At 57.9% G+C, this 52,483-nt stretch carries 46 protein-coding genes (1 of these 46 cut by a window edge); 14 read left to right on the top strand and 32 right to left on the bottom strand.

Going from position 1 to position 52,483, the window contains the following annotated elements:
- The 23 genes from BJ885_RS13115 to BJ885_RS13000 form a co-directional block, all read right to left on the bottom strand.
- The coding region (locus tag BJ885_RS13115) for a contractile injection system protein, VgrG/Pvc8 family (RefSeq protein WP_220683625.1) at positions 1 to 274 on the bottom strand (274 nt) is incomplete at its 3' end.
- A 65-nt stretch (positions 275 to 339) separates the two neighbouring features.
- Complete coding sequence (locus BJ885_RS13110; RefSeq protein ID WP_121932099.1) at positions 340 to 1,758, bottom strand: serine/threonine-protein kinase; 1,419 nt, start codon at positions 1,756 to 1,758, stop codon at positions 340 to 342.
- 24 nt (positions 1,759 to 1,782) lie between these two features.
- Positions 1,783 to 4,398 (bottom strand): type VI secretion system ATPase TssH, encoded by a 2,616-nt coding sequence (tssH, locus tag BJ885_RS13105; RefSeq protein ID WP_121932098.1) that lies wholly within the window; start codon positions 4,396 to 4,398, stop codon positions 1,783 to 1,785.
- Between the two features lie 34 nt (positions 4,399 to 4,432).
- Positions 4,433 to 5,476: a type VI secretion system baseplate subunit TssG gene (tssG, locus tag BJ885_RS13100; protein ID WP_121932097.1), complete on the bottom strand. Its 1,044-nt coding sequence runs from the start codon at positions 5,474 to 5,476 to the stop codon at positions 4,433 to 4,435.
- On the bottom strand, positions 5,473 to 7,344 hold the full coding sequence (gene tssF, locus BJ885_RS13095) for a type VI secretion system baseplate subunit TssF (protein ID WP_047647490.1): 1,872 nt from the start codon (positions 7,342 to 7,344) through the stop codon (positions 5,473 to 5,475). Before tssF ends, tssG begins: the two co-directional genes overlap by 4 nt.
- Positions 7,345 to 7,346: 2 nt before the next feature.
- A complete protein-coding gene (gene tssE, locus BJ885_RS13090) occupies positions 7,347 to 7,910 on the bottom strand; it encodes a type VI secretion system baseplate subunit TssE (protein ID WP_023312148.1) in 564 nt (187 codons plus the stop codon).
- Positions 7,903 to 8,715 (bottom strand): type VI secretion system accessory protein TagJ, encoded by an 813-nt coding sequence (locus BJ885_RS13085; RefSeq protein ID WP_121932096.1) that lies wholly within the window; start codon positions 8,713 to 8,715, stop codon positions 7,903 to 7,905. Before BJ885_RS13085 ends, tssE begins: the two co-directional genes overlap by 8 nt.
- Before the next feature lie 9 nt (positions 8,716 to 8,724).
- Complete coding sequence (locus BJ885_RS13080) at positions 8,725 to 9,723, bottom strand: hypothetical protein (RefSeq protein ID WP_038417450.1); 999 nt, start codon at positions 9,721 to 9,723, stop codon at positions 8,725 to 8,727.
- A gap of 16 nt (positions 9,724 to 9,739) precedes the next feature.
- A complete protein-coding gene (locus BJ885_RS13075; protein ID WP_023336024.1) occupies positions 9,740 to 10,537 on the bottom strand; it encodes a PP2C family serine/threonine-protein phosphatase in 798 nt (265 codons plus the stop codon).
- Positions 10,534 to 12,297: a type VI secretion system-associated FHA domain protein TagH gene (tagH, locus tag BJ885_RS13070; protein WP_121932095.1), complete on the bottom strand. Its 1,764-nt coding sequence runs from the start codon at positions 12,295 to 12,297 to the stop codon at positions 10,534 to 10,536. Before tagH ends, BJ885_RS13075 begins: the two co-directional genes overlap by 4 nt.
- 82 nt (positions 12,298 to 12,379) lie before the next feature.
- Positions 12,380 to 12,787, bottom strand: a complete 408-nt coding sequence (locus BJ885_RS13065) for a putative T6SS immunity periplasmic lipoprotein (protein ID WP_029741688.1) — start codon at positions 12,785 to 12,787, stop codon at positions 12,380 to 12,382.
- Complete coding sequence (locus BJ885_RS13060) at positions 12,778 to 13,320, bottom strand: hypothetical protein (RefSeq protein WP_021240381.1); 543 nt, start codon at positions 13,318 to 13,320, stop codon at positions 12,778 to 12,780. The genes BJ885_RS13065 and BJ885_RS13060 overlap by 10 nt, the downstream gene beginning before the upstream one ends.
- 57 nt (positions 13,321 to 13,377) lie before the next feature.
- A complete protein-coding gene (locus BJ885_RS13055) occupies positions 13,378 to 13,860 on the bottom strand; it encodes a type VI secretion system tube protein Hcp (RefSeq protein ID WP_008502640.1) in 483 nt (160 codons plus the stop codon).
- Positions 13,861 to 14,039: 179 nt separating this feature from the next.
- Positions 14,040 to 14,429, bottom strand: a complete 390-nt coding sequence (locus BJ885_RS13050) for a T6SS amidase immunity protein Tai4 family protein (protein ID WP_121932105.1) — start codon at positions 14,427 to 14,429, stop codon at positions 14,040 to 14,042.
- A gap of 368 nt (positions 14,430 to 14,797) precedes the next feature.
- Complete coding sequence (tssC, locus tag BJ885_RS13040; RefSeq protein WP_014884232.1) at positions 14,798 to 16,297, bottom strand: type VI secretion system contractile sheath large subunit; 1,500 nt, start codon at positions 16,295 to 16,297, stop codon at positions 14,798 to 14,800.
- Between the two features lie 3 nt (positions 16,298 to 16,300).
- Positions 16,301 to 16,825, bottom strand: coding sequence for a type VI secretion system contractile sheath small subunit (tssB, locus tag BJ885_RS13035; RefSeq protein ID WP_008502644.1), 525 nt, complete (start codon positions 16,823 to 16,825; stop codon positions 16,301 to 16,303).
- 75 nt (positions 16,826 to 16,900) lie between these two features.
- Positions 16,901 to 17,917, bottom strand: coding sequence for a type VI secretion system protein TssA (gene tssA, locus BJ885_RS13030; RefSeq protein ID WP_121932094.1), 1,017 nt, complete (start codon positions 17,915 to 17,917; stop codon positions 16,901 to 16,903).
- Between the two features lie 11 nt (positions 17,918 to 17,928).
- Positions 17,929 to 18,645 carry a type VI secretion system-associated protein TagF gene (tagF, locus tag BJ885_RS13025; protein WP_029740102.1) on the bottom strand — a complete coding sequence of 239 codons (717 nt, stop codon included), beginning with the start codon at positions 18,643 to 18,645 and terminating at the stop codon, positions 17,929 to 17,931.
- 16 nt (positions 18,646 to 18,661) lie between these two features.
- Positions 18,662 to 22,282: a type VI secretion system membrane subunit TssM gene (gene tssM, locus BJ885_RS13020; RefSeq protein ID WP_121932093.1), complete on the bottom strand. Its 3,621-nt coding sequence runs from the start codon at positions 22,280 to 22,282 to the stop codon at positions 18,662 to 18,664.
- A 2-nt stretch (positions 22,283 to 22,284) separates the two neighbouring features.
- The gene (locus BJ885_RS13015) at positions 22,285 to 23,523 is read right to left on the bottom strand and encodes a DotU family type VI secretion system protein (RefSeq protein ID WP_029740100.1); all 1,239 of its coding nucleotides are present in this window, start codon (positions 23,521 to 23,523) and stop codon (positions 22,285 to 22,287) included.
- A 17-nt stretch (positions 23,524 to 23,540) separates the two neighbouring features.
- Positions 23,541 to 24,884, bottom strand: coding sequence for a type VI secretion system baseplate subunit TssK (gene tssK / locus BJ885_RS13010; RefSeq protein ID WP_029740099.1), 1,344 nt, complete (start codon positions 24,882 to 24,884; stop codon positions 23,541 to 23,543).
- 28 nt (positions 24,885 to 24,912) lie between these two features.
- Positions 24,913 to 25,416 (bottom strand): type VI secretion system lipoprotein TssJ, encoded by a 504-nt coding sequence (gene tssJ / locus BJ885_RS13005; protein ID WP_047647483.1) that lies wholly within the window; start codon positions 25,414 to 25,416, stop codon positions 24,913 to 24,915.
- A 23-nt stretch (positions 25,417 to 25,439) separates the two neighbouring features.
- Positions 25,440 to 25,934, bottom strand: coding sequence for a hypothetical protein (locus BJ885_RS13000; protein WP_032658425.1), 495 nt, complete (start codon positions 25,932 to 25,934; stop codon positions 25,440 to 25,442).
- A 1,000-nt stretch (positions 25,935 to 26,934) separates the two neighbouring features.
- On the opposite strand from BJ885_RS13000, the gene BJ885_RS12995 reads away from it, so the two are divergent.
- Both BJ885_RS12995 and BJ885_RS12990 read left to right on the top strand, forming a co-directional pair.
- The gene (locus BJ885_RS12995) at positions 26,935 to 29,223 is read left to right on the top strand and encodes an FdhF/YdeP family oxidoreductase (RefSeq protein WP_121932092.1); all 2,289 of its coding nucleotides are present in this window, start codon (positions 26,935 to 26,937) and stop codon (positions 29,221 to 29,223) included.
- A gap of 22 nt (positions 29,224 to 29,245) precedes the next feature.
- Positions 29,246 to 30,142, top strand: a complete 897-nt coding sequence (locus tag BJ885_RS12990) for a LysR family transcriptional regulator (protein ID WP_121932091.1) — start codon at positions 29,246 to 29,248, stop codon at positions 30,140 to 30,142.
- Here BJ885_RS12990 and BJ885_RS12985 read toward each other — a convergent pair.
- Positions 30,121 to 30,879: a phosphate/phosphite/phosphonate ABC transporter substrate-binding protein gene (locus BJ885_RS12985; protein ID WP_121932090.1), complete on the bottom strand. Its 759-nt coding sequence runs from the start codon at positions 30,877 to 30,879 to the stop codon at positions 30,121 to 30,123. The genes BJ885_RS12990 and BJ885_RS12985 overlap by 22 nt on opposite strands.
- A complete protein-coding gene (locus BJ885_RS12980) occupies positions 30,872 to 31,843 on the bottom strand; it encodes a fatty acid desaturase (RefSeq protein WP_121932104.1) in 972 nt (323 codons plus the stop codon). Before BJ885_RS12980 ends, BJ885_RS12985 begins: the two co-directional genes overlap by 8 nt.
- A gap of 149 nt (positions 31,844 to 31,992) precedes the next feature.
- On the opposite strand from BJ885_RS12980, the gene BJ885_RS12975 reads away from it, so the two are divergent.
- The 5 genes from BJ885_RS12975 to BJ885_RS12955 all read left to right on the top strand — a co-directional run bounded on the left by BJ885_RS12975 (position 31,993) and on the right by BJ885_RS12955 (position 35,749).
- Positions 31,993 to 32,973 carry a GlxA family transcriptional regulator gene (locus tag BJ885_RS12975; RefSeq protein ID WP_121932089.1) on the top strand — a complete coding sequence of 327 codons (981 nt, stop codon included), beginning with the start codon at positions 31,993 to 31,995 and terminating at the stop codon, positions 32,971 to 32,973.
- A 78-nt stretch (positions 32,974 to 33,051) separates the two neighbouring features.
- A complete protein-coding gene (gene gap / locus BJ885_RS12970; RefSeq protein ID WP_121932088.1) occupies positions 33,052 to 34,062 on the top strand; it encodes a type I glyceraldehyde-3-phosphate dehydrogenase in 1,011 nt (336 codons plus the stop codon).
- 281 nt (positions 34,063 to 34,343) lie between these two features.
- Entirely contained in the window at positions 34,344 to 35,048 is a 705-nt protein-coding gene (locus tag BJ885_RS12965) for a hypothetical protein (RefSeq protein WP_121932087.1), read from the top strand.
- Positions 35,048 to 35,269 carry a hypothetical protein gene (locus BJ885_RS12960; RefSeq protein WP_121932086.1) on the top strand — a complete coding sequence of 74 codons (222 nt, stop codon included), beginning with the start codon at positions 35,048 to 35,050 and terminating at the stop codon, positions 35,267 to 35,269. Before BJ885_RS12965 ends, BJ885_RS12960 begins: the two co-directional genes overlap by 1 nt.
- Complete coding sequence (locus BJ885_RS12955; protein ID WP_121932085.1) at positions 35,270 to 35,749, top strand: type VI secretion system tube protein Hcp; 480 nt, start codon at positions 35,270 to 35,272, stop codon at positions 35,747 to 35,749. It begins immediately after the preceding gene.
- 48 nt (positions 35,750 to 35,797) lie between these two features.
- On the opposite strand, the gene BJ885_RS12950 is transcribed toward BJ885_RS12955, so the two are convergent.
- Positions 35,798 to 36,985, bottom strand: coding sequence for an MFS transporter (locus BJ885_RS12950; RefSeq protein ID WP_047647475.1), 1,188 nt, complete (start codon positions 36,983 to 36,985; stop codon positions 35,798 to 35,800).
- A 115-nt stretch (positions 36,986 to 37,100) separates the two neighbouring features.
- Here BJ885_RS12950 and BJ885_RS12945 point away from each other — a divergent pair, with 115 nt between their 5' ends.
- Entirely contained in the window at positions 37,101 to 38,057 is a 957-nt protein-coding gene (locus BJ885_RS12945) for an AraC family transcriptional regulator (RefSeq protein WP_029740088.1), read from the top strand.
- A gap of 102 nt (positions 38,058 to 38,159) precedes the next feature.
- Positions 38,160 to 39,845, top strand: coding sequence for an alpha,alpha-trehalase (locus BJ885_RS12940; protein ID WP_029740087.1), 1,686 nt, complete (start codon positions 38,160 to 38,162; stop codon positions 39,843 to 39,845).
- A 62-nt stretch (positions 39,846 to 39,907) separates the two neighbouring features.
- On the opposite strand, the gene BJ885_RS12935 is transcribed toward BJ885_RS12940, so the two are convergent.
- Both BJ885_RS12935 and BJ885_RS12930 read right to left on the bottom strand, forming a co-directional pair.
- Complete coding sequence (locus BJ885_RS12935) at positions 39,908 to 42,010, bottom strand: TonB-dependent siderophore receptor (RefSeq protein ID WP_121932084.1); 2,103 nt, start codon at positions 42,008 to 42,010, stop codon at positions 39,908 to 39,910.
- A gap of 112 nt (positions 42,011 to 42,122) precedes the next feature.
- Positions 42,123 to 42,377 carry a GlsB/YeaQ/YmgE family stress response membrane protein gene (locus BJ885_RS12930; protein WP_008502662.1) on the bottom strand — a complete coding sequence of 85 codons (255 nt, stop codon included), beginning with the start codon at positions 42,375 to 42,377 and terminating at the stop codon, positions 42,123 to 42,125.
- Positions 42,378 to 42,585: 208 nt separating this feature from the next.
- Between BJ885_RS12930 and BJ885_RS12925 the strand changes: the two genes are divergently transcribed.
- The gene (locus tag BJ885_RS12925) at positions 42,586 to 43,317 is read left to right on the top strand and encodes a flagellar brake protein (RefSeq protein ID WP_023312174.1); all 732 of its coding nucleotides are present in this window, start codon (positions 42,586 to 42,588) and stop codon (positions 43,315 to 43,317) included.
- A 37-nt stretch (positions 43,318 to 43,354) separates the two neighbouring features.
- Here the strand turns inward: BJ885_RS12925 and emtA are convergent, their stop codons facing one another.
- Positions 43,355 to 43,966, bottom strand: a complete 612-nt coding sequence (gene emtA / locus BJ885_RS12920) for a membrane-bound lytic murein transglycosylase EmtA (protein ID WP_023312175.1) — start codon at positions 43,964 to 43,966, stop codon at positions 43,355 to 43,357.
- A gap of 107 nt (positions 43,967 to 44,073) precedes the next feature.
- Here emtA and ldcA point away from each other — a divergent pair, with 107 nt between their 5' ends.
- The gene (ldcA, locus tag BJ885_RS12915) at positions 44,074 to 44,988 is read left to right on the top strand and encodes a muramoyltetrapeptide carboxypeptidase (RefSeq protein WP_121932083.1); all 915 of its coding nucleotides are present in this window, start codon (positions 44,074 to 44,076) and stop codon (positions 44,986 to 44,988) included.
- 97 nt (positions 44,989 to 45,085) lie between these two features.
- Complete coding sequence (locus BJ885_RS12910; RefSeq protein WP_059346908.1) at positions 45,086 to 46,819, top strand: potassium/proton antiporter; 1,734 nt, start codon at positions 45,086 to 45,088, stop codon at positions 46,817 to 46,819.
- Between the two features lie 93 nt (positions 46,820 to 46,912).
- Here the strand turns inward: BJ885_RS12910 and dadX are convergent, their stop codons facing one another.
- Positions 46,913 to 47,983, bottom strand: a complete 1,071-nt coding sequence (gene dadX, locus BJ885_RS12905) for a catabolic alanine racemase DadX (protein ID WP_121932082.1) — start codon at positions 47,981 to 47,983, stop codon at positions 46,913 to 46,915.
- A 9-nt stretch (positions 47,984 to 47,992) separates the two neighbouring features.
- Positions 47,993 to 49,291, bottom strand: coding sequence for a D-amino acid dehydrogenase (locus BJ885_RS12900; RefSeq protein WP_059346909.1), 1,299 nt, complete (start codon positions 49,289 to 49,291; stop codon positions 47,993 to 47,995).
- A 321-nt stretch (positions 49,292 to 49,612) separates the two neighbouring features.
- Between BJ885_RS12900 and BJ885_RS12895 the strand changes: the two genes are divergently transcribed.
- Positions 49,613 to 51,145, top strand: coding sequence for a SpoVR family protein (locus BJ885_RS12895; RefSeq protein WP_023293929.1), 1,533 nt, complete (start codon positions 49,613 to 49,615; stop codon positions 51,143 to 51,145).
- Between the two features lie 70 nt (positions 51,146 to 51,215).
- Here the strand turns inward: BJ885_RS12895 and fadR are convergent, their stop codons facing one another.
- Positions 51,216 to 51,935, bottom strand: a complete 720-nt coding sequence (fadR, locus tag BJ885_RS12890; RefSeq protein ID WP_023312180.1) for a fatty acid metabolism transcriptional regulator FadR — start codon at positions 51,933 to 51,935, stop codon at positions 51,216 to 51,218.
- A 200-nt stretch (positions 51,936 to 52,135) separates the two neighbouring features.
- Here fadR and nhaB point away from each other — a divergent pair, with 200 nt between their 5' ends.
- Positions 52,136 to 52,483: the 5' end (the start) of a Na(+)/H(+) antiporter NhaB gene (nhaB, locus tag BJ885_RS12885; RefSeq protein ID WP_121932081.1), read on the top strand. The gene runs 1,191 nt beyond the window's last position; the window shows 348 of its 1,539 coding nt (coding positions 1–348); its start codon is at positions 52,136 to 52,138; its stop codon lies beyond the right edge, outside the window.

Genomic DNA, 52,483 nt, shown 5'->3' with positions numbered 1-52,483 from the left:
TCAGCTGGTACACCGCATAGCGGGTGCCCGTCAGCTCGACGGCGCTGACCGCCACGCGGGTAATCTTGCCGTTAACATAGCGGGACGTCAGCAGGTTCTGCGTCGGGATGGTCACCGTGACCGGCTGACCGAGCAATTTGCTGCGGTCAATGCGCGCGTCCGTGCCGAGCACGGTCAGCGTCAGCGCGAACGACTCGGACATCGCCTCGCGGCCCGTCAGTTTCCAGAACAGAAGCCCCTCCACCGGGAGCTGAACGGTAATTCGGTTGAGCATAATCTTTATTCCATCTAGCTTATGCGATTCAGAAAAGAGGTTCGCATCTGTGACTGAGCGTAATTCTAAGGGTTCACCAGCCAGGTACCCGGCTTAGTGATATCCAGCGTCTGGCCACGCGTTCTCCCGTTGCCCTGCAGTTCAATCTTCACCTCGCCGGCCGGCAGCTTGAGCGATGCATAGCCGTTGGTCGCCGGGCGCAGCGCTTTTGGCTCGCCGTTCACTTTCAGCGTTTCGCCGTCGAGGATGCGGATATAGACCAGCGCAACAGGGCTCTCGACAGGCGGTGGCGTCTGCTGGGCCGTCGCCTGCTCGTTAACCTTCGCCGTTTCTGGCTTCACGTCCGGCGTGTTAGCGGCGGTTTCAGTCGGACGCGTCTCTGCCGGTGGCTGTGCAGCCTGCTCGGGAGCATCATTACCGCTGCTGAACAGCATCGCCCCGGCGACAACGCCCACCAGCACGCCTGCGGCAACCAAGCCCGGGATCTTGTAGCGGCGCCAGTCGAGTAGCGAAGCCGGTTGTTCCTCCTCCACCGGTACCAGCATCGTGCCGGGCTTTTTCGCTGTCAGCACATCGTTGATACCGGCGACCGGCATCTCTATCAGCGCGGCGAACTCGTCGATTGACTGCGGACGATCCTCCATGTGCAGCGCCAGCGCGCGGTCGATGGCCTGCAGAAGCGGAATGGAATAGCCCTGCGGCATGATTTCCACCAGCGGTTTGCAGGTATCCTGAATTGAGCGCACCACGCTGACCGGCGGCGGAGAACCCACAATCAGGGTACGCAGCACCGCGCCGAGGGCGTAAATATCCGTCCACGGGCCCTGCTCGCTTTCGTTGTCGTCGGTATACTGCTCAATCGGCGCAAAGCCCGGGCGCAGCATGGTTTCCGTTTCGTCGGAGAGGTTACCGATGGTGCGGCGCGCGGAGCCGAAATCGAGCAGCACCGGCAGGCCGTTATCCTGGATCTGAATGTTATCCAGAGAGATGTCGCGGTGCAGATAGCCTTCGTCGTGAATGGTCTTGATCGCACCGAACAGCATCGGCAGCGTGCGGCGGATCCAGGCTTCGTTGATCAGCTCCGGCTTTTCTTCGCGCAGGCGCGAAAGCGTGGTCCCGCTGTAAAACAGCGTCCCCATGTAGGCCGTGTCGTTTTGCACCCAGAAGCGCAGGACGTGCAGCAGGTTCGGGTGGTTAAAGCGCGCCAGCAGACGGGCTTCCTGGATGAAGCTGTTCAGGCCTGCGGAAAACGCTTTGCCAAAGCGCTCGCTGCGCAGCACCAGGGTCATGTCGTCGCCGCGCACGGCGAGCGAGGAAGGCATAAATTCTTTGATAGCGATAGTGCGTTCGAGCTGGTGATCCCACGCGCGATAGACGATGCCAAAACCGCCGCCGCCGATCACCTCTTTAATTTCAAACTCGTTGAAGCGGTACCCGACCGGGAGCGCGTTTGGGACAGTCCGATTGTTATCATTATCCGTCATCTTTTACAGTTCTCTTGATGATTATTACGCGGCAAACTGACAGTGAAACTCGCCCTGCTCGCAGGTGACGTGCAGACGTCGGTACTGCTCGTCGCTGCGGCTGGCGGTAAGTAAGATCTGGCTCATCTGAGGCAGCAAGGTGTTGGTCAGAATAGCGTCCACCATGCGGCCCCCGGACTCCACCTCGGTACAGCGCTGAACAATCTGTTCCACCACGCTGTCGTCAAACTCAGAAATAATGCTGTGATTCTCTTCCAGACGACGCTGAATGCGCTTGAGCTGCAGGCGAACAATCTGCCCCAGCATCTCGTCGCTGAGCGGATAGTACGGCACCACCAGCAGGCGGCCCAGCAGCGCCGGTGGGAATACCTCCAGCAGCGGCTGGCGCAGGGCGCCGCTTAACGCATCAGGCTCCGGCATCAGCTCCGGATCGGCGCACATGGCGCTAATGAGGTCGGTGCCGACGTTGGAGGTCAGAATAATGATGGTGTTACGGAAATCAATGTGGCGCCCCTCGCCGTCTTCCATCCAGCCTTTATCAAAGACCTGGAAGAAGATCTCGTGAACGTCCGGGTGCGCTTTTTCAATTTCGTCCAGCAGCACCACGCTGTACGGGCGGCGGCGCACGGCCTCGGTTAACACGCCGCCTTCACCATACCCTACGTACCCCGGAGGCGCACCTTTTAAGGTGGAAACGGTGTGCGCTTCCTGGAACTCACTCATGTTGATGGTGATAACGTTCTGCTCGCCCCCGTAAAGGGATTCGGCGAGCGCCAGCGCGGTTTCGGTTTTACCGACCCCGGACGGGCCGCACAGCATAAAGACGCCCACCGGTTTGTTGGGATCGTCGAGCTTCGCCCGCGAGGTTTTCACGCGGCGGGCAATGAGATCCAGACCGTGACGCTGGCCGATAACGCGCTGGTTCAGCGTGTCGGCGAGGTTGAGCACCGCGTCGATCTCGTTTTTCACCATCCGGCCCAGCGGGATCCCGGTCCAGTCAGAGACCACCGCGGCAACCACGTTTTCATCCACCGCCGCAAACAGCAGCGGCTCATCGCCCTGCAGGGCGTTCAGCGCCTGCTGCTGTTCCGCCAGCTGGCCGCGCAGCTCGGCGCTATCGTCATCGCCCGCCGCGAACAGCGCCGCGCGCAGGCGAATAATCTCCTGCACCAGGCTGCGTTCTTCTTCCCAGCGCCGGGCCAGGGCTTCGCGTTTTGTTTCATACGCGTCGCGTTCGGCGAGTAAAGCGGTCACGCGATCGGCGTCACCGGCTCCCACGCGCGCTTCGCGTTCAGCAATCTCAATTTCCACGTCCAGCGCGGCAAGGTGGCGCAGGCAGTCTTCCAGCTGCGCAGGCGGCGCGCTCTGGCTGACCGCAACGCGGGCACAGGCGGTGTCGAGCAGCGCAACGGCTTTATCCGGCAGCTGACGCGCCGGGATGTAACGATGCGACAGCTTCACCGCCGCGCTGACCGCTTCGTCGAGCAGCAGGACCTGGTGATGCGTCTCCAGCGGCGACACGGTGCTGCGCAGCATCAGAATGGCTTTCGCTTCGTCCGGCTCGTGGACCTGCACCGTCTGGAAACGACGGGTCAGCGCCGGGTCTTTCTCGATGTACTTTTTGTATTCCGCCCAGGTGGTAGCGCCGATGGTGCGCAGCTGTCCGCGCGCCAGCGCGGGCTTCAGCAGGTTCGCCGCATCGCCGGTTCCCTGCTGGCCACCTGCGCCAATCAGGGTGTGGATCTCATCGATAAACAGAATGATTGGCGTGGCGCTGGACTGGACTTCATTAATGAGCGCCTGCAGCCGGGCCTCGAACTCGCCTTTCATGCCTGCCCCAGCCTGCAGCATGCCGATATCCAGCAGCCACAGCTGAATATTTTGCAGCGGCTCCGGAACGTCGCCGTCGGCGATACGCAGCGCCAGCCCTTCCACCACCGCCGTTTTCCCGACCCCGGCTTCTCCGGTCAGCAGCGGGTTGTTCTGGCGGCGACGCATCAGGATATCCACCATCTGGCGGATCTCCTCGTCGCGCCCGACAACCGGGTCAATCTTCCCGTCGCGGGCGCGGGCGGTCAGGTCCTGGCCGTACTGGGCCAGTGTCCCCTGCGCCGCCGGTACCGCACCCGCCGGTGCGTCTGCGGCGGCAGCGGCCTGCTGCGTCTCTTTGCTGTTGGCGCAGATGGCGTCGAACTGCTCAATCAGCACCTCGACGTTAAGGCGGGTGAACTGCGACGAAATGCTTTTCAGCACGTTGGCCAGGTTCCAGGTTTTAAGCATGCCGATCAGCAAATGGCCGCCGCGAATACGGCTGACGCCAAACTTCAGCGAGCCGAAGACCCAGGCGCGCTCCACGGCGCTGTCGATATGTTCAGAAAGATCGGAAACGGAACTCGCCCCGCGCGGAAGGACGTCCAGCGCGGCCACGATATCGCGGGTCAGCTGCTGTTCATCAAGGGCAAAATGGCGGATGACCTGCTGCAGATCGCCATCCTGCTGCTGCATCAGCTGATGCAGCCAGTGCACCAGCTCAACGTACGGATTGCCGCGCAGCTTGCAGAACGCAGTGGCGCTTTCCAGAGAGGTAAATAACAGCGTATCCAGTTTGCCGAAAAGCACGGCACGGCTAATTTCTGACATGTTCGGTTCCATTGATAACAATGCGTTAGAAAAATTATCGCTCTGCGCAATACACCAGATCGCCACGCGGGACAGGCTGCGGCTGAAGGCCCAGCCAGGTGTTATAGCCTAATCGCCCATTGCTGCCGAGCGTGGTACCCTGCACCGCGTCTTCACGCAGGATCACCCGCGTTTCCCATTCAAACTCCACCCCGGCGTACTGACGCACCCAGTCGCGCAGCTCGGTGACCCACGCTTCACCCGGCAGAAAACGGTTGTACTCCTCCGCGCTCAGCGGGCCAATTTCGATGCGAAACTTGTGCTGCACGTCGCGGACGGCGACGCCGAGAAAGGCGGATTCCCCCATGCGCGGCATGCGGCGTCCTGCGCCAAGCTGCGCCTGCTCGCGCGTGGAAAGCGGCATCCACTGCGGCACGTTGCTCACCAGTTTGACCGGGGCTTTAAAATAGTTGCGCAGGATCTTCTCCAGCCCCTCCGGATCCCGCCCGTGACGGGTCAGGTGTCCGGCGTGGGTAAAGCGAGCATGCGAGCTCAGGCTGCCTTTGTTCATCTGCCCCGGCTGGCCCATGCCAATCAGCGACGCCAGGTACCCCTCAAAGCGCCTGTTGTCGGCGCGGTCCAGAGAGACGGCCGGCTGCGCATCCGCCCAAGCGCGATAAAACAGCAGCGCAAGGCGGTGATGGAACAGGTCGGCAAACGCGCTGAGGCTGGTGTCCTGATGATGATAAATACGCTCGCGGGCGTATTCGGTCATGTGGACAGGCAGCGGGCCGTTCGGGCCAAACAGGCCGAAGCTGAGGATAGACACCTCGTGCAGTCCGCTTTCTTGCCGCTGGCGTACCTGAGCCAGCGTCGACGGTGCAAAACTCATCGACGGCTGCTGGCCGATGCGCAGCGGCTCAAATTTCGGCAGCGGCGCGCGTCCCAGCGGGTAGCGCTCGCCGCCCTGGGCATCGATGCGCCTTAGCAGCTGAAACAGATCGTAGCGCCAGGGCGTCTCGCGGACCCCGTGCCAGAACGCATCCGGCAGCCGGGTCAGGCGATGCACGCGCAGCGGTGCGGTGGCAGCGTCACTCATATCAGCGCCCTTTTACCCATGCGCGGCGCCCAGTAGCCAATCTCGCCGCGCTGCTGACTCTTCAGGGTGAACTCCGTAAAGCTGTTGATGGACACCAGACGGGCAAAGAGACGTTCCATCACGCTGCCAAAGAGCCACGGACTGGCGCCGGAAAAGGCTCGCTCATCGACAGTCAGGGTGATGCCGATCCCGCGGGCGAAAACGACCGGGCCGGGTTCAGGCACGCGGCGGTGAACCGGCTCCAGCACGCAGTGGCGTACCCCCTCCACCTGGCGCGCAACGGGCGTTTCTGCCAGGTTGGCGTACAGCCCTAACAGCTGGCGCAGCGCGGCCGCGCCGTCTTCGTTTTCGCTGTCCATCAGGCTGAGGTAGTTCATCTGCAGCTGGCTGATGAGCCGCCAGGTGCTGAACCCTTCCGCCAGCGCCGGGCGCGGCGGCGTCGGGCCTTTACGCAGGGTGAGGGATTTCACCGGCATGGAGTCGGCCATAATGAACTGCCCGAGCTCCTGCTGCAGCATCAGCGGCAGGTCGCGGCTGGTGCAGAGCACCTCGGCAGAGATATAGCGCAGGTTTTCCTGCCACGGGGCGTGCTGTTCATCCACCAGCGAAACAAACACCTCCGAGCCGATATAGCCGGTACGGGTGCCGTAGCGCAGGGCGTGCTCGGACAGCACGCGCTGTTCGCGGCGCAGGGAAAAATAGGCCCCGTAGTTGCCCGCATCACCGCTCCAGGTGCTCCAGAATGGACGAAACGTCTGGTCATCGCGCTGGCCGTCCGCGCTGCCATAGATTTTTTTGACCGCGTAAATTTCATAATCCAGCGGACGAATGTTATCGACCACCAGATGGTATTCATGCTGGCCTTCATTCAGCTTCTGACGCGCCGCGACCTTTGGGAAAAGGTTGATGACCGGCGTACAGTGCAGTGCCAGATGGCTGGCATCGACCACGCGCTCCAGCTGTTCATCCGACTTATCCAGCAGAATGAAGATATCGAAGGCTTTTTCGCCTTCACAGCGTTCGATAAGCGTGCTCAGGCCGCTCAGGCTGATGAAGCGGAAGCGGGCCGGAAACGCGAAATACTCCTGCAGCAGGCGATAGCCGTCAAAGTTGCGCAGATCGTCCGGAAGCAGGGCCTGGTCAGGCTCAAAGCCCTCCTGGCGCAGCGCGTCAGACGCCAGCAGCTGTCGCTGCGGCTGCGGGCTGACCGTCTGACAGACGATCCCGGCGTGGTGCTCCATCACCAGCTCCAGCAGCTTCAGCGCTTCAATGTCCGGACCACCGAGGAAAAATTCCAGACGGTCGAAATCCAGGTGCCCGAGGTTTTGCGGGCCGTCGCAGGCGATGCGGATCCGCAAGGCGCTGCCGATCCCCCGCTGGCTCAGCCCCAGCTGCGCCAGCGGCAGATCGGCGGGCACGCCGCCCAGCTCGACCTTGTCGATTTTCAGCGGCAGCAGGTTGACCTCGTGCGCCGTGGTATAGCTGCAGGTCACGCCGGTTTTTTTCAGCGCCAGGCTGTCCATCATGGTACCGCGCGGCACAATGAAGCCCTTGCTCAGGTCGCCCCGGCTGCTGTCCGGCTCAATCTCCGCGATCGCCATCGACGGCGTGGGCGCAAGATAGTTAGGCGCAATCATCTCCAGCAGACGCTGGGAGAAACGCGGAAACTCCGCGTCCATTTTCATCTGCACGCGGGAGGTCAGGAAGGCGAAGCCCTCCATCAGACGTTCGGTATACGGGTCCGCCACTTCGATGCCGCGCATGCCCAGCCGTCCGGCGACTTTTGGGTAGCGTTCGGCAAACTCGGCCCCCATTTCTCGCAGGTAGGCCAGCTCGCGGTTGTAATATTCGAGCAGTTTACTTTCCATGATTACCCCGCATCTTTCAGTTCAAAATGGCCGTTTTCCAGATCGACATCGGTACGAAACAGAAACTCCAGCGGGTACGGCACACACCACAAACGCCCTTTGATCTCGATGGAGAGCACGTTGTGCAGATCCAGCGAGGAGGTATCCGACACGCAGCGGACCTGCAGCCCCTGCGGCAAAATGCGCGGCTCAAAATTGATGATGGCCTCGGTGAGCTTGCGCTGAATGTCGTGCCATTCAATATCCGACATCCTTTTCCCGGCCAGCGGTGCGACGCCGAAGTTGACCACCGAGCGCTTCACGTGCGGCAAGGCGCTCAAATCGCCGGAGGCATCGTGGTTGATGGTGTTAAACAACCACTGCAGATCGCGCAGGACGTTGCGACGCAGGGCGGCGTGGGTGATCAGATTGCTGTTGGCCGACTCGCGTTTTTTTTCCGGGTCGTTATCGGTGAGGCGATCCAGCAGCGAGGGCTGCATTTTGTCGCGCGCCCCCACCTTCTCCTGCCTGCTGCGGGCTTGCCAGCCGCTGCGCAGCAGATCGCCTTCGCCAGCGGGATTACTCATCGGCTCCATCCGTCGCAAACGTCACGAGGCTTAAGGACAGCAGCGGGTATTCGCTTTGCTCGCTCAGCCAGGCCTTCTGGCCCCTGCCTTCGTAAAGGGTGCCGTCTTCGTCGAGCTGCAGCCAATCGGTGGTGCGGCCCAGCTTGACCGCATCAGTGGCATCGGCAGCAAACGGGTAACGCGCCGGGATCTGACACACCTGCTCCGTACCGTCGGTCAGGCGCACCAGCGCGTGACGCCAGACCAGATCGGTCACACTGGCGGGCGCTTGGAAACGGATCTCCGCAATGGCGCTGAACGGCAGCCAGAAATAACGGCCGTTCACGATGGTTTCGCAGACCGGGCCGAGACGGGCATCGCCGTCCATCAGCCACTCGAAAGCCTGCGTCTCCTCGTTTTCGAGGATAATCTGGCCGGCAGTGGCCTCAGCCCGATCGAGGGCGTCCAGACGCAGCGCCCGGGCGCGCTCGCCCTCCTCGCTTAGCGCCGAGGCCAGGGTCGTCAGCCACGGCCACTGGGTTTCAGGCATGGCCGGACGCGCCTCTCCCGCCATCACCTGCGCGCGCTGCAGCTCGCCCTGAATGGATTGCTCCAGCAGCGTGACGGTGGGCTTCGCCTGAGGCTTCAGCGCCAGCCAGCTTTTCAGCTGGGTCAGCGCACGCGTCCAGTTGCCGCTGAGGGTTAAAAACTGCACGAAAGCGGCGCGGAGGTCGGCATCCGCCGGACGGGCTTTGATTTCAGCTTCAAGGCGCGCCAGCGCATCGCTGAGCGGCTCGCCCGCCAGGTGTTGATAGAGCGTATTCATAGCCACTCCTTAATTCGCCGCGCGCCATGCGCCGACGGCCGGATCGCGCAGCTGAGGACGCAGGGTATCAATCAGCACGATATTCAGCGGCGTGCCGGGTGCGACCCAGGCGCTCCAGGTTTTTTTCACCGCCGCAATACGCGCCTGCAGTTTTGCATCATCGCTGGCGATTTCACGGGAGATCTCCACCGCTACGGTGCCGTTGCTTTTCCAGCTGTTCAGGGCGTTATCGTAAGGCAGGATCATCCAGCTCTGGTCGCTGTCTGGGGTGCTGAACACCATGCGCTCTTTGTTGACGGAGGTAATCAGCGCGTTTTCAGGATCGGCGCTTTGATTCAGACCCGTAACCGGGAAGCCATGGATGTACGTCACCGCCATCTCTTTCTGTCCGCCGTTGCGGGACTGCGAAACCACGGTGTGCCCGCTAAGCCAGCTGCCGTTACCGCAGCGGGTGGTGTCAGAATCCGGAATAAAGAGCGCCGGAGCGGAAGCGCCACCTTCCCAGAAGGTGCGCAGGTGGCAGCCATCCTGCAGGGTAAATTCCTGCCACGGCGTGCGGTCAGCGGCAACCGTGCGGGAAGCCACGTTCTGGTCCGGCGGCAACAACGCGCCGCTGGCTGGAGTTGCGGTGACGGTCGCAGCAGGCGCGGCCTGCTCCTGTTTCACCACCAGCGCCCAGTCCTGCGCTTTGCCTGCCGTACCCTGCGCCAGCGTGGTACCCGCCGGATCGTTGAGCGTCCAGCTAAGCTTATTCACTTTGCTGCACTGGTGTTCCAGCAGGGAGCCAAGACGCGGCACAAAGTTCTCCAGCACGGAGACGTCTTTCTTGCCGTTCGCCACAATGCGCAGCGCCACCTCAGGCTTACACCAGCTCTGCGGCGTGTTGTCTTTGATGTTGTCGATCCAGATATCCAGCTTCTGCGCAGGAGACTGCACGATGCGGAAATTCTCAGCCTGCGCGGTGGAGGTGACCGCCAGAAGTGCCAAACCCGATAGCCAAAGTTTCATATCGTTCCTTGTGTGTCTAATCAGTTCCGCAGGGAAGAAATTGTGCTGCGTCAGAGAGGGTGTGCAGCAAAGTGGTGTCCTGAGGGTTGCCCATCCATACCGCCAGGGCAGTATAGTTATCCTGAGCATTCCCCTCCTGTTCGCCATTCTTTTGAATGATTTGGTTCATTAAGGTCAGCCACTCCTGCGGCGTATTGACCATATGCAGCGACTGCTTCATTTGCTCTTCGCTAACGCCGTGCCAGAACCCGTCGGTGCAGAGTAAGAATGCATCGCCGTCTTCCACCTGCACCACGTCGCTGTAGCTCGCTTCCGGCCCGCCGTTTTCAATCCCCAGCGCGAGGTACAGCAGGTTGCTGTTGAGATCGTCGGTCTGATGCCCGGCGTCTTTCATCTGCTGCACCAGGCTGTGGTCGGTGGTCACGTGCCACAGCCATCCCCGGCGAAACAGGTACAGGCGGCTGTCCCCGGCGTGCGCCCAGTAGGCCAGCCCGTAATCGCGGTCAATGAACAGGCTGACCAGCGTCGTGCCCATCCGGCGATAGTCCTGCACGGCCTGCTGTTCGCTGAGGATAGTGCGGTTCGCCGTCTGCACGTAGTCGCGGATATGCTGCGCGTTAAGATGCTTGTCGCCATCGAAGCGGGAGATAATGCTGTTGCGGGCCAGCTCTGCAGCCACCTCACCGCCCGGCAGGCCCGCGATGCCGTCGCAGACGACAAAGCAGGCCGAACGTTCCCCTATGGTTTCTCCCGTCTGATCCTGGTTGCTGGCGCGCGTCCCCTGGCGGGAGAGAGAAGCCGTTGCGATATTCATTTGTCTTCCGATCCGCTCTGTGAGTCTTTGTACTGATTCACCTCCATGTCGTACGCATGAAGGAAGGCTTCGCCGAACAGGGTGTGGAAGTCATCCTCAATCTCGCCAGCCGTCTCGCCATAGCTGCGAACAAAATAGTCCCACAGGGCGGCTTTGCGGCTACCCGGCAGCGCCAGACGAGAGGTCATCCCGTTCTGCTTCGCCTGCTCTTCCAGCTGCTCAGGGTTAAAGGACTGCAGCATCGCGGCAATGATGGCGCGGATACCGGAGATCATGCCCAGCTGGTGCGCCTGCAGATCGATCAGCGCGTCGCGCACGGATTTGGTCGGCGGCATAAAGCCCGGCATTGGGGTGCCGAACATCTGGATCAGCACGGTTTTGCCGGTCGGCAACAGCTTGAACGGGTTGTTGGCATCGTCCAGCACCATGGTCATATCGGCCTTCACGCCACGCTTGAGGATGGAGCGCGAGGAGAGCAGCGCCACGGTTCCCTGAGAGAACATGCCGAGGATCTGCCCCAGCTGACGCATGTTTTCACGGTCAAACTGCGGGACGGGCTGCATTTCGCTCAGCCCCATGCCTTCCAGCAGCGCCTCCAGCAGCTCGCCCTGCAGCACTTCGCCCTTCTCACCGCTGTTCGCCGTGGCGGTTGGGGCGGAGGCGTTATTGACCGGGTCGATGCGCAGTCGGCCCTTCGGGGCCTGAGCGCTGCTGCGCGCAACGGCCTGTGGCGTAGGCATGGTGAAGCCTGCGTAATCCGGTCGCGCGGGCTCTTCTTCAGCACGCGGTTCTTCCTGCGGCTCAGGGGCGAACAGCGGAGAATCGGCCAGCACGTCCTCTTCCTGCTCGGGTTCCGGCACTGGCGCAGGCTTTTCGGCAAGAATGTCATCCGGATGGGTTAACGGTGCGCCGCCCATCAGCCCGAGCGGGTCGTCATTACGCGCGGCTGGCGCGCTGGCCTTACCGCCAAACAGGGCCAGCGGATCGAGTTCGTCCGTCGCCTCGTCTTCTGGCTTAGCGGGGGGCGTCTCGCCCGGCGGCACCAGCGTTGACGGGGTGACGTCGTCAAAAATACTCTCTTTTTTGAACAACGCTTCGTCGCTGAACAGCGTGTCCGGGTCGACATTCTTACGCTCAAGCTTTGGATCGCTGTCGTTGAACATCGCCAGTGGATCTTCAGCGTTACGCTCCGGAGCCGCAGGCTGGGAGAACGGATCGTGCGATGCAGCAGGCTGCGGTTTTGTACGGTTGCTGGAGATGCTGTCGGAGATGGAGAACTCCTGCATCAGGCTATCCCAGATTTCCGTTGGCACGGCGGTCGGTTCGGCTTTCCCGCGCGGTGCGGCGCTCGCCGGCTTCGGTTGCGCAGCGGGCGCGGACGCGGCTGCCGGACGCGCCTGCTGATGCATGCTGGCCGCCATACGGCTCACGGGCTGCGTATCGTGGATCAGTTCGGTCACTTCGATGCGGTAGTCATCAATACCGAGAATGTCGCCATCCTGCAGCTCAACCTGACGCCCTCGCTCCAGCGGAATGTCATTTAATACCACGCGGGTGACGCTGCCACGGTTGGTCACGCGGCATTCGCCCTGGGCGTCAACGTGAACAATCGCCTGCAGACGAGAAATGGTGCGGTCATTGTCCGGCAACACCAGATTGTTATCCGTACCGCGCCCAATGGTGCCGCCCGGGGCGTAAAAATCACAGCTGCTTTGCGGCGGCTGATGACCGGGTTTCGTAGAAATAATCGTGAATCGCATGGCGTATTCCTGCTGGTATGATTAGCGCTCAAACGCTGCCGCTCTCGGGACGAGAACGGCGGCGTTTGGGGGTTAACACATTCTATTCAGTCTGCGTAAGCTTAAACTGGCCTGAAGAACCCTCTTGTAAGGTGAAACGGGCAGCATAGCGAATAGAATCGTTTTTCCCTGACACTTTCAGAGCAACATCATATTCTCCCGCTTGCCACGCAATCCCCTGCCACTGGTGACACTGTTGGGTCGTTAACGTCACCTCAGGGCTAAACGTTGACGGCGGCGATATCGCTTTCCATTCATTTCCCGCGCGTTTCATTATGGTGGGCGAATGGCTGGTGACAGGCGCGTCTAACCCGGAGTTAGCGGGAATAGCAAAGCAGGGTTCGTTGTTCTTTAGCGTAACCGTAAGCGACTGATATTGTGCAGGATGAGAGACACAGGCACTCACCGTTAATGCGATTGCTACAACACTGAGTAACTGTTTCATAACCATACCCGCCGGTCTTTAGGATTTTGAATAAACAACGATAATACCTGCAGATATTTATCCTTCAGGTCGGGTCCGATAATTCCCTCAAAACCTGCGATGTTTCGGAAATCACCCAGACCGTAATTTATCAGATAATAAAAATCTGAAATGATAGAAGCCTGCTGCTCCATACCAAAGTCCGATAGTTTTTTATCGGGGGGCAGAGAATAATTATAACTTGCTGCCCAACTGAATGCGCCTCGGGTTCGAACATTCATTCCAATCTGATGCTGCAATACATGCACCATTTCGTGAATAAACCAGTGTTTATATCGCGGAACCTCTATTGAGAAGTCATCCCGATAATGCGGCTCTCGAAAATAGAGCTCACCGTTGGGGGTCATCGCGACATCTGTCGACTGCATATTAAATGGCAAATAGCTTTTATTATGGACTTTCACTTCTGAGTACTTTATTGCGTCACCAAAAACCGAGCGCGCCAGTGCTATTTCGCCAATGGTGAGAGGACGGGCGCCTCCTTCCTGCAAACTTGCCATGCTATCTTCCTTCCCGGTTGATAATGACCGGGGAAAACTCCCCGGCCACATACGCAATTACGCTTCTTTGTTTTCTTTGATGTTCCAGCCAGCGCTGCTTTCAGCACCTTTACCACCAGACGTGGTCTGCTCCCAGTACTGCTGTTTCACTTTCGCAGCCTGGAATGCATAGGTCACACCAACGGTATCGCCGTTGTCTGCACCGGTGTACTGAACAGAGGTGACCAGCACATCTTCCAGCGTGATGCGGGAGTATTCCACCTGCTGGCCGCCGGCTTTACAGACGGACAGCTCAACTTTGGTCAGGTGTTTACCGCTGGCGCAGTGTTTCAGGATAGCGGTGGTAGATTTGTCGATCAGCGCGTTAACGTGCAGGTCGTTAAAGTTAACTTTACCGGCACCGCCGCCACCGCCAACGCTCATATTACCTGGCTGGGAAGCGCCCCAGGAGAAGGAGGTAATATCAGTCCAGCCGGTGTGGTTAGAATCTTTAGATTCGCCCGTAACACCCTCGACCTTCAGAAACATATCAATAGCCATAATATCTACTCTTCGTGGATGAACAATATTGCTTTCGAAAAAGCACTTATATGGCAAACAGGAAAGCATGGGGCTGAATAAAACCGTCCATATTTTACCTCTGCCTCACATCAAATGACCCGTGTCATTTGACAGTCTTACATTCTCCCTGAATGAACGGAAAGAATGTGAAGTCTTTACTACTGCGGGTTATCCTGAATCCAGGTGCGGTCAGGATCGCCTATGATGACCTGCGGAACCAGTTTGTTCAGCTCATCGCTATGATAAAGACGTAAACAGTTTAAGGTTACGCCTTTGACATCGGGTTTTCGCTCTGAATGAAAACCGTTAATTTGATTTTTATATTTTCCGATGAGGGCATCCACTTTATCAGTGCCATTTTCGGCATCAAAAGGTATCCACTCAATGAATGCACTCGCACTGCGGGCAGCATCAGCAGCAAACTGGCTGCCTTTATCTGCTACCTGCGCCAGGCAGCGCGCCAGAACAATATCTTTTAAAACCTGCCGGTATGTTTGCTGATGATAAAAATCAGGATAGTTATTTCCGGCACACACATAAAAGGTCATAAATACGAGGAAAAAACAGAAACGTTTCACCTTAATATCCTTTGCCTTAGGATCCGCAGCGCATCAGTCCGCGTAAAATACTAACTTTTTTCTTTCCATTTCTCTGCCACAACGTATATCGCTATCGCTAATGCATTAAGTCCAGTGCATAAGAATCCATGCATTGCGATTCGCGGGACATCTTCCGGCCAGTCAAAGATAAACAGATAGTAGCCGGATACCGTCACAAACAGCATGAATGAAATTATTAGCAACGTATAAATGGCTAAATAGCTGATGAATTTTCGTATTAACGCTGTCAAAGTCAAATTCATTAGCTATCTCATATTCACCGAAAAGTAGCCGACCCAATGGGCCGGCTACACTCATTACGCGTCTTTCGTCTTCAGCGACGGCAGTTTAGAAACCAGACGCAGGGAAACGGTCAGACCTTCCAGCTGGTAGTGCGGACGCAGGAAGAACTTCGCGGCGTAGTAGCCCGGGTTGTCTTCAATCTCCTGCACCTGCACTTCCGCAGCCGCCAGCGGTTTACGGGACTTGGTCTCCTGTGAGGAGTTCGCCGGGTCACCGTCGACGTAGTTCATGACCCAGTCGTTCAGCCAGCGTTCCATCTCTTCGCGCTCGCGGAAGGAGCCGATTTTGTCGCGCACGATGCACTTCAGGTAGTGCGCAAAACGGCAGCAGGCGAACAGGTACGGCAGACGAGAGGCCAGACGCGCGTTGGCGGTGGCATCCGGGTCATGGTACTCGGCCGGTTTCTGCAGCGACTGCGCGCCGATGAAGGCGGCAAAGTCGGAGTTTTTGCGGTGAACCAGCGGCATAAAGCCGTTTTTCGCCAGCTCGGCTTCACGACGATCGCTGATGGCGATCTCGGTCGGGCACTTCATGTCCACGCCGCCGTCATCGCTCGGGAAGGTGTGGCACGGCAGGTTTTCAACCGCCCCGCCCGACTCCACGCCGCGAATCGAAGTGCACCAGCCGTACTCTTTGAAGGAGCGGTTGATGTTGGCGGCCATCGCATACGCTGCGTTCGCCCAGGAGTAGCTGTTGTGGTTCGCGCCGTCAGTCTGCTCTTCAAAGTCAAAGCTGTCGACCGGGTTGGTGCGAATGCCGTACGGCAGGCGCGACAGGAAGCGCGGCATCACCAGACCCAGATAGCGGGCATCTTCGGATTCACGCAGCGAACGCCAGGCGGCGTATTCGGTGTTCTGGAAGATCTTGGTCAGGTCGCGCGGGTTAGCCAGCTCCTGCCAGGACTCCATCTGCATCACGCCCGGCGCGGTACCGGTGATAAATGGACAGTGCGCCGCAGAGCCGATGCGCGCCATTTCGCCCAGCAGCTCAACGTCCTGCGGGCTATGGTCGAAGTAGTAGTCGCCCACGATGCAGCCAAACGGCTCGCCGCCGAACTGACCGTACTCCTGCTCGTAGATTTTCTTGAAGATCGGGCTCTGGTCCCAGCCCACGCCCTTGAAGCGCTTCAGGGTGCGGCCCAGCTCCTGCTTGGAGATGCTCATAAAGCGGATCTTCAGCATCTCGTCAGTTTCAGTGTTGTTCACCAGGTAGCTCAGACCGCGCCAGGCGCTCTCCAGCTTCTGAAACTCTTCGTGGTGAATGATCTGGTTTACCTGCTGCGACAGCTGCTCGTCGATACCGGCGATCAGGTTCTGAATGGTGCGGTAGGTGTCGTTGGAGAAAGTGACGGTATTTTCCAGCGCCTGCTGCGCCAGAGTTTTAACCGCGCTTTCTACGGCTGAACGGGCCTGATCGGTTTTTGGGCGGAACTCTTTGTTCAGCAGCGCGCTGAATTCATCCTGGCTGAACGCCTGACCCGCCTGCTGCTCATGTTGTTGAGTCTGGTTGCTCATCGATTATTCCTCGCTACCTTTCGCGCTTTCGTCATTTTTCGGCAACTGGCTCAGGGATTTGAGCAGCGTCGGATCCTGCAGAATTTTAGCGATCAGCTCTTCCGCACCGTTTTTGCCGTCCATATAGGTCAGCAGGTTGGAGAGCTGGGTACGCGCTTCCAGCAGCTTGTTCAGCGGCTCAACCTTGCGGGCCACCGCATCCGGCAGGAAGTCGTCCATGCTGTCGAAGGTCAGATCCACGTTGAGCTTGCCTTCGCCGGTCAGGGTGTTATCCACCTGGAACGCCACGCGCGGCTTCAGCGCCTTCATGCGTTCGTCAAAGTTGTCGATGTCGATTTCGAGGAATTTACGCTCGTCGACGGCCGGCAGATTTTCCACCGGTTTGCCGACCAGATCGGCCATGACGCCCATCACAAACGGCAGCTGAATCTTACGTTCTGCACCGTAGATCTCTACGTCGTACTCGATCTGCACGCGGGGGGCACGGTTACGTGCGATGAATTTCTGCCCACTGTTACTCATTGCCATGATGTTCTCCATCAAAGATGCGCGGTGAAGGTGAAACGGCAGGCTCCATGCCTGTCGTCATAATGCCTGGACGCGTTATTCGCGGCGCCCAAAGATGTTCTCAAGTTGGTTAACGCCGTCTGGCGCCAGGTCGCGAATAATGTCCATAAAGTTAAGTTCTGACAGCCGCTGCACCCGTTCAATCATCAGCGGTGCGGGGTGGCTCGGTTCGTACTGCGCAAAATACTGCTTCGCTTTTTCCAGCATCAGCTGCGCGTCGGCGCGGCTGGTGACCTGGACGCTGCGCCAGTCGGTGACCGGCTGAGCGGGCTGCGCTGTCGCCGACTGCTGCTCGGCCTGTGGTTCTGCCTGCGCCTCACGGTTCGGCAGCAGCTTGCTGATGTCGGTTACCTGACACGCGCTGGCGACCAGTCCGACGGTTTTCAGCAGCTGCTCCATCTCGGGCACGCCGCTTTCACCGAGATGCCCGGTGAGCAGCTCGCGAATCGCCAGCAGACGTTCGTTAATGACGATAACCGCTGCGGTTCCCGGCTGGTCGCCGCGGGCCAGTTCGTCAATCAGCCGTGGACGGCCGCCGGGATAGTCCGGACATTCCGTCTTGCTGCCGTCCAGTAGCGCCTGGGCATCCCGGAGCGAAATTTCATCGCCGTTTGAACGCAGAAGCGAGGCGTTTCGCACGGCGACGGTGAGGTCAGATTTATCGCTCAGCCCTGCCAGGGCGTTAATGCGATAGAACGGATCGGTTTCGCCATACTCTTCCAGCAGCGGATAGAGCGTCTCCCAGTAACGGGCGATCGCCTCCTGCACCAGCAATAATCCGTCCGCGTAGCCCGCAAGCCCGCGGCGGCGCGTCCAGGCATGGGTTAACGCCAGCAGTACGCGAAGATCTTTGGTGCGGGTCAGCAGGCTGGTGGCGAATTTTTCTACCGTGTTCCAGTCAGCGGGCTCTGCCGGGATAATGGTGTCGCCAAACTGCTGTTCCGCTTTCCCCTGACTGGCCTGATTCATGATCTGGAAGTCGGCGTCGTACTCCAGGTTTTCGCCGCAGGGTTTTTCGGGGCTTATTGGCGCGAGAAATTCTTCGATATTCATAAGATCCCTGCTTATTCAAACATGGGCGGATAAAGACCGTGACGCCCCGGACGGGCGCCCCCTGCCGGGTCGAACAGCAGGGTGAAAAGCTGCCCGGTAAAGTTACCGCTGTGCACGTGGGTGTAGAGCGGGTAACCGTCGCAGCGGTTGGTCCACCAGTAGCTGGTCTGACGCAGCGGATCAAAACACTCCGCCGCCTGAGGCCAGCCCAGCGTGCTCTGGCCATCCTCGTCATAGCCAATTACATCAAGGATGTCGGAACGCTTTTGCGGCTCGACGGGCTGCGGTGCCGGGATGGTCATCAGCATCTCATCCAGCTGCGAGGCGGAAAAACTGTTGCGCACCGCGTGCAGCCCCAGGCGCCCAATCTGCTGGTACCAGCTTTCGGCCTGGCTGAGCAGGCTGGTCGACCACTCTGACGGGGCGAAGCTCAGCTGAAGGCAAACCGGATACTGGCGGCCAACGCTGTCGCGGCCGGGCAGCAGACAGCCCATCTGGATCATCTGGCTGCCCAGCATGGGCGGTACCACAAAATTCCAGACTGGCGCTTTTTGGAACTGGCGCTCGCCGCTGCGCTGCTCTTCCTGCTGCCAGGCCAGCAGACCGACCTGGAACCAGTGTGACCACTGGCGCTGTAAAGTGTCAGGAAAGCGACGCTGCAAAAAATCTCCGGCGCTGGGTAACTTGCCATACCAGCTGTAGCGGTTCATCGCAGGGGTATTCGTCATACGGCTGTCCTTGCGGTTATGGGCATGAGAAACGGGGAAGCTGGAACGGGTTACGAATGCTGTTAGGTGCAAACTCCAGCGTGACCTGATGTCCGTCGACGCTGAAGGTGGCCTGACGGCTCAGGCTACCCGCGCCCGGGCTGGTGCTCGCTTTATCGAAGAAGCGGTTGAGCGCCCAGGCGCCGTTGGTGACCAGCGTCGCCGTGCTGCCGTTAGCCAGCCCCAGCTGCATGCGGACCTGGTTGGTGCCGCCCGGCCCCGGCCAGTTCATGATCTGCACGGCCTGCGGACCGTGGCTGTAGCGCAGCAGCTGGCCGTCAACGTCCAGCGTCAGGTTCAGAATGGTGTTATCCATTCGCACGGTGCGAACCGTCACCTTGAAGGACGGCGTCGTTGCGCCGTTAGCAAAGAAGGCGTCGCGAATCGACTGGGCCTGCTGGAACGGTCTCAGCAGCCCTTCGCTTCCCGGCAGCGTTTTACCGTCGATGCCCGGCATAAAGCGCCAGTTTGCCTGCGTGGTATCCACTTTATTGGTCAGATTGTCGCGGAAGAAAGCGTCCATCAGCCCGGTTCCCGGCGCAAACATGCGCGCGAGATCGTCAGGGGTGACCTCGGTGCTGGCGCTGCGCACCAGCGGGTAGCGACCGGCGATCGCCTGACGGCAGAATCCGCCCACCTCAACGTTAATTCGCTTACGCACGTTTTCGAGGTCGCGGCGCTGGGTATCGCTGCTGGCGCCCACCGCCATATTGCTGAACATGGTTTGCAGCCCGCCCGGCAGGCGACCGGCGCTGGCCTGCAGACGGCTGATCGCCTCGCCGCCCGGTGCAGGCATGCCGCTGTTGGCCGCGTCCTGGACGGCGGTCAGGTAGCGATAGAGCTCATCCACCTGCTTGAGAAAATCATCAAACACGATGGTCTTCCCGCCCTTCTCCAGCGGCTGCGCCAGCTCAATCATCGGCGCGTAGTGGTCGGTGACCAGCTGTTCCGGCGCCTGGGTGACCACGGCGGCCTGGGTCGGCGCAGCGTCATTGTTGCTGAACAGCGCTTCCAGCGTGCGGGTGGCGCGGTTGCTCTGCGCCTGCGCTTTATCCGCATCTTCCGGCGCTGGCGCATTGCGTGACAGCGTCAGGACCTGGCTCAGGTTCTGCACCAGACGGCGCAGCGGCGAGTTTGCGCCGGAGAGCAGGCGCGCGGTGTTGATGCGCTGGGAAAGATCGGCGCTGTTATTGAGCTGGATGTCGGCGAGGAAGCGATCCCAGTTCGCGATAAAATCGCGCATGTAGAGCTGGCGCACGGCGTTATCGATCTGCTGTTTATCCTCCTGCGCCGTCGCGGCTCCCAGCACCCAGGCGTCGTCTTCATGCAGGGCGGTGGTTACGCTGTCAATCTGGCCGTTAAAGCTTTTCCAGTAGCCGTCCGGCGTATACAGGCCCGGTACGCCTTCGCTCACCGGCTTGCCGCTTTTGCGTGAAAACACCAGCTCGCTCTGCGGTCCGCCCAGGTCGGAAAGGGAGACCGGCTTCAGGTTGTCATCGTGTTCCAGCAGGCGTTTGAGGCGGCCGTAGACGCGCGTGGAGAGCGGCTGCTGGCCGATCATCGCTCTTTCGCGGGCAACCAGGGATTCATCCTGCGCGTACGGCGAGGCCTGAATTTTCGGTTCCAGCAGCTGCGTCAGGTGCCATTCAAGCTGCTGCAGCTGCGCCTTCGTGACGTTCTGCGGCAGATTCCGCTGCAGATTGAGCATCACCCACGAATGCAGGAATTTGCCGTCATAGTGCTTCGGCTGATACAGCATCTGATAGGCCTTCAGCGCTTCATAGCTGTATTCCACATCGCTGCCGTTGTCGTTGCGAAGCCAGGTGGTGATGTGCATGGCGACGGCAGGCAACAGCATCTGATCCAGCGCTTTCTGGTACAGAGACTGCGCGGCATCGCTGACGTCATCCCCGCGATAGAGCCCCATACGGCGGGATACTGGCGGATCGTTGACATCAAAGTCGTCGCTTTTCGGCAGGTCAACCAGACCATTCAGCAGCGGCAGCAGATCGAACAGGTCACGCTGCGGCTGGTTCTGTAACGCCTTGCTCTGCTGGTCCAGCAGCGGCACCTTCGCATCCACCTCTGCCAGATAGGTTTTGTTTTTGGCATAGCTGGTCAGCCACAGACCGCCGAGGATCGCCAGCAGGGCCAGCAGCGCCGCATAGCCGGACCAGATCACCGCCCGGTTGCGCAGCTCCCACCAGCGGTTTTCGCCCGCGATCCCGGCTTCCTGGAAGATGACGTTTTGCAGCAGGTTCTTAATGAAGAAACTCTGACCTTTAGCACCCGGGATAGGCGCTTCTTTGCTGACCGAATCCCAGTTATCCGCCTCTCCCCCTTCCGGCAGCGACAGCGCGCGGTTCAGTTCGCCCATTACGCGGTCGAACGGCATGCCTTCCTGAGTCCCGCTGGCGAAGTAGATCCCGCGCGGAGAGAACTCGGTTTCAAAGTTGGAGCGGGCGAAGACCGTGCTCAGGTAGTCCGCCAGCAGCGGACGCAGCGCGGCGAACTCCTGAGGGAAGAGATACGCTTCCGCGCGGGTTTTCGCGTCATGCTCTTTCAGCATGGTTTCCGGCAGCCCGGCATCGAGGCGCTGCTGCAGCAGAGAAAACTCCTGCTGGAAGTTGCCCATCAGGTCGTAATCGGCGTGTTTGGTTTGCTCCCACGGCAGGGTAAAGCCCCAGATCTGGTCGCGCTGCGCTTTATCGTAGTCGGCAAACCAGGCGCGGAAGCCTTTAAGCAGGTCGGCCTTGGTCACCATCACGTACACCGGGAAGCGGATACCCAGCTGTTCATGCAGCTCGGAAAGACGCTGACGCAGGTTCACCGCCTGCTGGCGGGACGCCTCGGCGGACTGGGTGAGCAGGTCAGAAATGCTGATGGTGATGATGACGCCGTTGATCGGCTGGCGGCGGCGATACTTACGCAGTAACCCCATGAACTCCAGCCATTCGCCGGCGTCCTGCACCTGCTCGCTCTCCTGGGTGGTATAGCGGCCCGCCGTGTCCAGCAGCACCGCCTCATTGGTGAACCACCAGTCGCAGTTACGCGTGCCGCCAATGCCCCGCAGCGCGGTCTTACCGAAACGATCGGCCAGCGGGAACTGCAGCCCGGAATTGACCAGCGCCGTGGTTTTACCGGAGCCCGGCGCGCCGATAATGACGTACCACGGCAGCTGATAGAGATATTGCGTGCTGAAGCGCTGCGTCCACTGGGCGCCCTGGCCCGCTTTGCTGAAGTGCGCTTTTTTAAGCATCTGCGCGGCTTCATCAAAACGGCTGGCGAGGATCTGCTCCTCGCTGTTCAGCCGCTTCTGCGGATCCGCGGCTTCCGGGCTGGCGGTATTCTCTTTGAGCTTGTCCATCAGCTTGCGGTTCAGCCAGGCATTGTACAGGCGCGGCAGAATGTGGCCCTGTGCCCAGAGCAGATAGACCACGGCAATGCTGATAATACGGTTCTGTTCAGACTCAAGCGGTCGGGTGTCCACGATGGACAGCAGGGGACCAATCATCCAGATCACCGCCGCCAGCGCGGTTACGCCGAGGAAGCTCCACAGAATGCGGTTGGTCAAGATGGAAAGAAGTGTAGTCAGCATCCTTAGTTTCCTTGCGGCAATCCGTTCAGCTCAGCCTGAGTGTTTTCAGGCGACACCAGCAGAGTAATTTCCACACGGCGGTTACGGGCGCGGTTTTCAGGCGTCGTGTTCGGCGCCACCGGGTTAATCTCGCCCCGCCCTTCCGCTTTCACGCGGCCAGGCTGAGAGAGGCTTCCCTGCAGCATTTTCTGTACCGAGCGGGCGCGTTCCAGAGAGAGTTCATAGTTAGAGGCAAAGCGCGCGCTGCGGATCGGCACGTTGTCGCTGTAGCCCACCACCAGAATTTTGCCGCTGACGTTATTCATCGCCTGCGCAATGCGGTTGATGACCGGCTCATAGCGGTCACGCACGACGGTAGAGGCAGAGGCAAACAGCCCGTCGCCCTTCAGGATAACGACGCTGCGATCCGCTTCGTCTTTCACCGCAACCAGGCCAGCCTCGATTTCAGGCTTCAGGAAGCCGCGCAGGTTCAGCACCGCCGGTAGCTGACGGGCCGGCTGCTGAATAGTGGTTTCCGGCAGCTGGGACTGATAAATCTTCGCCAGCACCGGGTTGGTGTTATCGCCAAGGCGCCAGTTAAGCACGATATAAAACAGACAGGCGATAAACCCGGCCAGCGCCACGCAGGCCCACAGGGGAACCATCGGCCGCCAGAGCTTGCGCAGCACCGGACGATCTTCCGGATGGGGAGAAAGCGGCGGCGGATAGCTGCCGCGCACGCCGCGGATCATCTGCCACAGCCGCTGCTTGATGGTTTCAAGCTGCGTGCGGCCATTATCCAGCACCCGATAGCGTCCTTCGAAGCCCAGCAGCAGACAGTAGTTGATCATCTCCAGCAGCAGAATATGCTCGCGCGGGTTCTGCGACAGGCGCGCCAGCAGCTGGAAGAACTTCTCGCCGCCCCAGGTTTCGTTATGGAACGTCACCAGCAGACCGTTGCTTGACCAGACGCCGCTGCTGCCCCAGGGGGTGAGCGCGGCGGCCTCATCGAGCGCCGTACACAGGCAGTAACGCGCCCCGACGATCACTTCGTAGGGCAGCCCCGCCTGCTGGCAGCGGACTTCGAAACGGCGAATCTCATCGATCAGGCGCTGGCGTAACGCCACCTGATCGTCATGGGAGACCGAATGACGGATCTGCGGAATCGCGTTGAGCAGCGGATTGGCGGCCGCCACCAGCTGATTGTTGCTACTGGCTCCGGTAAACCCGGCATCACTGCCGGTGTCCTGTCGTTCCTGCATATTAAGCGCTCGCTTTATTATTCTGTCGGGCTACGGATGGCCCAAAACTCCATATCCAGCCCCGGGAATTCGCCTGCAAGATGCAGGGCGAATGCGCCGGACTTATCCATCTCGTGCCACAGCTCGCTGCCCTTCTCCAGTTCAAAGTAGCTGTAGCCGGCATGCCACGGGATCTGCGGCGGCGCGACCGGCATGGCGCGCAGCATAATGCCCGGCAGCTGAAGCTGAACCAGATCGCGGATTTTCGACACCGGCGCGACCTTCATCTGCGCCGGGAAATGGGTTTGCAGGTGTTCGCCAGGCACGTTGGCTTTTACCGCCAGCACGAAGCCGAACTCGCGCACCATGCTGGTTTCAGGCACCGTAGCGATGTTCAGGCCGTGAGAGCGTTCGTTAAGCGGCAGCTGAATCGCGTGGTCTTCCATCACCAGCGACAGCCCCTGACGCAGCATCAGCATCAGTTTGCTGAAGCAGTTAGCCAGATCGTCATGATCGTAAATCGGCAGCACGCTTTCGGCAGTACGCTGCGACGTCCAAGTGGCGAGCTCGGTCGCAAATGGCAGCCAGCTGCGCCAGAGCGTTTCCGGATGCAACAGCGGGAGGGTTTTTAAATGAGAAACCTCGCCCAGATGACGGTTAACCAGCGACAGCAGCGTGAACTCAATCAGTTCGGAGGTGTTAAAGCGGCCAGGCTGGCGCAGACGACCGCCAATTTGCTGGCTGCGCTGGACCAGCAGACCGTGCAGATCGTTGATCATGCTGTAGATCTGCGGGCTGTTGTTGGCGTTGAGCATCGGCGGGATGTAGCTGTTATCAAGGCGCACGTGGTTGTCGTTACGTTTCTCCGTCACAAACGCCACGCCGATGGCGGTCCATTCCGCCGTGAGGTCTTTTTCCAGCATCAGGGTCAGACGCAGACGGCCAAACTGGACGGTGGCATCCCCCACCGACATGGCGTTGTCGTCTTCCACCTCTTGCTCGAAAGCGATGAAGCGCGCCAGCGAGGCTGGCTCTTCGCTAAAAATCACCTCTTCTCTCTCGCCGCGACGAACCGGCAGCGCGAGCACCACCTTTTCGTTGGTGAGGTTGTCAGGAATTTTCAGCGGTACAGGACCGTTGCGCCCGTTACGCACCTGGAAAAAGGTGCCGTCCGGCAGCAAACCACTGCAGTAGCTCAGGGCAATGCATCCCTGACGAAGCATCGCTTCATCCAGTTCAACGTCAAGAAAGCCCCAGAGATATGACCGCTGTAGCGCACCCCATTCACGAACATGGTTGAGCAGATAACTTTCAGTCCGCTGAAAATGGTGTGGACGCAGGAACATGCCTTCGGTCCAGACGACCTTTTCTGCTTTCGTCATGATGATGTGTTTCCTGTGTTGAAGCGCGTTACTGGCTGATGACCCGAATGCCGTTCACGTCGAGAAAAACGTTGGCCTGAAGTTCATCCGCGGACCATTTCCAGAACTGGTAGATATGATTTTCGCCAGGCACAGGCAGAGGGAGTGAAACGCGCCATTTTTTGCCATCCAGCATCTGATACTCCGCCATCACGCCGATGTAGCGGGCCTCCGGAGAGCTTTGCCCGCTGAGGGTTTTGGACAGCTGTCCCGGCATCAGGAAGAACACGTCGCTGTTCAGCAGATTCGCGCCAAGCGTGGCTGACGCGTTGTTCTGCAGGGAGTAGAAGTCGCTGGACATGAAATCCGCATCGGATTTCAGCAGCAGCACCCGGACCTTAAGCGGCGCAGATTCATTGATTTGTGGATGAGCCTGAAACTGCAGATTGTAGCGGGAGGGGTCGCTGTGTGAAGACGACGAACAACCACTGACCAGGGCGAAAATCACCGCGTAAAAGAATAACCACAGCTTATGAAAATTTTTATTATTCATAAAAATGCGCTCATGAAAGCCGTTTAGTTCAGGATCCAGGTACCGTTAGCGCTGTCTTTGCAGGCTTTGCTGTTGCCATCGACATCGACACAGGTCGCTTTTTTACGCGCTTTCGGACGAATAGCCTGTTTACGCACGGCGGCGTCGTACAGGTCGGCCTTGATCACGGCGCGCATCGGGACGTAACCAATCAGCTGATCGTTACCTTCATCGGCAAGCGCCATCCAGTAGTGTTCAACCTGCCCCAGCACCACGTACGTTTTTCCGGTCTCGAGATTACGGATAACTTTGCCGCCGAAGTCAGGACGGCTCATCAGGGAAGCCGGATACATGGCGCGATACGGTTCGTTGACCGGGTTGAACTCCGCCGGCGGCGTAACAGCGTGACGGTGGGTTAAGGTCACGCCGTTGACCTGGCTGGTCTCGATCGTATCGTCGTTGATCACAGGTTTCTGCGGCGCTTTACAGCCCGCCACCGCCATTACAAACAGAAGTGAAAACAGTACGCGCATTTTCATATGCTTTTCCGTAGCGATATTTCGATGATGAAGATAAGGGAGTGAAGTTTGACTTAAGTGCTATTGTTAAAATAGCCAGGATATTTTCGGGGCGTTACTATTTTAAGGGCATAGCTACCGCACGAGCCCTTCAGAATAAGGCCCAGTGTCTTCCTGACATATTTTGACAAACGGTAAACAAGTTTACATGAGCTTCGCATCAATTCAATATTTACCGCTACGTAACTGTTGGTAAATGAAGCAGTCGGAAAATTATAGGATTAATCCTATGAAAAAACCCGATATGACCTACACTCTGTTATTTCCCCACCACAACGTCACGCAAGCACATGTTTTATATACAAAAAACACAAAAGAGAACCACTTTCATTAACGCAATACTGCTATTATCGCCACTACCATAATTAGTAGAATTCGCGTATTGGTGAGGTCCGCAGAATATATGAACGATGAATTATTTGTTGCACTAGAAGGGTATCTTTAATATTGAATGCACGCGACAACGAGAGTGTGACTATTTCACTTATGTTGCACGACGTTAATTTCACGACTCAAAATAACTTTATATTTCGCATTGTGACAATGACCCGGTCAGGCCTGAATTTTATCCTTTAATCATTAAGCCAGAGTTAACCTTCCTGACATTTTCGCTGTCGAAAATGCTTGCGATGACCCGCCAGCCGCGAACAGTGTTTATTGCTGCCGCTCACAGGCTTCATTCGAAATTTTATTGCTGCTACATCCTCTCCTGCTCGCCCCATCTATCTTGCCTACCGTTTGATAGATAAGATTTATTATTAAAATGATAAAATTTCGTTATAATTTCTTTAAATATTTAATCATCAGATCTGATAAATCTCTGTAATAAAACGAATTTAAGATAAAGCATTTTTCCACGCCGCATGCGCATAGCCATCCGGTCGTCATTGCTTTCACTTATTGTCCGTTACAGCGTTTTATGGGTTCAGACGTTGTGTGACCGAAGAAATCAGGAGTGGGTATGAATAAGAAAAGACGCTCGGTGCCGGGTATCAGACACTATGACGGTCCTGCCGGAGGCTGGGGCGCGTTAAAAGCGACGGCTATCGCGGTACGTACCCAAATGGATACCCTTGATGCTCCCGCCACGCTGCTGCGCACCAACCAGCCTGACGGTTTTGACTGCCCGGGCTGCGCGTGGCCCGATAAAGAACATAAGTCGACGTTCCAGTTCTGTGAGAACGGCGCCAAAGCGGTGACCTGGGAAGCCACCAGCAAACGCGTTACCCCCGCGTTTCTGGCCGAAAACAGCGTCTCCTCGCTGCTGGCAAAATCGGACTTTGAACTGGAAGGCTACGGTCGACTGACGCATCCCCTGCGCTATGACCGGGCAAGCGATACCTTCCGGCCCGTCGACTGGGACGAGGCGTTTCAACGCATCGGCGAAGTATTGCGCGGGCTCGAACCGGACCAGGTCGAGTTCTATACCTCCGGACGCGCCTCTAACGAAGCGGCGTATCTGTTCCAGCTGTTCGCTCGCGAATACGGCACCAACAACTTCCCCGACTGCTCGAATATGTGCCACGAGGCCACCAGCGTCGGTTTGCCGCGTTCGATTGGCATCGGGAAAGGCACCGTCTCGCTGGACGACTTCGATAAGACCGAGCTGGTGATCTCCATCGGCCACAACCCCGGCACCAACCATCCGCGAATGATGGGGACTCTCCACGAGCTGGCCCGTCGCAACGTGCCGATTATCGTCTTTAACCCGCTGCGCGAGCGCGCCCTCGAACGTTTCGCCGACCCGCAAAGCGTGATTGAAATGGCAACCTACGGCTCAACGGATATCGCCTCGACCTATTTCCAGGTGAAGGCCGGGGGCGATGCCGCCGCGCTGAAAGGCATTGCCAAACACCTTCTCGAAATGGAGGCCGAGCGCGGTGACGTGCTCGACCATGCGTTTATTGCTGAACACACCCTGGGCATAGAGGACTTCGCCGCCGATATCGCGCAAACCCGCTGGGACGAGATCGAGCGCGAGTCGGGCCTGAACCGGGCGGCGCTAGAAAAGGTGGCCGACGCCTATGCGAAATCAAATGCCACCATCATTACCTACGGAATGGGCATTACCCAGCACAATAAAGGCACGGCGAACGTCCGCCTGATCGCTGACCTGCTGCTGCTGCGCGGGAATATCGGCAAGCCCGGCGCGGGTATCTGCCCCCTGCGCGGCCACTCTAACGTTCAGGGGAACCGCACCGTCGGGATTAGCGAGAAGCCTACCCCGGCCTTCCTGAACCGTCTGAAGGACGTTTTCGGCTTTGAGCCGCCGTCTCACCACGGACACGATGCGGTGCAGGCCACGCAGGCGATGATCGACGGTCGTGCGAAAGCGCTCATCTGCCTTGGCGGTAATTTTGCCGTCGCGATGCCCGATCACGAGCGGGGCTTTCCGGCGATGGGTAACCTGGATTTGAGCGTGCACGTCGGCACCAAGCTCAACCGCACCCATCTGCTGGTGGGCAAAGAGACCTTTATCTTTCCGTGTCTCGGCCGCACCGAATTGGATATCCAGGCCACCGGTCGTCAGTCCATTACCGTCGAAGACTCCATGTCGATGGTGCATGCCTCATCCGGCAAGCTGAAGCCCGCCTCACCGCTGCTTCGGTCAGAACCCGCTATCGTCGCCGGCATGGCGAAAGCCACGCTGCCGGAAACCCGCGTGGACTGGCTAACGCTGGTTGAGGATTACGACCGGATCCGCGATCTGATCGAGCAGACCATTCCGGGCTTTGAGAACTACAACGCGCGGATCCGCGTTCCCGGCGGCTTCCGCATGCCGCTGCCGCCAACGCAGCGTATCTGGCCAACGGCGACGGGGAAAGCGATGTTCTCGGTCTTCGACGGCGTTCACGAGAACGCCAGCGGCGAAGGTGAGCACTTTCTGCGCCTCATCACGCTGCGCAGCCACGACCAGTACAACACCACCATTTACGCCCTGGACGACCGCTACCGCGGCGTGTTTGGCCGCCGCGACGTGCTGTTTATGAACGAAGACGATATGGCGCAGTCAGGCCTGGAACACGGCGACCGCGTGGATATCGAAACCGCCCTCCCCGGCAGCGTTCAGCGTCTGAAAGACATCACCGTGGTGGCGTATAACATCGCGCCGGGCACCGTCGGCGCCTATTACCCGGAGGCCAACGTGCTGGTACCGCTTGATTATCTGGATAAGGACAGCGGTACGCCGTCGTATAAATCCGTTCCGGTTCGCATCACCCTGCGCTCGAAAGAGATCCGCATGCTGTAAGGCTGCTCGCGCAGAGAATATGATGGATATTAAACAGTTAAAATATTTAATCGCGCTCGACGAGACCCGTCACTTTGGTAAAGCGGCCTCGCAGTGCAACGTCACCCAGCCGACCCTCTCCATGCGCATCCGCAGCCTGGAAGAGGAGCTGGGGCTGGTGCTGATTGTGCGCGGGCAGCGCTTTGAAGGGTTTACGCCGGAGGGGGAACGCATCCTCGCGTGGGCCCGCGCCCTGCTTGCCGCGCATGACGGGCTACAGGCGGAAGCCGCGCTGTGTAAAGGCCAGGTGGTAGGCGAATTACGTCTGGGGATGGTGCCGTTGGCGAGCGTGGATCCGATGATCTTTATTCGTCTGCTGACGCAAAAATACCCGGAGCTGACCTACAGCCTCTATTCCATGTCCTCAGCGCAGATTGCCGACGGCGTCAGCCGCAATCAGCTTGAGCTGGGAATGTGCTACCTCAACAGCATCGACACCAGTCTGTTTGACGTTATCCAGCTGCCGAAAACGAAGATGGGCCTGCTGCACGACGTCCGCCATTTCCAGCTAGGCCAGGCAACGCTGACCTGGCACGATCTGACGGATTTTCCGCTGGGGTTCCTGACCAAAGGGATGCATTACCGGGCTCATATGGAGGCCAGCTTTAAATCTGCCGGCATCGAACCGACGTCCGTTTTCGAGAGTGACTCCACGTTCCAGATCATTCAGGCGGTTCAGAGCGGCGTGTGCTGCGCCGTCATGCCGCTGAACAACGGGCTGGAAGCGCTGAACAGCAACTTCAGGATTGTCCCCATCAAAGATGCGAACATTGAGGCCCCCGTCGGCCTGATTATGCGCAGACAGAAGCCCGTCTCCTCGCTGGCGCTACGCTGCTTTACCGACGCGCAGGAGATTTATTACGCGGACAATGAGGCGTAGGCCTCGCGCGTCACCTCGCTAAAACCGCCGATCAGCACCGCGTTGCGCACCTCCCGGTATTCCGGTGCATCCACCAGCTCGCGGAGCGCATCGCGAATGGCGTTAAGCGTTTCAGGTGAGGTGTTATGCGAGGTAATCAGCGGCAGTCCCGGCGTCAGCGGGGTACTGTCAATGATCGCCAGCCCCGCAAGCCGTTCCGGCTCATGGCGCTGCAGCAGTGCCCAGGTTACGCAGTCGATGGCCGCGATATCCCCTGCCCCGCGTTTCACATCAATCAGCGACTGGCGATGGCTGCCGCTAAAGGACGTTTGCGCGAAAAAGGGGCTGCCGCTCGCCAGGGGAGCCACTTTTTTTCGCAGCGCATTGTAGCCGGACTGCGAGTCCGGGGAATTACAGACCGCCCGGCGTCCGCGAAAATCCGCCAGCGTCAGGTGCCGATCCTCCTCGCGCACCGCCAGAAAGCTGCGGTACTGGATCCCTTCGCAGCCCGGCGCCGCGTAGTGAAAGCAGCCGACCACCTGCACGTCCGGGAGCTGCGTGACCAGCGGATAACCGCAGGTCTGGCTGAGGATAAGCGCAGGCTGTTGCCAGTGGGTCAGCAGGTCAGATTCCGGCCAGCCGGGGTCACGATCGACGGACACACCGCGCGCGGCCAGCAGCCCCTTTACCGCCAGCCAGAGCGCGCGGGTGTCGGCGCGATCCACGGCATACATGGGAAACGCCAGCAGGTTACTCATACCCTTCCCCCTGTTGTTTTGCGGGATGAACGGTGACGTCGACGGGCCTGGCCCAGAACTGACGCAGCCATTCACCATAGCCCCTGACGAGAAAACCGTGGTTTCGCTGCTGGTACGCCTCCCGGTTTTGCTGGTAGATCGCCTTCAGCCCGTACCAGGGAACGCCCGGCAGATCGTGATGGACTGAATGGTAGTTGAGATTCAAAAACAGCACCCGCCAGAATAACCCGGCCTCGTTAATAACGGAGCGCGCCAGCGGATCGTCCGCCGCGCGATGTTCGAAAAACGATCGGACCTTGGTCAGCGCCAGCGCCGGATAGCTGACAGCCAGCACAAACCAGACGGGTGAAAAACCGGTATGCGTCATCCAGGCGAAGAGCGCCACCAGCAGCAAAACGTGAACCAGCCACATCGCCATCGCCCGCAGGTGAAGGTGACGAAATGCCGCCACGGCGCTGCCCAGCGTCTGCAGGATATCCAGCAGCGGCGCCAGCACCAGCCGCCCGGCGAAGGTATTCCGGGCGCGGATCGTACGCTTCTGCCAGGGGGAAAAGCGCGCCCAGCTCTCGTCGGTAAAATAGTATGACTCCGGATCATCCACCGGATGGGTCAGGCTATGGTGCCGATGATGGGCAAGATGGGAGTCCCGGTACAGGCCGTACGGATACCAGACCGCCAGCGGGAGCGTGCCAAACAGCTGGTTGAGCCAGGCAAAACGCGTGGGGTGCCCGTGGATCAGCTCATGCTGCAGGGACATGTACCAGGCGGTAAACCCGATCAGCAGCAGCGTGGCGGGCAGCAGGCCGAGCGTTTGCCAGAACGCCAGCGTGGCAAACCAGCCTGCATAAATAGTGATAATCAACAGCCACGTGGGCAGTTCGCTTCGCCATAAAAAACCCGATGCAAGGTGGCGGATTTGTTCGCGTTGTTGCGGATGTAAATAGAGGGAGCTTCGTTGACTCATTCCTTCAGACGCCGTTTCGCCAGAGATAATTCTCTGACGATCGGGGATAACGCCTGAAATAACAAAGAACTTAAATCGCATTGCTTTGCCAGAAACGTGGGGCGCACGCGTCGCTTGACTTATTCTGTGATAAAGGTACTTTTCAGGACATGAAGAAGATCCTGATTATTGTTCCCGACGGCGGCATGCTGTTTGAAGCCGCCGGTATCGCCGACATTCTGATGCAGGCCAACCGGCTGCATCCGGAAGGGCTTTCCCATCCCCGCTACCGGATTATCATCGCCACCACACAGCCTCACCAGGTTATCCACGGCCAGTCCGGCCTGAATCTGCTGGCGGACTATCGCCTGCCGGAGCTGGATCCGCGTGAACCGCTGGATACCATTATCATCACCGGACGCGGCATGAACGAGCAGGAGAGCACGGCGGTGGTGGACTGGCTGCACCTCGCTGCGCCGCACGCCCGGCGGGTAGCCTCTATCTGCGGCGGCGCGATGCTGTTGGCCCAGACCGGCCTGCTGGACGGTCGCCGCGCGACCACCCACTGGCGGCTGCTGGAGACGATGCAAACCCAGTATCCGGCTATCCACGTCGAAGGCGGTCCGCTGTATATTCAGGACGGCCCCATCTGGACCTCCGGCGGCGTGAGTTCCGGGTTCGATCTGACCCTGGCGCTGGTGGAAGACGACTACGGATTTACCCTCGCCCGCGACGTGGCGCAGGATATGGTGATGTATCTGCGCCGTCCCGGCGGCCAGCTGCAGTTCAGTCGTTACAGCCTGCAGCCGCCCGGCGCATCGGGCCCGATAAGCGAACTGCAAGCCTGGATCCTGCAGAACCTCACCGCCGACCTGTGCGTGGAGAATCTGGCCGAGAAAGCGGCGATGAGCCCGCGTAATTTCACCCGCGTGTTTACCCGCGACGCGGGCGTCTCTCCGGCCCGCTACGTGACCGAAGCGCGTCTGGCCGCGGCCCGTCAGCTGCTTGAGCAGACCCAGGATCCCCTTGAGCGCGTTGCCGAGCAAAGCGGGTTTGGCACCAGCATTAATTTGCGCCGCATCTTTGAGAAACAGCTTCACCTCACGCCCGGCGAGTACCGCCAGCGATTCCACTACCGCAAGATGGCGTAATCTGATCCTTTTTTGTCGTTTACGCCAGCCGGCCCGACGCCTACAGTGACTCCAGACAACAGAGATAAGGAGTGCACCATGGTTAAGGTCGGTATTAACGGTTTCGGCCGTATCGGACGTAATTTCCTGCGCGCGGCGCTGGGCAACCCGGATCTGCAGATTGTGGCCATTAACGATCTGACGGACAGTAAAACCCTCGCCCACCTGCTGAAGCATGATTCCCTTCTGGGCAAGCTGCCCGCACCCGTAGAAGCGGCAGACGACGCGCTGCAGGTAGACGGGCAGCGAATCGCCGTATTTAGCGAACGCGATCCGGCGAATATCCCGTGGCGTGACGTCGGCGTTGACGTGGTGATTGAGGCCACCGGCTTCTTTACCGAGCGGGAAAAAGCGGCGGTGCATATTACCCACGGCGGCGCTAAGCGCGTCATCATTTCCGCCCCCGGGAAGAACGACGACCTGACGATTGTGATGGGGGTTAATCACGAGCAGTACGATCCTGCCCGTCACGCGGTGGTGAGTAACGGGAGCTGCACCACGAACGGTCTGGCGCCAGCCGCTCAGGTTCTGCATCAGCAGTTCGGGATTGAGCATGGTCTGATGAACACCACGCATGCCTACACCAACAGCCAGGCGCTGCACGATCAGCCGGAGAAAGACCTGCGCGGCGCTCGCGCGGCGGCGCTGTCGATTGTGCCTTACTCAAGCGGCGCGGCAAAAGCGCTGGGGAAAGTGATCCCTTCCCTTGACGGTAAACTGACCGGGTACTCCCTGCGCGTGCCGGTGCCGGTGGTGTCGATTGTGGATTTAACGGTAACGCTGAGCCGTAACGTAACCGTCGAAGAGGTGAATAACGCGTTCCGCAACGCGGCCGCCAGCGGGCCACTGAAAGGTGTTCTGGGCTATAGCGATGAACCGCTGGTCTCCAGCGATTACCAGGGCGACCCACGCTCCTCGATTATCGACGGGCTTTCCACGCTGGTAATTGGCGGGAATATGGTGAAGATCCTGGCGTGGTACGACAACGAGTGGGGCTTCTCTAACCGTCTGGTGGATCTGGCGGTGTGGATGGATAAGAAAGGGCTGTAAGTCTTACCGTGATGCCGGGTGGCGCTTGCGCTTACCCGGCCTACAAATTATGTCATCATCCACTAATATCTCCCCATTCCTCGCTGAATATATAATTCTCAATAATCTCAAGTTTATTTAACTCTTTCTTATTCATCGCATCAATTATGAAAACGCACCAATTAACTTAGAAAATAGGCTAATGTTTATTCTTTATTTTACGTTTAAAAGTGCGAGTCCGATCACTGTCCTTAGACGATAACGTAGACCATGATACACCCTGCACACAACAAGGACATATTATGTATTACAGCAAGGAAATTATAGAAAGAATTGGATCCGATAAAGATCTCGCAGTAAGGCTCGATCGCGCCGTCACGGGGGTAAAGGACGGTGCCATAGAATATTTAAATAATCTTGGCGATGCGACCACGCGATTGCTTTATTATACCTCTTGCTTCACTGATAATTACCAGGATGTCTGTAAAAAATTGGGTTCGGAAGATTTGAGGTTTTTAGCAGGAGTCGCCGAGCTTGTTAAGCATAGAGATGTAATTTTTAGAATGATAAGGATTTATATTGAAACGATGCTTCAGAACAGATCCATTATTCAAAGAAAAATCATTCTCGAAAAATTAATACCACTTACAACAAACTATTCAGTAAAGCAAGTATCTAAGAGCGGTTTGATTTATGCCGTCACGTCATACATCTGTTATGGTAATAAAATGAACGCGGCCGTAAAAAGTGCATTTATGAGAAAGGTTGGTTTGAGCACAGGAGGTGTAATTACCGTATTAAACCTTTACGCTATAGTTCAGCATGCGGCAGACAGCGCAAATACACTTAAAAAATTTCAGCCGTTATTTTACCATGCGCTTTATGTTGAAAAGCTGGAAATGATGTATTTCCTTATTGAACCGGTGATAATGAAAGCCGGTTATCTTAACTTAAACACTGCATCTGATAGCGAAATTGCTGATGCGCTGAATAGAATGATGCGATAATGTGGCAATCGATAAAAGCATTTTTGAAACAATTTTTAAAAAGTTTCTTACAAGACATTCTGGATGATTTTTTTTGGTATGGCACTGGAATATTCTCCATCATTCTCGGTGCTGTCGTAGTGAGTTTTATAGAAAACGAAAAAATTGCACTACGAATCGTTGGAATTATTGTATTAGTTGTGTACTTCATTGCATTTCGTTACAAAATAAAGGATGAATAAATGTCTACACCAGCACATATATGGTTTACTGACGAAAATAATGCTCCCGTATTAGGCGAGTGTTTAATGCCTACAAGATTGGGCTCTACCGAACTCAAATCGTTTAATCACTCCGTCTGGATCCCCACCAGTTCCAACACGGGAAAACTGACAGGAACGCGCCTTCATGTTCCCATTACCTTTGAAAAAGAAATAGACCGCATCACACCCTATTTATTTCGTGCTGTATGTACAGGTAAAACTTTCAAAACGGCATTAATAAAAATGTATAAAATTGATGACGCCGGTATTGAGCGCGAATACTTCAATATCACTCTGGAAAACGTAAAGATAACGAGGATCTCGCCAGTATTGCACCCGCTCGGTATCGCAAGTGCGCATATGGAAGAAGTCGAACTTCGCTATGAATCGATTGAATGGAAATATTGCGATGGGAATATCATGTTTAAAGACACATGGAATGAAAGAGCAACAGCATAGAACAATGAACATCCTTTATGTCCCTCTCCCCAAGGAGAGGGAAAAGGCTCACTCCGCTTTTACTTTCACACCCATAAACACAATCACCATCGCCGTTACCAGCAGAAGCCCGCTGCCCGCGAATACGCCGCTGGCGCCGTTGAGATCAAATACCGCGCCGCCCCCGGCCGCACCGGCACTGATTGCCAGCTGAATTGAGGCCACCAGCAGCCCGCCTGCACTTTCGGCTTCATCCGGAACGGTAGTGGCAAGCCAGGTTGACCAGCCCACCGGAACCAGACCAAATGCAAAGCCCCACAGCGCGACCAGGAACCCGTCCAGCATCGCCAGATGACCAAACGCCACCATCGTGAGCGCGAGAACGCCCATCGCGAACGGCACCAGCGCCAGCGTCAGGCGCAGATTGCGCGCCAGCAGATGCCCGGCAACGGAGGTGCCGACAAAGTTGGCTAGCCCAAAGCCGAGCAGGATCAGCGAAATGGTCTCAACGCTCGCCTGACCTACCGTTTCCAGGAACGGGCGCAGGTAGGTAAAGAAGGCGAAATGGCCGCTGAAGATCAGGATGGTCGCCAGCATGCCGCCGATCATCCCCGGACGACGCAGCACGCGGAACAGCGTACTCAGGCTGCCGCTGCTCTCCGGCTTCATGGACGGCAGTACCCACAGCTGCCACAGCAGCGCCAGCATGCTAGGCAGGATGCAGAGAACGAAGACGTTGCGCCAGCCGATCAGGCTGCCCAGATAGCTGCCGAGCGGCGCCGCGACCACCGTGGCAATCGATACGCTGGAGAAGATCACCGCCAGCGCCTTCGGCACTTTATCCGCCGGAACCAGACGCATCGTGGTCGCCGTCGACATCGCCCAGAATCCCCCGATGGCGATACCCAGCAGCAGGCGCCCCATCAGCAGGACGTGCAGCGTCGGCGCAAAGGCTACCAGCAGGCTGGAGATAATTTGCAGCACCGAGAAAAACATCAGCACCCAGCGGCGGTCGATGCTTTTGGTGGCTGGCGTAATCAGCAGTCCGGTTACCAGCGCCACCAGCGCGGTGGCGGTGACGGCCTGTCCGGCCATTCCCTCACTCACGCCCAGGCTCGCGGCCATCGGTGTTAACAGACTGGCGGGCAGAAATTCTGCCGTAATCAACCCAAACACCCCCAGCCCCAGTGAATAGACGGCCCGCCAGGCGGGTTTTGCAGGCGCTACCGCCTCGCTCGCCGCGACACATGAATTCATCTGTTTTTCTCCCGTTATAAAAATGTGACAACTGTCGCAAAAGCATAGAAGGTTCACCCTGGACGATCTATGACATATAATCTCCACTTATTGATTATTCGTCCGGAGTTGCGCCATGACCGTACAGTCACCCGATCTGATCAGCGAACTTTTACGCGGCATGCGCCTGTCAGGGGTGAAATACCGGCGGATTGAAGCCAGCTCGCCGTTTGGCGTCGCGTTCCATCACGCCCCCGGCAAAGCGCAGTTTCATTTCGTAAGCCACGGCAGCGCCCTGCTGCGAATGGAGAGCGGCGCGGCCTTTCAGCTGAGCAGCGGAGACGCCCTCTTTATTCCAGGCGGCAATTCCCATGCCCTGCTCTCCGACGAGCGGGCCACTATTACCCCGGTCAGCGACTTTCCCAGCGAGCCTATCTGCAGCTCGGTCTGCGCCATCACCTGCGAGCCCTGCCCGGAAAGCGAGAACACCATCATCTTTAGCGGGTGCATGGATTTTGAGCTGGGCGGGATGCAGCCGCTGATCAAGGCGATGCCGGAAGTGATGATGGTCAGCCGGCTGATGTCCACCTGGCCGGAGATCCACCCGCTGCTGGCGGCGATGGAGCGGGAGTCCGTGGCGCGTCAGGCTGGGTACGCCGGGATCCTCGCGCGCCTGGCCGACGTGGTGGCGGCGTTAATCGTGCGCGGCTGGGTTGAAGGCGGCTGTGGTAAAGCCACCGGCTGGGTGCAGGTTCTGCGCGACCCGCGCCTGAGCCGGGCCATTTACGCTATGCACCAGCAGCCCGGCCTGAACTGGAGCGTGGCGGATCTGGCAAAAGAAGCGGGCACGTCCCGTTCCGTGTTCGCCGAACGGTTTCTGGCCGCGACGGGAACCACCCCGGCAAAATATCTCAGCGAACTGAGGATGCGCCTGGCCATCCAGTACATTCGCCATGAAAATCAGCCGATTGAAACCGTCGCTCTGCGGCTGGGGTACGGCTCTCTGGCGGCGTTTAGCCGGGCATTTAAGCGCATCATTGGACATGCGCCGGGCACGCTGCGGGAAGCCAGCCAGACGCCGGAAGAGGTCTGACTGGCAAGCAATATTTAACGCGAAGCGGGCAATATTCGTCTAAGGTTTTCAGGTGATTGACAACAGCGGTCACGCTGTTTAGTGAAGACAGGAGACGAACTGATGATAAGACCTCGTACACTACGCCCCGCGTTCTTACCCCTTGCGTTAGGAGGCGCGCTGCTCGGCGTCACGACTTTCGGTTATGCCGACGATAGCCCCGCAGCCCAGACAACCTCACCCGATATTTTGCTGGGCCCGCTGTTTAATGATGTGCAAAGCGCCAAACTGTTTCCCGATCAGAAAACCTTTGCTGATGCCGTCCCCAAAAGCGACCCGCTGATGATTCTGGCGGATTACCGGATGCAGCACACGCAGTCCAGCTTTGACTTACGCCACTTTGTCGAGATGAACTTTACGCTCCCTGCGGAAGGGGAAAAATATGTTCCGCCTGCTGGACAAAGTTTACGTGAGCACATCGACGATCTCTGGCCCGTGCTGACGCGCACCACGGATAAAGCCAGCAACAAATGGGATTCCCTGCTGCCGTTACCCAAACCTTACGTTGTGCCCGGCGGACGTTTCCGCGAGGTCTACTACTGGGACAGCTATTTCACCATGCTGGGCCTGGCAGAGAGCGATCACTGGGACAAAATCAGCGACATGGTGGATAACTTTGCGTATGAGATTGACACCTTCGGCCACATTCCCAACGGCAACCGCAGCTATTACCTGAGCCGCTCCCAGCCGCCGTTTTTCTCAATGATGGTTGAACTGCTGGCAACCCACGACAGCGATGCGCTGAAGAAGTACCGCCCGCAGATGGAGAAAGAGTATGCCTACTGGATGGACGGCGTCGACGCCCTTCAGCCGGGGCAGGCTAACAAACGCGTGGTGAAGCTGGATGACGGCGCTATCCTCAACCGCTACTGGGACGACCGCGATACCCCGCGCCCGGAGTCCTGGCTTGACGACGTGAATACCGCCAAAAGTAACCCTAACCGGCCTGCGACCGAGATCTACCGTGATTTGCGTTCCGCTGCGGCCTCGGGCTGGGACTTTAGCTCCCGCTGGATGGACGATCCGCAAAAGCTCGGCACCATCCGGACCACCAGCATTGTCCCCGTGGACCTGAACGCCCTGATGTTCAAGATGGAAAAACTGCTGGCGCGGGCAAGCCAGGAGAGTGGCGACGCCGCCGGCGCAAGCAAATACGAGGCGCTGGCGACGGCGCGTCAGAAAGCCATCGAGAGCCACCTGTGGAATGATAAAGAGGGCTGGTACGCGGATTACGATCTGAAAAGCAAGAAGGTACGCAATCAGCTCACGGCGGCAGCCCTGTTCCCCCTTTACGTGAAGGCGGCGGCGCAGGATCGGGCCGATAAAGTCGCCGCGGCAACTTCATCGCGCCTGTTGAAACCGGGTGGTATTGCGACCACCACCGTCAATAGCGGACAGCAGTGGGATGCGCCAAACGGCTGGGCCCCGCTGCAATGGGTGGCCGCGGAAGGGCTGCAGAATTACGGGCAGGAGAAGGTCTCGATGGACGTGACCTGGCGCTTCCTGAAGAACGTGCAGCATACTTACGACCGCGAAAAGAAACTGGTCGAGAAATATGACGTGTCGACAACCGGTACGGGCGGCGGCGGCGGCGAGTATCCGCTGCAGGACGGCTTCGGCTGGAGCAACGGCGTGACGCTGAAAATGCTGGATCGGGTCTGCCCGAAAGCAAAACCGTGCGACAGCGTGCCGGAGAATCAGCCTGCGGCGAATGAGGAGGCTGCGCCAGTGAAAGCTGCGGCGCAGTAAGGGTATTGCCGGGTGGCGGCTACGCCTTACCCGGCCTACATTTTGAACTCACAGGGAGTTACTTAGAAACTATAACTCGCCCCTAGCTGATACGTCCTGTCACGCCCAATCCAGCAGTTGGTCGCGTCGTAGCAGGTCAGCGTCTCTTTATTGGTGATGTTCTGCGCGCTGGCTTTGAGCGTTAGCCCTGCCAGCGAGGGCAGGATTTCGCCCATCCGGTACGAGGCCGCCAGATCGTACTGCGTGGTACCGCCCAGTTTACCCGCATCGTTTGCCGGAGAGATTTCCATCGGCCCGGTGTAGCGTGCGCCCGCTCCCAGCATCAGTCCTTTCAGCGGCGTGTTATCAAAGGTGTAATCCCCCCAGAGGTTGAAGGCATTCTCCGGGACCTGCGTTGGGCGTTTACCTTTGTACTTGTCATCTTCCCGGTTGATCGCGTGGGTGTATGCATAGTTGGCAATCAGCGTCAGGTTGTCCGTCGGACGGCTGATGGCGGAGAGCTCTGCCCCTTTGGATTCCACTTCCCCGGTCTGACGATAGTTCAGGAAGCCCGGATCGGAGGTGACGACATTTTTCTGACGGATGTTAAACACCGAAGCGGTAAAGGTGGTGGCGTAGTCGGCCAGCAGATATTTCACCCCGCCTTCCACCTGCTTGCTGGTGGTCGGCTTGACGTCTTTCGCCACGAGCGTGCCCTGCGGTGACACCGGCGCAAAACCTTCTGAATAGCTGATAAACGGCGAAATCCCGTTATCGAAGGCGTAAAGCGCGCCCAGGCGTTTGGTGACGCGGTCCTGCGATACCCAGGCTTTATCACCGTTTTGCAGGTAGTTGGTGGTGACGGAGCGGTAATCGTCGTAGCGCAGGCTGCCCAGCAGGTTGAGGCCGCCAAACTCAACCTGATCCTGTAAGTAATAGCCGTTCTGCTGATAGCTGAGACGGTTTTTCTGGGCGGTATAGAGCCCCAGCGCGCTTTCCTGGATCTGCGAATAGTCAGGATGCCGCATATCGATACCCGGCGTGGCCGACGCGTAGCGATAGTGGAAATGGGAGTTCAGCTTCTGATAGTCAAACCCGGCCAGCAGATGGTGTTTCCACTCGCCCAGCGCAACGGTTTTAGTCACCTGGTTGTCGATGTTAAAGCTCTTAAGGTCTTCATCGGTGGTGTAGGCAAAGCGGTTGAGCTGATACACCTCGCTTCCCGTCCCTGTCGCGTAGACGCTGCGCTGGTGGGTATCGACGTCGAAATAGCGGGCCTTCTGGTTAAAGCCCCAGCCGCTGTCAAATTCATGTTCAAAGCTGTAGCCCAGCATCCACTGACGCTGCTTAAACCCGCTCCACTCGTCTCCGGCGTAATCGCGCTTGCCCGCATATTTCGAGCGCAGGTAGGCGAGCGGAAGCGGGTTAGACGGCGTCAGGCTCGGGGTGTTTTGCGCCAGCGCGTCCAGGGTAAGGCGGGTTTTGCTGTCCGGCTGCCAGGTGACGGACGGCGCAACCAGGTAGTTTTCATACCGGGTGGTGTGCGGCTGATCGTCGTTTTCCGTGGCTTTGCCCAGCAGACGGTAGTTCCAGTCGCTGTCGGCAATCTGCCCGGTTGAATCGAGATAGCCCTCTTTCAGATTACGGTTTCCGGTGTTAACGCCGATTTCGGTTCGGGCTTCCCGCTGCGGTTTTTTACTTTGAATATTCACCAGCCCGCCCGGCGAACCGCCGCCGTAAAGGACCGATGAGGGGCCTTTCAGGATATCAACGCTGTCAATCAGCAGCGGATCGATGCGCGCTTTGGTATTGCCGGTGACGTTATAGGGCAGCTGCAGCCCGTTGTAGAACTCCTGGTCGACGGTAAAGCCACGAATTTTATATTCGCTCATGTAGGAGGTATTGCCCCGCACCTCGGTTGAGACGCCCGGGGCATAGCGCAGGATTTCATTCACCGAATTCGCGTGACGCTTTTCAATTTCCGGCGCAGAGAGGGTCGTGATGACCTGCGGCGTTTTACTTTCGGCAACGGCCGATTTCGTGGCGCTGTTCGTCCAGGCCGGCAGCGCGCTGCCCTGCTCTGAACCTGTGACGACGATGGTGGATTCTTCGGCGAGCGCCGGGACCTGCAATGCCAGCGTGACGGCCCCTGCCAGGGCGCAAAGCGTAAAACGTGAGGTATTCATAATGTCGTCTTGTTGTTAGATGCAATACGGAACGACAATTATTATCATTTAGATTAACAAATCAATACTCAGGCAAAAAAACGGCCCTCCGCAGAGAGCCGTTCACGTCAATTTATGCTCGTCGCAGTAACCTGAATATGCCCAGCACCACAATGGCACCCACGACAGCGACCAGAAAACTGTGCAGGTCGAAACCACTTATGTTGCCTCCAAAGCCAAACATCGTCGCCAGCCAGCCGCCCACAACCGCACCAACGACCCCGAGTACACAGGTCAAAATAAAGCCGCCGCCATCGTTTCCCGGCATGATCAGTTTAGCGATAGCGCCAGCAATAAGACCAAAGATAATCCAGGCGATGATACCCATAGCGATGCCCTCTTGCAGGTTTAACGCGTGCGCAGAAAACCTTCTGCACAGCTAACGTAAGTATAGGTCATCACCGGAAAACCATTTTCATCTCACCGACTTATCTTTGCTTAAACAGGCAAAAAAAACTCACCGGTTTGTATTAAGTTTCATTGCAGCTTGCCGATAACGCTAAGACAGTCTGTCATCTATCAAGGAGCCATCCGGCGTGAGTCATTACAGTGAGCAGTTCCTCAAGCAAAATCCGCTGGCTGTATTAGGGGTGTTACGCGACCTGCAAAAAGGTGAAGTGCCGCTGCGCATCAGCTGGTCGAATAATCAGTTCATCAGCAAGATCCTTGACGCCTCGCAGGATCGGCTGGTGATTGATTTAGGCAGTCAGGAGTATGAAAACCGCGCGGCGCTTAAAGCGGAGAATATCGCGGTGATGGCCGAAACGCAGGGCGCCAAAGTAGAGTTTGTCCTGTCGCGGCTGGAACTGAGCGAATATCAGGGACTGCCGGCTTTTGTTACCCCGCTTCCGACCAATCTCTGGTTTGTTCAGCGTCGTGAATATTTCCGCATCAGCGCCCCGCTCCACCCCGCCTATTTTTGTAAGGCCAAAATGCCGGACAAAAAAGAGATCCGCTTCCGCCTCTTCGATTTGTCGCTGGGCGGCATGGGCGCGCTGATGGATACGCCGAAACCTGACGGGCTGGTAGAGGGCATGCGGTTTACGCAAATTGAACTGGATATGGGGGGCTGGGGTCGTTTTTATTTCGATGCACAGCTGATTGCCATCAGCGACCGCACCGTCGTGGACAGCAAAAATGAAACCATCACCACGCCGCGTCTGAGCTTCCGTTTCCTGAACGTCGGGCCCGGCGCAGAGCGTGAGCTTCAGCGTATTATCTACTCCCTGGAGCGGGAGGCGCGGGAACGCGCAAATAAAGTCCTGTGAAGAAATCGGGCAGCGTGACCGCCGCCCGTCTGCGGCATTACATGGCATCCATCGCTTTCTGTACTTTCCAGATATAACGAGGCGCCTGTGGTGCCGGGTGATTTTTCGCCACATGTTCAAAGAATTCGTCTTTGTCCATGTCGTTAATCTCTTCTATCGCCTCTTTGCGGTCAGAGGAGAAGGTTCTGAGCAACGCGCCGGCACCGTTAACGTAAGACACCACCAGCGCGTACTGCATCACCTCTGGATCCTTAATCCCCTTCAGCACGCCATGCTCCATAATGCTCAGATAGGCCGTGCCCATTGAAATGTTGCGTTCCGGGTTTTTCAGCTCGCTGGTCGACGGCTGGCCGCTCCAGCCCATGTAGCGATAAACCTCTCTCCCCGCCGTTGACGCTTTAAGCTGCATCAGCCCCACCGCGTTGGATTTGCTGACAAGCGTGGGATTACCGCCGGACTCCACCGCAATGATCGCCGTTATGAGACGCGGGCTGACGCCCCAGGCCTTCCCGGCTTGTTCACTGATCGGCATCCACTGCATGGCCCGTTTCACCGGCACTTCCGGATTCCAGGGCGGGTTTTGATAATCATGTTTTGAACTACAGCCAGCGAGCAACACAATCAAAAAAGCAAACCATCTCAATTTCACGTCATCTATCCTTATAGCCGGTCATCGCGGTGCGCCGCCTCTTGAAGCAGGCGGCGTATAAGCGGCATGATATAGACAATTAGTTTCTCATTCAGCAAGGAATTGCCATGTCTCAGTTTCATCTTATCGCGCCGTCGGGCTACTGCATTAACCAGGACGCGGCGCAGCGGGGCGTTCAGCGTTTGCTGGAATCTGGCCATCAGGTAGAAAATCAGACGATTATCCCCCGCCGCCAGCAGCGTTTTGCCGGTACCGAAGTGCAGAGGCTGAATGATATCAATAGCCTGGTGAACCTGACGGGCGAAAACCAGATTGTGCTTGCAGTACGCGGCGGATATGGTGCGAGCCGGCTGCTGGAGAGCATTGACTGGCAGGGGCTGGCGCTACGCCAGCAGCAGGATCCGCTGCTGATCTGCGGCCACAGCGATTTCACCGTCATCCAGCTCGGGCTGCTGGCCCAGCATAACGTCATCACCTTCAGCGGTCCGATGCTGGCCGGTAACTTTGGCGCAGCGGAGCTGGATGCGTTTACCGTGGAACATTTCTGGCGCGCGCTGCGCAATTCCATCTACAGCGTGGAGTGGCAAGGCAATGGACCGCACTGGGAATGTGAAGGTCAGCTCTGGGGCGGCAATCTGGCGATGCTGGTCTCGCTCATCGGCACGCCGTGGATGCCGCAAATCGAGGACGGCATTCTGGTGCTGGAAGATATCAACGAACATCCGTTCCGCGTCGAACGCATGCTATTGCAGCTTTATCATGCCGGTATTCTTGAACGCCAGTCCGCGGTTGTGCTGGGCAGCTTCAGCGGCTCTGCCCCGAATGACTATGACGCGGGCTACTCTCTTGAGACCATGGTCGACTTCGTTCGCTCGCGGCTGGATATTCCGGTCATCACCGGTCTTGATTTCGGCCATGAGCAGCAAACCGTGACCCTGGCGCTGGGGGCGCATGCCTCCCTTATCCACAACGATTCCGGCAGTCGGCTGACCATCAGCGGTCATCCTGTCATAAAGGCATAAAAAAGCCGTTATACCCCCTTAATAAAACGCTGTTGCCGTTGTTAATATGTTAGGGTTTTAGTAACAGCGTTAACATTGAGGTGGGAGTAAGAGAACATTGGATGCCGCAGCGATAATCAGCCTTTTCATTTTGGGTTCCGTCCTTGTAACCAGCAGTATTTTATTAAGTTCATTTTCATCGCGTCTCGGCATACCTATTCTTGTCATTTTCCTCGCCATCGGCATGCTCGCCGGCATTGATGGCATTGGCGGTATCCCATTCGATAACTACCCCTTCGCCTACATGGTGAGTAACCTCGCGCTGGCGGTGATCCTGCTGGACGGCGGGATGCGCACCCAGGCAAGCTCCTTCCGCGTGGCCTTAGGGCCTGCGCTGTCGCTCGCCACGGTCGGCGTGTTGATTACCTCTGGCCTCACCGGGATGATGGCCGCGTGGCTTTTCCATCTCAATATCATGGAAGGTTTGCTGATTGGCGCCATCGTGGGCTCAACCGATGCGGCAGCGGTGTTTTCCCTGCTCGGCGGAAAAGGGCTTAACGAACGCGTTGGCTCCACGCTTGAGATTGAATCCGGCAGTAACGATCCGATGGCGGTATTTCTCACCATTACGCTTATCGAGATGATTCAGCAGCATGAAAGCGGGCTGAGCTGGATGTTTGCGTTACATATCCTGCAGCAGTTCGGTCTGGGGATTGTCATCGGACTGGCGGGGGGCTATCTGCTACAGCAGACGATCAACCGTATATCGCTTCCTCTGGGGCTTTACCCTCTGCTGGCGCTGAGCGGCGGCATTCTCATTTTTGCCGTCACCACCGCAGTGGACGGCAGCGGCATCCTCGCCGTCTACCTCTGCGGGTTCCTGATGGGCAACCGCCCTATTCGCAACCGGCATGCCATTTTGCAGAACTTTGACGGTCTGGCCTGGCTGGCGCAGATCGGCATGTTCCTGGTGCTCGGCCTTCTGGTTACGCCATCGGACCTGCTGCCGATCGCCGTTCCGGCGCTGCTGCTGTCCGCGTGGATGATCTTCTTCGCCCGTCCGCTGTCGGTATTTGCAGGCCTGCTGCCGTTTCGCGGCTTCAACCTGCGCGAGCGGGTCTTTATCAGCTGGGTGGGCCTGCGCGGCGCGGTGCCGATTATCCTTGCGGTGTTCCCGATGATGGCCGGTCTGGATAACGCGCGGCTGTTCTTTAACGTGGCGTTCTTCGTGGTGCTGATTTCCCTGCTGTTCCAGGGAACCTCGCTCGGGTGGGCGGCGAAAAAAGCCAAAGTGGTAGTCCCGCCCGTGGGCTGGCCGGTCTCCCGCGTGGGGCTCGATATTCATCCGGAGAACCCATGGGAACAGTTTGTCTATCAGCTGAGCGCCGACAAATGGTGCGTAGGAGCCTCGCTGCGCGATTTGCACATGCCGACAGAAACGCGCATTGCCGCACTGTTCCGCGATAATGTCCTGCTGCACCCTACCGGCAGCACCCGCCTGCGCGAGGGGGATATTCTTTGCGTGATTGGCCGCGAGCGCGACCTGCCCGCGCTGGGCAAGCTGTTCAGCCAGTCGCCTCCGGTGGCGCTGGATCAGCGTTTCTTCGGCGATTTTATTCTGGAAGCCAGCGCCAAGTTTGCGGATGTGGCGCTGATTTACGGTCTGGATGAAGGGGCTGAAGACGGTGAAAACCCGCAAACGCTGGGTGAAATCATCCAGCAGCGGCTTGGCGCAGCCCCGGTCGTGGGCGATCAGGTTGAGTTTGCCGGGATGATCTGGACCGTTGCCGAAAAAGAAGATAACGCGGTGCGGAAAGTCGGTTTAAGGCCGATGGAAGAGGAAGCGGAGTAGTTTTTTTTGCCGGGTGGCGGTTTCGCCTTACCCGGCCTACAAAACCCTCGAACGTAGGCCGGGTAAGCGTTAGCGCCACCCGGCGAACATAGGTTACACCGTCACAACCGGCACTCTTGGTGCCAGCGCGCACATCAATTCATACCCCACCGTGCCCGCCGCGGCAGCCACGTCATCAATTTTGATTTCGTTACCCCACAGCTCGACCGGTGAACCAATGCCCGCCTGCGGGCATGGCGTCAGGTCAACGGCCAGCATATCCATAGATACGGTGCCCACCGTTCCCGTGCGGACCCCATCGACCCAGACCGGCGTGCCGGTCGGCGCGATGCGCGGGTAGCCGTCGGCATAGCCGCCCGCCACGATGCCAATCCGCTGCTCGCCCTGTGCCCGGTAGCGGCTGCCGTAGCCCACCGTGTCCCCGGCCTTCAGCGTCTGCACGCCAATGATTTCACTGCGCAGGGTCATGACCGGCTTAAGGCCGCTGTTGGCGATATCCTGCCACTGGCCTGAGGGAGACGCGCCGTACAGAACGATCCCCGGACGCACCCAGTTATAGTGCGCCTCGGGATGCCACAGCGTGGCCGCCGAGTTCGACAGCGAGCGCGGGCAATCCAGCCCTTCAGCCGCCTGCTCAATGCGGACCATGGCATCGGCAATACCGTCGGGTTTTTCCGCGTCGGCAAAATGCGCCATCAGCGTCATTTCGCCCACGTTCTTCATCGCGCGCAGCTGCTGCCAGACCGTATGCACCCGCTCAGGCTGAAAGCCCAGGCGGTTCATGCCGCTGTTCACCTTGAGGTAGATATCCAGCGGAGCATGGAGCTTCGCATCCTGGATCGCCTTAATCTGCCAGTTGCTGTGAACGCTGGTGGTCAGACGGTACTTGTCCAGCAGCGGCAGATCGTCCGCGTGGAAGAACCCTTCCAGCAGTAGAATCGGCCCTTTCCAGCCGCGCTCGCGCAGCAGAATGGCCTCTTCAAGATTCAGTAGCGCAAAACCGTCGGTCGCGCTAAGCGCGCTCCAGATACGGTCGATACCGTGGCCGTAGGCATTCGCTTTCACCACCGACCAGACGCGCGAACCCGGTGCCGCCCGACGAACAATTTGCAGATTATCCTTCAGGGCCTGCAGGTTCAGCTGGGCCAGAACAGGACGGGACATGACAACTCCTTAGCTATGCGCGCCGTGCAGGTGCTGTGGACGCGAAGGCGTAAACCCCGATTGATAGCGCGCGGCACTTAAATCATCAAACGGAATTGCCGGCGTGCGCCCGGAAATCAGGTCGCTCAGCAGCTGGCCCGATCCGCAGGCCATCGTCCAGCCGAGCGTGCCGTGTCCGGTATTGGTCCACAGGTTTTTGTACGGCGTGCGGCCTACGATCGGCGTGCCGTCCGGGGTCATCGGACGCAGGCCGGTCCAGAACGTCGCCTGCTCAACAAAACCTCCGCGCGGGAAGAGATCGCCCACGACCATCTCCAGCGTTTCACGACGCGGCTGCAGCAGTTGGGTGTTGAAGCCCACGATCTCCGCCATGCCGCCCACGCGAATGCGGTTGTCGAAGCGGGTAATAGCGATTTTGTAGGTTTCATCCAGAATGGTCGAGACCGGCGCGCCGCTCTCTTCTTTCACCGGAATGGTCAGCGAGTAGCCCTTCAGCGGATAAACCGGAATGTCGAGAATGCCTTTCAGCATGGCGGTGGAGTACGAACCAAACGCCATCACGTAGGCATCGGCTTTGATCACCTCGTCGCCGCACTTCACGCCGTAAATTTTTTCGCCTTCCGACAGCAGCTTGTCGACGGAGGTGTTAAAGCGGAACTTCACTCCCGCCTGCTCGCACATTTGCGCCAGACGTTGCGTAAAGAGCTGGCAGTCGCCGGTTTCGTCATTCGGCAGGCGCAGGCCGCCCGTCAGCTTATGCGCAACTTCCGCCAGCGCCGGTTCAACCTGACCAAGCTGGCTGGCTTCCAGCAGCTGGTACGGCACGCCGGCATCTTCCAGCACGGCGATATCGCGGGTGGCATTTTCGTACTGTTGCTCGGTGCGGAACAGCTGTAGCGTGCCACCCTGGCGGCCTTCGTACTCAATCCCCGTCGACGCGCGCAGCGCTTTCAGACAGTCGCGGCTGTATTCCGCCAGGCGCACCATGCGCCCTTTGTTCTCCATGTAGTGGCGGGTGTCGCAGTTGCGCAGCATCTGCCACATCCACTTCAGCTGGAACTGCGTGCCGTCAAGGCTGATGGCCAGCGGCGCATGGCGCTGGAACATCCATTTAATCGCTTTCAGCGGAACGCCCGGCGCAGCCCACGGCGCCGCATACCCCGGAGAGATTTGCCCGGCGTTCGCCGCGCTGGTTTCAAGCGCGGGACCGGATTCACGATCGATAACGGTTACGTCATGTCCCGCCTGACTTAAATACCAGGCGCTGGTTACCCCAACGACACCACTTCCCAGTATGACAACACGCATAGCCACTCCATTATGTGCAAAAGAACAATCTTCTAATTACAGATTGATAACCTAGTTGAAAATATTATTCAACATACGACTTTTTTATGGTGACTTACCTCACACATCCCCCAGCATCAGGGGATAGTGCTAATTTGGGATCTCCTGCTGCGCGTTATTTTTAACCAGCATAATATGCTGAGACATACCGTTTTTTTGCCGTATCAAAAACGCGAAATCGCAAAGAAAAAATTTCTGCCCCAGCACGCTTTTTAACACGTTGATCTATGCTTGAAAGGAGGCTCTCCAGACAGAGAGAGCACCCACAACGAGGGCGCGCTAATGGCTACTATTGATTCCCTGAACAAGGACAACACACGTCTGAGCGATGGACCCGACTGGACCTTCGAGCTGCTGGATGTTTACCTCGCCGAAATCGACCGGGTCGCAAAGCTGTATCGTCTGGATACCTATCCCCATCAGATTGAAGTCATTACGTCCGAGCAGATGATGGACGCCTATTCCAGCGTCGGGATGCCGATTAACTATCCGCACTGGTCGTTTGGTAAAAAATTTATTGAAACCGAGCGGCTGTATAAGCACGGCCAGCAGGGGCTGGCGTATGAGATTGTGATTAACTCCAATCCGTGTATCGCCTATTTAATGGAAGAGAACACCATTACCATGCAGGCGCTGGTGATGGCGCACGCCTGCTACGGGCACAACTCATTTTTCAAGAATAACTACCTGTTCCGCAGCTGGACGGATGCCAGCTCCATCGTCGATTACCTGATCTTCGCCCGCAAATACATTACCGACTGCGAAGAGCGCTACGGCGTGGACGAAGTGGAAAAACTGCTCGACTCCTGTCACGCGCTGATGAACTACGGCGTGGATCGCTACAAACGTCCGCAGAAAATCTCCCTGCAGGAGGAGAAGGCCCGGCAGAAAAGCCGCGAAGAGTACCTGCAAAGCCAGGTGAACATGCTGTGGCGTACCCTGCCGAAGCGTGAGGAGGAAAAAACGATCGCCGAAGCGCGTCGCTATCCGTCCGAGCCGCAGGAAAACCTGCTCTATTTTATGGAGAAGAACGCCCCGCTGCTGGAGCCGTGGCAGCGTGAGATCCTGCGCATCGTGCGCAAGGTGAGCCAGTATTTTTACCCGCAAAAGCAGACTCAGGTCATGAACGAAGGCTGGGCGACTTTCTGGCACTACACCATCCTCAACCATCTGTACGACGAGGGGAAAGTTACCGAGCGGTTCATGATGGAGTTCCTCCACAGCCATACCAACGTGGTGTTTCAGCCGCCCTACAACAGCCCGTGGTACAGCGGAATAAACCCGTATGCGCTTGGCTTCGCCATGTTCCAGGATATTAAGCGCATCTGCCAGTCGCCGACGGAAGAAGACAAGTACTGGTTCCCGGATATCGCCGGTTCTGACTGGCTGGAAACGCTGCACTTTGCGATGCGCGACTTTAAGGATGAGAGCTTCATCAGCCAGTTTATGTCGCCGAAGATCATGCGTGACTTCCGCTTCTTCACCGTGTTGGACGATGACCGCAACAACTATCTGGAGATTTCCGCGATCCATAACGAAGAGGGGTACCGTGAGATCCGCTCTCGCCTCTCTTCCCAGTACAACCTGAGCAACCTTGAGCCGAATATTCAGGTGTGGAACGTCGATTTGCGCGGTGACCGCTCCCTGACACTGCGCTATATCCCGCACAATCGCGCGCCGCTGGATAAAGGGCGTAAAGAGGTGCTGAAGCACGTGCATCGCCTGTGGGGTTTTGACGTGCAGCTGGAGCAGCAGAATGAAGACGGGAGCGTCGAGCTGCTGGAACGTTGCCCGGCGCGGTTGAATACGCTTTAGTGACGTTTTTGCCCGGTGGCGCTACGCTTACCGGATGAAAAAAAACCTCTCGTATGAGAGGTTTTTTCTTTTAGCGGGTCTGAATCGCTAAATCACCCGGCAGCGTTTTCTGCATACGGTGCCAGATTTCACCGGAATCGTGACCGTAGCGGCGCACCGTCTCATAAACCTGATCGTGCAGGCCTTCGGTACAGAGCTTGCTCAGCTTATGGTAGAAGCCCAGCGCCAGGCTACGCGCTTCCGGATTGGCAAAGTAGTGGCGGCCAATGCGGGTGTAAAGCCCCTTCATACCGTTGAGGATCAGGCCGTACACCGGGTTGCCGGAGGCAAACGCCAGGCCGCGAAACACGTTGTAATCGAGGGTGGCAAAAGCATCGGCATGATCTTCCACCTCGTTCGCTGTGGCCAGCACCGCAAGGGCGTCTTCAGGATGCTGACGGAAAGCGGTACGAATAAAGATCGTCGCGATGTTGGTGCGAACGGAGAGCAGATTATCAATGAGCTGCGGCACGCTTTCATGGTCGAGACGCGCCAGCGTTTCAAGAATGTTCAGCCCGGACGTTTCCCAGAAGTTGTTCACTTTCGTAGGCTTACCGTGCTGGATCGTCAACCAGCCATCGCGCGCCAGCCGCTGGAGCACTTCACGCAGCGTGGTGCGAGTGACGCCAATCAGTTCAGAGAGTTCGCGTTCAGCCGGAAGAATGGACCCCGCAGGGAAACGATTATTCCAGATGCTTTCAATGATGTACTCTTCCGCGAAACCCGCCGGGCTCTGCGCCTTAATGACCATAGTGAGATTTCCATTACACAGCTTTAGCAAATTGGACTCATCATACCAGAGGCACGCAGTGGCAGGTAGCGCGGCAAAGAGAGAAAAGAGGGATCGCCGTTTCATTTTTGTGAAATTTACAATGCAGCCTTATCCGCCTCCAGGCCGCGATTTTTGCGTATACTGATGTTTTGTCTTACTTGACGGGAAGGACGTCTGTTGTGGAAATTTCTTTTGGGCGCGCGCTATGGCGCAATTTTTTAGGTCAGTCTCCTGACTGGTATAAACTGATACTGTTGGTTTTCCTGGTCGTAAATCCCATCATTTTTAGCGTGAATCCCTTTATCGCTGGCTGGCTGCTGGTGGCGGAGTTTATCTTCACCCTGGCCATGGCGCTGAAATGTTATCCCCTGCTGCCGGGCGGATTGCTGGCGTTTGAAGCCGTCGTCATCGGTATGACCAGCGCCGAGCATGTCAAAGCAGAGCTGGCGTCTAATCTCGAAGTGCTTCTGCTGCTGATCTTTATGGTGGCGGGCATCTACTTTATGAAACAGCTGCTGCTGTTCATC

It is taken from the genome of Enterobacter sp. WP_7_1 (assembly GCF_003688535.1).
Classification (GTDB): Bacteria; Pseudomonadota; Gammaproteobacteria; order Enterobacterales; family Enterobacteriaceae; genus Enterobacter; species Enterobacter asburiae.
Note: the sequence above shows the minus strand (reverse complement) of the source record. Positions and strands in the feature narration are given on the sequence as shown.

Excerpts from the sequence above, each read along its gene's own strand:
- BJ885_RS13110 (WP_121932099.1), bottom strand. The coding sequence starts at position 1,758 with ATGACGGATAATGATAACAATCGGACTGTCCCAAACGCGCTCCCGGTC.
- tssH (WP_121932098.1), bottom strand. The coding sequence starts at position 4,398 with ATGTCAGAAATTAGCCGTGCCGTGCTTTTCGGCAAACTGGATACGCTG.
- tssG (WP_121932097.1), bottom strand. The coding sequence starts at position 5,476 with ATGAGTGACGCTGCCACCGCACCGCTGCGCGTGCATCGCCTGACCCGG.
- tssF (WP_047647490.1), bottom strand. The coding sequence starts at position 7,344 with ATGGAAAGTAAACTGCTCGAATATTACAACCGCGAGCTGGCCTACCTG.
- tssE (WP_023312148.1), bottom strand. The coding sequence starts at position 7,910 with ATGAGTAATCCCGCTGGCGAAGGCGATCTGCTGCGCAGCGGCTGGCAA.
- BJ885_RS13085 (WP_121932096.1), bottom strand. The coding sequence starts at position 8,715 with ATGAATACGCTCTATCAACACCTGGCGGGCGAGCCGCTCAGCGATGCG.
- BJ885_RS13080 (WP_038417450.1), bottom strand. The coding sequence starts at position 9,723 with ATGAAACTTTGGCTATCGGGTTTGGCACTTCTGGCGGTCACCTCCACC.
- BJ885_RS13075 (WP_023336024.1), bottom strand. The coding sequence starts at position 10,537 with ATGAATATCGCAACGGCTTCTCTCTCCCGCCAGGGGACGCGCGCCAGC.
- tagH (WP_121932095.1), bottom strand. The coding sequence starts at position 12,297 with ATGCGATTCACGATTATTTCTACGAAACCCGGTCATCAGCCGCCGCAA.
- BJ885_RS13065 (WP_029741688.1), bottom strand. The coding sequence starts at position 12,787 with ATGGTTATGAAACAGTTACTCAGTGTTGTAGCAATCGCATTAACGGTG.
- BJ885_RS13060 (WP_021240381.1), bottom strand. The coding sequence starts at position 13,320 with ATGGCAAGTTTGCAGGAAGGAGGCGCCCGTCCTCTCACCATTGGCGAA.
- BJ885_RS13055 (WP_008502640.1), bottom strand. The coding sequence starts at position 13,860 with ATGGCTATTGATATGTTTCTGAAGGTCGAGGGTGTTACGGGCGAATCT.
- BJ885_RS13050 (WP_121932105.1), bottom strand. The coding sequence starts at position 14,429 with ATGACCTTTTATGTGTGTGCCGGAAATAACTATCCTGATTTTTATCAT.
- tssC (WP_014884232.1), bottom strand. The coding sequence starts at position 16,297 with ATGAGCAACCAGACTCAACAACATGAGCAGCAGGCGGGTCAGGCGTTC.
- tssB (WP_008502644.1), bottom strand. The coding sequence starts at position 16,825 with ATGGCAATGAGTAACAGTGGGCAGAAATTCATCGCACGTAACCGTGCC.
- tssA (WP_121932094.1), bottom strand. The coding sequence starts at position 17,917 with ATGAATATCGAAGAATTTCTCGCGCCAATAAGCCCCGAAAAACCCTGC.
- tagF (WP_029740102.1), bottom strand. The coding sequence starts at position 18,645 with ATGACGAATACCCCTGCGATGAACCGCTACAGCTGGTATGGCAAGTTA.
- tssM (WP_121932093.1), bottom strand. The coding sequence starts at position 22,282 with ATGCTGACTACACTTCTTTCCATCTTGACCAACCGCATTCTGTGGAGC.
- BJ885_RS13015 (WP_029740100.1), bottom strand. The coding sequence starts at position 23,523 with ATGCAGGAACGACAGGACACCGGCAGTGATGCCGGGTTTACCGGAGCC.
- tssK (WP_029740099.1), bottom strand. The coding sequence starts at position 24,884 with ATGACGAAAGCAGAAAAGGTCGTCTGGACCGAAGGCATGTTCCTGCGT.
- tssJ (WP_047647483.1), bottom strand. The coding sequence starts at position 25,416 with ATGAATAATAAAAATTTTCATAAGCTGTGGTTATTCTTTTACGCGGTG.
- BJ885_RS13000 (WP_032658425.1), bottom strand. The coding sequence starts at position 25,934 with ATGAAAATGCGCGTACTGTTTTCACTTCTGTTTGTAATGGCGGTGGCG.
- BJ885_RS12995 (WP_121932092.1), top strand. The coding sequence starts at position 26,935 with ATGAATAAGAAAAGACGCTCGGTGCCGGGTATCAGACACTATGACGGT.
- BJ885_RS12990 (WP_121932091.1), top strand. The coding sequence starts at position 29,246 with ATGGATATTAAACAGTTAAAATATTTAATCGCGCTCGACGAGACCCGT.
- BJ885_RS12985 (WP_121932090.1), bottom strand. The coding sequence starts at position 30,879 with ATGAGTAACCTGCTGGCGTTTCCCATGTATGCCGTGGATCGCGCCGAC.
- BJ885_RS12980 (WP_121932104.1), bottom strand. The coding sequence starts at position 31,843 with ATGAGTCAACGAAGCTCCCTCTATTTACATCCGCAACAACGCGAACAA.
- BJ885_RS12975 (WP_121932089.1), top strand. The coding sequence starts at position 31,993 with ATGAAGAAGATCCTGATTATTGTTCCCGACGGCGGCATGCTGTTTGAA.
- gap (WP_121932088.1), top strand. The coding sequence starts at position 33,052 with ATGGTTAAGGTCGGTATTAACGGTTTCGGCCGTATCGGACGTAATTTC.
- BJ885_RS12965 (WP_121932087.1), top strand. The coding sequence starts at position 34,344 with ATGTATTACAGCAAGGAAATTATAGAAAGAATTGGATCCGATAAAGAT.
- BJ885_RS12960 (WP_121932086.1), top strand. The coding sequence starts at position 35,048 with ATGTGGCAATCGATAAAAGCATTTTTGAAACAATTTTTAAAAAGTTTC.
- BJ885_RS12955 (WP_121932085.1), top strand. The coding sequence starts at position 35,270 with ATGTCTACACCAGCACATATATGGTTTACTGACGAAAATAATGCTCCC.
- BJ885_RS12950 (WP_047647475.1), bottom strand. The coding sequence starts at position 36,985 with ATGAATTCATGTGTCGCGGCGAGCGAGGCGGTAGCGCCTGCAAAACCC.
- BJ885_RS12945 (WP_029740088.1), top strand. The coding sequence starts at position 37,101 with ATGACCGTACAGTCACCCGATCTGATCAGCGAACTTTTACGCGGCATG.
- BJ885_RS12940 (WP_029740087.1), top strand. The coding sequence starts at position 38,160 with ATGATAAGACCTCGTACACTACGCCCCGCGTTCTTACCCCTTGCGTTA.
- BJ885_RS12935 (WP_121932084.1), bottom strand. The coding sequence starts at position 42,010 with ATGAATACCTCACGTTTTACGCTTTGCGCCCTGGCAGGGGCCGTCACG.
- BJ885_RS12930 (WP_008502662.1), bottom strand. The coding sequence starts at position 42,377 with ATGGGTATCATCGCCTGGATTATCTTTGGTCTTATTGCTGGCGCTATC.
- ldcA (WP_121932083.1), top strand. The coding sequence starts at position 44,074 with ATGTCTCAGTTTCATCTTATCGCGCCGTCGGGCTACTGCATTAACCAG.
- dadX (WP_121932082.1), bottom strand. The coding sequence starts at position 47,983 with ATGTCCCGTCCTGTTCTGGCCCAGCTGAACCTGCAGGCCCTGAAGGAT.
- BJ885_RS12900 (WP_059346909.1), bottom strand. The coding sequence starts at position 49,291 with ATGCGTGTTGTCATACTGGGAAGTGGTGTCGTTGGGGTAACCAGCGCC.
- BJ885_RS12895 (WP_023293929.1), top strand. The coding sequence starts at position 49,613 with ATGGCTACTATTGATTCCCTGAACAAGGACAACACACGTCTGAGCGAT.
- fadR (WP_023312180.1), bottom strand. The coding sequence starts at position 51,935 with ATGGTCATTAAGGCGCAGAGCCCGGCGGGTTTCGCGGAAGAGTACATC.